The organism is Akkermansiaceae bacterium, from assembly GCA_024233115.1.
In the GTDB taxonomy this organism is placed as follows: Bacteria; Verrucomicrobiota; Verrucomicrobiia; order Verrucomicrobiales; family Akkermansiaceae; genus Oceaniferula.
Window position 1 is genome coordinate 1 of the sequence record JACKQB010000010.1, and the last position, 51,797, is coordinate 51,797.

Below are 51,797 nucleotides of genomic sequence, written 5' to 3' on the forward strand. Positions count from 1 at the left end.
GTCCTTCGTCGTCAGCGGCCACAACCGGGTGAGAAGCGTCTGCCTCGGCCTTTATGGCACCGGGGATGAGTCGGACGCCCTCCTGCCGGCGGGAAACGTCACGATCCCACCCAACCACCCGGTCCCACAAACCGGAGCCATCGTGGAAGTCCGTTACCTCTACGCCTTCCGGGAAAGCGGCTCCATCTACCAGCCCGTCTACCTCCACGAGCGCAACGACATCCCCGACACCGACTGCACCACCGAGCAGTTGAAATACAAACCCGGGACAGCGCCCGTCGGCTAGAAACCCCTGGATACCCGTCGCCCCCGACACGACGGCCCTGCGACTAAACCCACATCAAAAGCCCGCCCCGGCTCCGGCCGGGGTGGGTCTTTTTTTTAGCTGTCGGCGGGATTGCCCGGCCATCTCTACTGGTGTCGCCGCCACCCGAAGGCGCTTGTCGAGAAGACCCCACGGAAGGACCGCATTGAACACTTCGGCCGCCACCGTCTTCTGATGCTTCCCTTTCTTACCCCGGACGGCGATGACCGGAGTAATTGAGTCCATGAGGAGGTAAGGCTCCATGCCGCACAGTGTGATGTGCTCACGGATAGGAAGCCCAGAGCGGCGCTCGACCATCATCAGCACCATTCTTTCCCCCACTGAATGGGGTTCGGGTTCGACGCCGGCGTTGACGACCACACGCCCTCCTTTGGAGTCTGTGCTTTGCCCCTCGGTGGCCTGCAACCCCTGATCTTCCGTTGTCTTCGTGGATTCGTTCTCCACGAAGGAAGTTGCTTGGACCACTTTTGGAGCTATTTCTGTCTTTTCCGTTGTGTTCATCTTTTTTGTTTGTCTTTTGTTGTATATTGATAATGAGACACTTATGACCAAATCCTAACGAAAATTACCCCCCTTGGTCCAAGTGGTCCAAGTAACTTTTCCCGTTTTTGCAAAACAGCAAAGAAAAAGAGACGAGATAACGCGACGGTTATCTCTGTCCGTCTGGAATCCATCGTTAATACTGCGTTAAATCCATCGTTAATACTGCTTTAGAGACCTCCTTTGTCCTTACGAATCCCACTTATCCTCCCGCGTTGTTCCCTTGTTTTGTCCTGCGTAATGTTGTCTGTCACTCCTTCGATTGCGATCCTCATTCACTGGGGTGGGGTGGCTTGGAGGGGACTCCTATGTCGCCGGGGTGCCATCGCGAACCCTGGGGGGCGGATCTGGAAGTAGGTGCCGGACGCCCCCCCGGGATTTCTCCATTGCCGGGCAAGTGCTTTGGAAACACCGAAACGGGGTCGGTCGAAACGGGCCCGGCGAGGAGTGAATTCAGTCCCAAACGGGTGCTGATACCTAACAAATAGACCCCCGGTTTGTATGAAAAGTGTATGAAAACCAAATCCGGAGCGTGGCCGGTGCCCGCGAACCCTTGTAAACAAAGGGAAGGGGGGTGGCGGACCGACAGGGATTCGAACCCTGGATACCCTTTTGGGGTATACTCCCTTAGCAGGGGAGCGCTTTCGACCACTCAGCCATCGGTCCTTTGATGGGGTCGCTGTGGACGACGGGCGTAGTTGGAACATATCAAACAGGATTCGTCAAGAGGTGATGCTACAGATTTTGAAAATAATAACGATCGGTTCCCTTGCGATGTTGTGACATCGATTGACAGATTTGAAAATTGTCATCCCCGGTCATTTGGCTATTTGTGAGCCATGCACCTTAACAAAAACAGGAAGACCCGCATTATTGCCACTTTGGGGCCCGCGACGGAATCGGATCAAATGCTGGAGGCCTTGATAGAGCGTGGTGCCAATGTATTCCGCTTGAACATGAGTCATGCCAAACATGCCTGGGTGCGTGATATCTGTCCGCGGATCAGGGAAATCTCCGACCGCCTTGGCAAACACACCGGCATCCTGGTTGACCTCCAGGGTCCATCGATCAGAACAGGCGACGTGGATGGTGAGCTGGTCCTGAATATCGGTGATACCGTGGAGTTCCGGAAAACCGGCATGGAGCCCAGCGTCAAACTGTCGACCACCGTCAACTATGAAGGACTGATGGCGGATGTGTCCGTGGGGGACCGATTGATCGTGGACAATGGTAATCTGCTGATGCAGATCAAGGAAACCGGGGCTGGGAGGATTTTGTGCGAGATGAAGACACAAGGCACCATGGGGAGTCGACGCCACATCAACCTACCCGGTGTCAGGCTCAACCTTCCTGCCTTGACCCGCAAGGACCACCAGGATTTAGCCGTCGCGTGTGATTGCGGGGTGGATTTTATCGCAGGATCGTTTGTCCGTGATGCCAACCATGTCCGGGAGCTCAGGAATGCGATGGTCGAAAGAGGTGGCAATGCCCAGATAATTGCCAAGATCGAAGACCAGGAGGCGGTACGGAATATTGATGAGATCATCGCGGAAGCTGACATCATCATGGTGGCACGAGGTGATCTGGGGATCGAAGTGAATATTGAAGAGCTCCCGATCATCCAGCGCAAGATCGTCAAACGTTGTATGGTCCTGGGGACGCGTGTCATCGTAGCCACGCATATGCTGGAGTCGATGCTGACCAATCCGACACCCACCCGGGCCGAGGTGACGGATGTTTCCAACGCGGTCTTTGAAGAAGCCGACTCCGTCATGCTGAGTGGAGAAACCAGTGTTGGGAAATATGCATTGGAATGTGTGGAAATACTCGACCGTATTGCCCGCAGGATTGAACGCACCGGTGGGATGGGCTACGGCAAAGAGGCGCAGCTTAAAACCGAGCGACAAAAAACCGTCCGGTCGGCGATCCAGCTATCCGATTCCATCCCGGAGGCCAGGATTGTGGTATTCACGCGACGGGGTAACATGCCGGTGCAGACTTCATTGCTCAGGCCTCATTCCTGTGTGCATGCATTTGCCCCGGATGCCGAGACCTGTCGCAAGATCACCCTGGCAAGGGGGGTTGTGGCCAGGCAGCTCGATTTTGAAGGGGGCCAGGACGCCATGCTTCATCGTGCGATTGAAACGTTGAAGGCCGAGGGCGCCGTGGTGGAGGGAACCCCATTGGTCGTGATATCCGATATGGTCCAGGAGGGGCAGGTGGTCGATTCCATTCATCTGATCCATGCCTGACCTGTTTTCAAGACCAGGTTCCAAAAACCAGCAACACCAAGTCCAGTATGGTAGAAACCAGTAACAAGGCAGGGAAGTTGTTTCTCTGTATGATCGGGGTGATGCTGATATTCGCTGGCGGGGTTTTTGAATGGCTGATGATCCGCAGTTACATGCATGCCAAGGCGAGCCGTGACTGGCCGCAGGTGGATGCCGTTGTGTTGCGTTCCGTGGTGGACGAACGGCATGTCAATGGGTCCCCGACCGAGTTCCGCCTGAACATCCTCTTTGGTTATAGTTATCAAGGAACGGACTACAGCTCGGACAGGCTCACACCACGGGGTGCCAGGTGGACAAAAAGTGCGGCGGCGGTGCAGCAGCTCGCTAGTGAATATCCGGCGGGATCCGGCCATACCGCCTGGGTGAATCCCGGGCAACCTGAGTTGGCTATTTTAAAACACGATACCCAAGCAGCAGGATACACGGTCTGGTTTCCAGCCCTTATCATTGTAGGGGGATGCGGGATGATTTTGGGAGCCATCAGGAACCCCGGCAAGTCCCATACCTAACGAATTTTATCTGCACGGACACCCGGGAAGGCCTACTCCGCGATCACCCTTGCTTTGGGCGGCTTGCGGAAAATAGGATCCTGCTTGCCCCGGGCGGGAGTGGTGAACATCGTTGTTTTCCAATGGGGGTCCATCATCGGTCCCGTCCCCTTGAATTGAAACAGTCCCATGAAAGGCCTCAGCGGGAGCGCGATGACGCCAAACAGGCCACGGGCATTCATCCGCACTAACAGGTCGATGTCTTTTTTCTGCAAATCGATGTTTCCCTCGCCGGTGAACTTGAGCGAGCGGGTGGTGGCGAGGAAGTCATTCGAATACACCACGCCATTGCGGATTACATACGTGCAGGAGGCGTCCTTCGCCGTTTCCTCGGTGGGGTTTCTCTTTCCTAACACAACTCCGATGAGGGGGGACAGCGGGCCAAGTATGGGAACGGAAAACAGGTTGCCTTTTTCCAAGGCGAGCGAGCCCTTGCCGTTGAACATACGCATATTGTCGTCGGCACCACTGAAGTCGATTCTACCCGTGAGGAGCCCTCGCTCGGCGTTGTCGAATTTGTAAAGTGCCCCGATATCCTTGAGGTGCATCCTGCGGAACTGCATATCGCCGCTGTATTTCGTTTGGGTAGGATGGGAGGTGAAGACACGGACATTGCCGCTGCAGGCCCCCTGAAAGGTGTAGAACGACAGATTATTGACATCCACCCGGTCATCCCGAATACTGACCTTCGCCTTGAGTCGGCTTAATGTGAGTGGCTCGTCCAGGAATTGATAATTCATTGACCCCGGGCTGCTCAGGTCAATGGTGAAGTTTGTCTGGTTGCCGCCCAGCCGCAGGTCGAACGCGCCGCTGGCAGACAAGTTGGGCGGGCGGTGGAATTGGTACTGCTCGACGTGGTTGGCAACCCCCGGAACGAAGAGCCTGACAATGGGGGCGGGCCAGGCTGTGCCTGATATGTGTTGCAGGCTAACAAGGTTTTTGTCGACATCCACAGTGATCGATGCCGCGCTGACACGCGCCGACGACGGCCCGCCGTGTCGACGTCTCAAGATGTAGTCCTTGTAATCAAAATTGGCCTTAACGTTGGTGAAACTGGAATGCAGCTGGCTTAATGCATAGTCGCCCGACAGGCTGTGCAGGGATGTGTCCCTGAAAGAAAAATTCTCAATACTAGCATGCCCCTCGGCTTCCCACTGGGTGAGGTCGTAACGGTTCATCGACCCGGCAGCGGTGATCATCACCTTCGATGCGTCGGAAAACTCGGCGCGTTCAAGTGCGCGTTCGATCCCTGTATTGGCGAGAAAAGGCGTGTAGGCAGACGGGGGCAGGGTGGAATAGGCCTCGTACCGGACCGTGGCATCTTTCAGCAGGATACGCCCTTTCAGTTCACCTTGCGCGTGGGTGACGTGCAGGCCGGTGAGGAAGGCATCGGTGCCTTGGGTGGAAAAGTCGGTTTTGAGGTGTTTGAAACGTGACCCCAGGCATGAAAAATCACTGATCGTGGCATGACCTGTCACCAGGAGGTCCGGCTGGTAGTTCTCATCGAGGCTGATTTCGCCGGTACACGACACCACGGGAGGCGTCGAGAAGGTCAGCTGGGTCATGATATCGACGTCGAACAACTGCCTGGCAAGCCGCTGGAGATGCAGGCTGGATTCAGCCTCAAAGCGACCTTCGCGCAGGAGCGGTCGGTAGTCGGCACGGGCCTCGAGTTTCCCCGAGCTGTCCCTCATTGAAATCCTGTCCAGCGTGACAAGTTTGTTTTTGTAATCACCACGGATTTCAACATCCCTGAGGATCGAGCCATTGCGCTCAAGCTCCGAGGCTTTGAGGATAAAATCGAGCCGGGCAGAGTCCGGGTTATCGACGTTGCCTTCGAGATAGAGTTTGAGTTCGGGGGATTTGTCTTTCGGCCAATGCCACTCGTTGATCTCCTGGATGATGCGGGCGATGAGTTTGACCCTTGCGACGCGGGCGTCCTTGACGGGTTTGGGTTGTTTGGGGGCCGAGAGATGCTCGCTCCATATATGGGCGTCGAGCGAGAGACGGATACCAGCAACCATGCCGCGCACGCCCCGGGCTTCGATTGTGCGTTTATCGGGGAGAAACATGTCACCCTTGAGGTCGTGCATCACGACCCGCGGTCCTTCCGGGTCATCAGGATCGATGGGCAGCGAGATGTCAGCCTTTTTCAAGGAGACATTGTTCACCCTGACCTTACCCCGCATGAGTTTGGTTTTATCGACATCGATCACCAGGTGCTCGAGCCGGGCGACGACTTCCTCCCGGCTATCGTCAGCATAAACACGCACGCCTTTGGCGACCAGGCCACGGGTGGGTTCAAAGCGCAGGCTCTCAAAGTCGGCAACCACTCCGAGGTTCTCCAGCTCATGGGCAATCCGCTCACGCCAGTGGTCGTTGAGACCTGATTGGTTCAAGTAATACACGCCACCGGCCAGCCCGCCAAGCGCCAGGCCCATGCAGAGCACAACGATGAATCTGATATGGTGGAAAATGCGTCGGCGCAGCATGATGTGGTATTCTACCTTGGATTGACTGGCTACGCAAGGCGGCGAATGATGAATCCCAAGGAATGATCATTCCTCAGCATTCCCCGGGTTTTCCGGGCCATGGTCTGATTCTTCAGGCGCACCGTCATCGATGATTTCACCGGCCTCGATGGCTGCCATACGCTGGCGTTCCTCCTCGTGTGAGTGAATCTGGAGGCTGGCATGGACGCCGTGGCGCGCGGCGGCGGCCTTCATCACATTGCGGATGGCGCTGGCGGTAAAACCATTGCGGCCTATCAGCATGGCAACGTCAGACTGCGCAACAATGAGCCGGAAACTGACACGCCCCTCGCCGACCTCGGCAACACGGAGCTGGGCCTGATCTGGATGTTCGATAAACTGCAGGGCAATAAATTGTAGGAAATCCCTAATCTGATCCGTGGTTTCTTGCATAGGCAAAGACTGGAATCCGAGGGCGTGAATGTCGAGCAAACTCAATCACCCAATCGGGGAAATTTCCATATTGCGAAAAACCTCCAGGCCTGCCCGTCAGACTCCTCATGTGGTGATGGTGATGTTTTCGAGCGATCCCATCGACCTCGGACCAGCTGTGGTAGAACGGGTAGCCACACCTCAAACGGTGGTGTCCAGCATGTTGCGCGCTCTGAGGTTTTGGGCATTGCCTCTCCTGGCCTCCTGCTCCCGGACCGGTCGCTCACGGCAGTAACTCGATGGAGAAAAACCTCCTTGCTGAACCGACCGGGATATCCTGGGTGGTTTCAGAGAGCGTGCTGTGGGCATCGACATTCGGGATCAAGACTGCCCAGTCCTTGACCGGAGTCGACAGATCATCGCTGTACAGGATGTTGAATGACAAGCCCGGTGCCGATGGCCAGGCCAGTCTCATGGAGGACGCTGACAGAAGTGATGGCCGGACTGCAAAGGATGAATTCGGATCCAATGGATCAAGGTCCAGGCGCAGCTCGGAATAGTCATCGATGTTATCGTTGTCTGTATTCGGGTTGTCAGAATCCGTTTCTGTGAGGCCGACCAAACCATCGCCATCGATATCCTCCAGTAGGTCGGCAAGTCCGTCGCCGTCCGTATCAACGGTATTGCGACCATCTACGTGATAGGGGAGGGCAAAGGGATCGTCGGTAGCTGGTCTCGGTGTTGCACTTCCGGTAATCGGCCAAATAGTGCCCAGACTTCCCCATTTTCCGTCCAGTTCCCGTGCCATCGCCCGCGCCATCCGCACGACCCGTGCAGGTTCTGATGCAGCGACATCGTTCGATTCGGTAGGGTCGGTAGCGAGGTTGAAGAGAAGGAATGAATCATCGCTATAGCGATAGGCGAGCTTCCAGTCTCCCTCGCGATACCACCCCTTGCTCCCGTTCGGGTAGTGCAGCAGATACCGCTGCGGGCGATGGAACCCATCTTCTCCACGAAGGTAGCCGCTGAGATCATATCCGTCGGTAAAATGGGATGCGGTCACGTCAACGAGCGACAGAATGTCGGGGCGATGTCTTCGATGCCCACAATGTCGTGCTCGACGCCACCAGAGGTAATGGGATGGCTCTGCTGCATCGGATGGTTGGTGGTCGGTTTTGCCCACGAAATCATGAGCGGAACACGGCAGCCGCCCTGGTAGGTCCCATCATTCTTCATCCCGCGCATCGGAAAATCGTTGAAGGGCGCGGCGGGAAGCTGGCCCTGGGTGGTTCTGTGAACGGGGTTCTCACTGCCGTTATCCCCCAGATGGATAATCAGGGTTTCCTCGGCGATACCCAGTTCCTCCAGATGACGGATGACATCCCCAAGTGAAACATCAATGGCTTCCACCATGGTGCAGAATTTTTTGTGGTCGGCATTGAATGCGTCACTGTAATCGCCGGTCGCATCAGGGTTGGTCGTTTCAGGGTCATGTACGCCATAGTAGGACATGTAGGCGAAGAAGGGTTCGCCGGCACCGACAGCATTGCCCATTGCCTTGTTTAACTCAATGGTCAGCGCCCTGGTCAAATACATTCCAGTTCCCTTGTAATGATCCATGTTTGGCATCGCGCGATTGGTCCCCTCATAACCATCCGACGCATTGGCCACATAACGTGCTGGCTGGCCGCTATTTGAACCCGCGATATTGATGTCGAATCCGACAGCCGTTGGGAATTGCGCATAGTCGCCAATTCCTCCCAAATGCCATTTTCCACAATGGATGGCACGGTAACCCTCGGGCGCCAGCATGTGGGCCAGGGTGACATCGGACGCATCAAACCCCTTGTGACGCCAATTGTTCGGACCAGTTCCAATGTCGCCATCGAAGGCCAGATGATAGGTAATACCGTGCCGCGCTGGATGTAATCCGGTTAGGATCGATGCACGGGACGAACTGCATTTGGGCGTGGCATAGGCCTGGGTAAACTTCATGCCCTGGGATGCCAGCGTTTCAAGATTGGGCGTTTTATGGAGGATATTCAGGTTGGTAATCAGCGGCGTGCCAGTGTCGTCGTATACGCTGTAGGCGAATGGCACGGACAGGTCGGTCACCCCCCAGTCATCGACCAGCATCAGCAGGATGTTAGGTTTGTCAGGTAGCATCGTCACCTTCAGATCGGTCTGAACCGTGCCGACTTCATTGCTGGCAATGAGGGTATAGGTGGTTGTTACCGCAGGTTGCGCGTTCGCTGATCCGCTTGCAGCTACTGATCCGACTGTGCTCAACGTGACCGTATCCGCATCCGTGGTATCCCAGCTGAGCACTACCGGCGTGTTCGGCGGCACGGCACGGTCATCCACTGAGAATGAAACGATGGACGGGAAGCCGGCAATGACCTCAAGGGCCCCGGTCACTTGAATGTTATCGATGGTGTGGGCGCGGGATGTAAATGTATGTGTTGCCGTTGAGTTGCATTGCCAATGGAAGGTAACTGTCGTGTTGGTCAGTCCGGTGAAATTCGACAGATCAACATTGCCAGCGGCCGAGGCGGGTTCCTGGTAATCGGTTCCGCCATCATGGGTGAAACCACCCGTTCCGACTTCAGTGGTGACACCACCAACGGTGATACTCAGCACCCATGCATTGTCCGCGGCAGTGCTCAGCGAACTATAAAAACCGTAATCAAAGGAAATCGAGTTTAGGTCAAGTGTTCTCCCTGCCGGGACATTCACAGTGAAATGCATCGCGTTCCCGCCCGGTGCAGTGCCACGGCTGGTGACAGCGGCCTTGGAGCTGCCCAGCGCAGTGCCATTGATACTGCTGACAATCCGACCGTAGTGATCGGCACTCGCATTATCCGTCAACTCAAAATCACTGAAGGTCAAACCTGCGCCAAGCGTATTCGTATCCGGTGCCGTGTAAACGATAGCCGCCCCCGATCCGTTGATCTTGGTGGCATCATTAAAACCATAGCTGACCGCACCAGCTTGAACGGTAGCCGGGCCAAACAATAAACCGCTTAGAAAAGAAATAATCGTGATCTCACCAGGCATGTTAGAGTGGGTGTTGGACTTGGAGGCATTTTGATTCGCGCAAGAAAAAAGCCTCCCCAGATTTCCGGAGAGGCTAAAACACATTGATTTCAAATTTTTCTATTTCCGGCGGCGCAGGATGAGGGCAAGCCCACCGAGGCCGAGAAGGGCCGTGGTGGATGGCTCGGGAACGGCGGTATATGTAAGGGTAATATCGTCTAACCAGTTGGATTGGTTATCTAAGTTATTGCTTCGCTGGCCGTCAAAGCCCCAAGTGAAAGTCACCGTGGTGTCGGATAGCGCGGTCAAGGCTGAATCCAATGTGACCGTGTAGGGATTATTGGGATTCCATTGAAAATTAGCGCCGCCATTATGTGTCCAGGTTGTGGAGCTACTGTCATAATTGTAAGTGTTGGCACCTTCTTCCACTTGCAGATACCATATGATACCTGAAGTCGATGCGTTGCTATTGGCATCGTTAAAATAACCGTGTGAGAAACTGATTGTTGTGAGATCCGCATCCGCGCCTGCGGCGATATCGACTGAGAATGACATCGTCTGTGACTTATTGCCAGCAGTCCAATCATTTCCCTCTGCCGTAATTCCGGCTCGCCCGACACCTGTATTACCTGGGGTCTGGTTTCCAATTTGCCCCTGGTCTCGGCTGTCACGCAATACAAATGCACCAGGTGAGAGGCCTGGGCCTGTGATTGAATCCGCGCCTGAGTAAGTATCGCATGCCGTTCCATAGACATTGTCACCTATATTACCCGCTGTTTCGAAATTGTAGACAATCGTGGCCGCAGAAGTGGCGCCAACGAGTAGTGCGCTTGCAAGAGATGTGATAGAGGTCTTTTTCATGATATGTATTTTTGTTCGGGCTAGATCCGACGTCGTGACTCGCTTTCCATCGAAATGGGAAAGCCTGATCTTCGCCATTCGAGATGTATACTATCTAAAACCCCCAGCGCTGTCTACGGCGCGATCGCGCCCTTTTTTTTCTTGGAACCAACACCTGTCGGTGCATCAACTCAGAATAGGGGGGTGACAGAAACTGCAACAGAATCGATGTCGGGCAAACTGGCCAATATGAGTCCATCTGGCTAGGTGCGCGATCGCGCCGCTTGAATTTGGTATTGTTTGTTATGGTCGACCGATTCATCCTGACCGTATCAAATGATGTATTGGCCAGAGAGATTACTTTTTGGGGCGGCACTGGCACTGGTGCTTCTAGCCTCCGAGGGCATGCTTTCCGCTGCCACAGCTGCCGAGGATTCCTATTCCGAACTTTCCATCGAGGAAATTGAAGAGGCGATCAAAACCACGCAGGCCGAGCTTGATCAGCTTCCGTTGCGGCTCATCCGAGAATCCGGTGGCACCCTGGGACTACGGATCAATGGAAAGGACAACAAACCGGAGAAATCCTGGGTGGAGGTCGACCTCGGGGAGCGTAGGAAGTTTGACTGTATCATGCTGGTGCCCGTTGTTTTCATCGATGAGAACCAAGCATCCTCCACCTTTGCATTCCCCAGGAACTTCCAAATACGAAGCTATAGCAGCGCAGAGGATGAGATCGGCCAGTTATTGTTCGACTCCGCCACAGCGCCCCTGACACCTTTTCCCAGCAAGTCTCCAGTCATTATCGACTGTCCGGGGGCTGCAGCCCAGCGGGTCCGGTTTATCCCCATGGAGCTGCATCAGGTGTTTGACGAGGCCGGATACATCTATTGCTTGAGCGAGCTACTGGTCTTCGACGGCAATCACAATCTGGCGCTCCGCAAACCCGTGTCCACCCGTCACTGGACGCGACACAACCCCACCTGGCACAAGCAATACCTGACCGATGGCTACCTGCCCTATACCGTTCCCAGCACCAGGGGAGAGAGTAGTATCAACGGCAGCCGTATGTTTGTTCCGGCAAGGACGAACAGCCCGGCAACCATCACAATCGATCTCGGCAGTGAACAGCAGATAGATGAAGTCCGTCTCTACCCGTTACATCCGGACCGGAACTTCGCCGTATTCCATAAAGCGGCCATGGGCTTCCCCAGGAGGTTCGATATCGAGGTCTCCAAAGATGCCGGATTCAGCTCGCCCTCGACCATTTTCCAAGCCGGATCTGCCGGGTTTTTATCTCCGGGCCACCGGCTTGTTTGCTTTTCCGCAAACGGTACCCGCGGCCGCTATGTCCGGATCAGTGCCAGCAGTTTACCGCAACACCCACAGCGGAAAGGTTCCATTTTTGCATTTGCAGAAATCGAAGTCCTGGCAAAAGGCGAGGTCGTATCCCGTGGTATGGATGTGGATTTCTCACACGACATTGATATCAAACATTTCCCCCCTTCGATGCTGGTCGACGGCATGTCTTCTAACGGCACCATCCTTCCACTGCGCTCCTGGTTAACCGGACTGGCAAAGCGTAACGAACTGGAAGTCCAGCTCGCAGCGCTAAATACGGTGCTGCAGGACCGGTATCTCCGCCAAACACGCATCGCACAAGGCTTGAGGTGGGGCATCGGCATCGTATTATTTATCACGCTGGCAGTCTATTTATGGCAACGCATCGTCCGCCAACAACAAATCCTTCGCCTACGCGAGGACCTCGCCGCCGACCTGCACGATGAAATTGGCGGCAACTTCAGCGGCATTGCGCTGCTTTCCGACGAGCTCGCAAATGAGGAAGACATGCCGGAGGATCACATTCCGCAGCTCACTAACATTGCAAACGTCGCGCGGAGTAGCGCGGTCAACGCACGCTCCCTGGTACGCTTTCTCGAATCCCGCTACGTCACCGGAAAGCTGCTCGAAGAAATGCAGACAACAGCCAAAATCCTTCTGACCCAACACCGGTATCAATTTGACGTCGAGGGCTACAGACATGTCAGTAAACTCGAACCGAAAGACAAGTGGCATCTACTCCTGTTTTTCAAGGAGGCTCTGAACAACATCGTGAAACACGCCGATGCCACGGACGTGGATATCAACTTGCATTTCAACGCTCAGAAAATGACACTCTCCATCGTCGATAATGGCAAGGGGCTCGACGACAGCAAGACCCGCCCTCCTGCCCACCTCACTACGCGGGCGCAGAAACTCAACGCAAGACTTCAATTTTCCACACCGTCCGATGGCGGCACAGCAATCCTATTGGAGAAACAACTATGAGCGAACAAGCTATCCAGATTATGGTGGTGGAGGACAACACCGTGTTCCGCCATGCCATTAGCTCCTCACTGAACAGACAAGAGGGGTTCCATTGTGCGGCGGAAGCGTCGACCAGTGATGAAGCCTTCCAGCTTTTGAGCGACGGGGGAGTGCAGCCTGACATTATCCTGCTGGATTTGAAGATGCCGGGCACACACGGACTTGATGCCATCCCACGCCTCCTGGAGCTGTCGCCCCCAAGCCGCATCATCATTCTGAGTCAATCCGACCATGAAGTTCATGTACTGCAGGCGATCACCCGCGGAGCCTCCGGCTACCTGCTCAAAACCGCCACCCGTAGTGAAATACTAGGCAGTATTGAGGAGGTCTATCAAGGCGGGGCAAGCATCGACCCCAAGCTTGCACACATCACCATGCAGCTGATTCGCCGCATCCAGCCCGAAGCACCCGGGGAAGGAGGGCGGATACTCAACGCCCGCGAACTTGAAGTCCTCCAACTACTCAGCGATGGCCTGGTAAAAAAGGAGATCGCGGAAAAATTGAACCTGTCCCCGCACGGCATCGACAAGCGCATGCGTCGTATCTACGACAAACTCCAGGTCCACAACGTCGCAGCCGCCGTCGCCACCGCCGTGCGCAATGGTTGGATTTGATGTATACGGCGGCCCCCGGGCCAGCAAACTGTCCGGTTTTTCCTGACCGGTTCAATTCCGACATAATGATCAGTTAGCATTGACCGGAACCCGGTGCTCGCATAGTTAATCACGTATTATCAACCCACCCGACAAACCCATACATTAGAAACCATGAGCTTGGCACACCTCGCAATTGCAAAGACAGACGATTTGCCGATCAGGCACGAAGGAAACGTACACAGCGGCAAAGTGCGGTCGGTTTATTGGCTGACGGCTGAAGACAGTGCCAGGATCATCGGCGAGCGTGGATATGATGTGGCTCCCGGCACCACGCTGGCTGTCATGGTGATCAGCGACCGGATCTCGGCGTATGAAATCATCTGGCAGGGGGAGGACGGCTTGCAGGGGGTTCCCGGCAAGGGGGCGTCCCTCAATGCCACGGCACTGCATTGGTTCCAGGAATTTGAAAAAGCAGGCCTGGCGGGCAATCATATCCTGGAGTCACCCCATCCCCTGGTGTGGATTGTGCAAAAAGCCGCCCCCGTGATGGTGGAGGGGATTGCCCGGCAGTACATCACCGGCAGCATGTGGCGCGGTTATGCCCGGGGCGAACGCAGCATTTGCGGTATCCCGCTTCCGGAAGGACTGGAAAACGGGCAGAAGCTCGACCAGCTTCTGATCACACCCTCCACCAAAGGCATCCTTGCAGGCATTCCCGGCGTTCCGGAAAAGGACGATGTGGATGTTTCCCGGGAGCAGATCCTTGCAAACCACCAGGCCTTTGCCTTCCGTCAGCCTGGGGATGTCGCGCGCTATGAGACGTTGCTCGCAGAGGGCTTCAAGATGATTTCCGACCAGGCGGCCAACGCTGGCCAGTTGCTGGTGGATACCAAGTTTGAATTCGGCTATGTGCCCAACTCATCGGGCGATGGTTATTCGATGATTTACATCGACGAGGTCGGCACGCTGGATTCATCCCGTTACTGGGATAAGGAAGCCTATGCCGAAGGCAAGATCGTGGAAAACTCCAAGGAGATGTTCCGCAAGTTCCTCTGTGACTCCGTGCCGGAAGCGGATGTCCTGCTCAACAAGGAGCGGATGGCTGAGCGCGAGGAGTTAGGGAAGTCGTTCAAAGTCCCCGTCGAAGCCCTGATGGCAACCAGCGAGCTCTACAAAAACACCGCGGAACAACTGACCGGACAGCCGGTTCCGGAAATTGCCAACGCCCGCCAAGAAATCCTGGACGCCCTTGCTGCCTACGGGATTGTTGAGTAAAAGCAGGGCAGCTTGCAAGCTTGCCCAACGCTATCGCATGGCAACGGCCTCGCCGATAAAATGGAGGATCTCCTTACGTCCGTCACCCGTCTTGGCTGATGTCATGTAGACCCTTGGCAGGCCTTCACAAAATTCGGACATCGCCTCCTTGAACAAATCAATGTTGCGCGTCACGGCTCCAGGTTTCATCTTGTCGGTTTTCGTGAAGACCAGCACAAAGGGGACCTCGTATTCGATCAGCCAGGCGGTGAACTCGAGATCCAGTTTCTGCGGTGTCAGCCGGGAATCGATCAATACAAAGACACAACGCAGGTTTCCACGGTTGACCAGGTAGTCGGAGACAAACTCGTTGAATTTTCCACGGTGATGCCCCGCTGCCTTGGCGTAGCCGTATCCGGGCAGGTCAACCAGCGACCATTTCCTGTTGATCAGGAAAAAGTTAATCAACCGTGTGCGCCCCGGGGTGCTGGAAACCACGGCGAGGTCCTTCCTGTTGGTCAGCGCATTGATCAGCGATGATTTACCGACGTTCGACCTGCCGATGAAGGCAAACTCAGGCAGGCTGGACTCCGGGCACGTGGCCAGGTCAGGGGAGCTGGTTTCAAATGTGGCCGACTGGATTTGCATGCCCTGTCATTGTCTGCAATCCGGGCAAGTGGCAATCAAAAAGAAAAGCCGCGGTTTTAGTGAAAGTAGTTCTGTCTAATGATGACATTTATTAGGAAGTATGTGCCGCCACAACCTTCTGAGTGAAGGTGCGTATCTCCCCAGTGATACGTATAGCATTGCTTACATTATGGGAATCAATAATCAATCAAAAATAGTTGACTGTGCAAATTGAATCTGCTCTTTGAGTCTTGCCTAACAATCATTGGGTGGGGAATTAAGAAGCCTCGAAACAGGTGGTTCGATGAGTACCACAAACTCGTCGCCAAACCGACAAAGGTCGGGGAGGCGGCGGTGTATGTCCAAGCCGACCTTTTTGGGAAGCCAAAGATCGTCGCGGTCGACCTGTTTCGATCTTCTTAACTCCCCGTCCACCTGGGATGGCTCCCTTTGTTTGGTTCCAATACTATACCCCCCAAAAAATGAATATTCGTGTGTTGTTATTTGTTCTGACGTTTTTTGCCATCGTGGCACTTGCACTTGTTCCTATTTGTCTGGCTTCTGAAAACAACTCTACCCCGCTAGATACAGGTCTAACTGGTAATCTCTGGACAGGAGAAGCCTTGGTTGGAAAACCATCCCCCCCACGAAAAAAGCCTGACTACAAGGCAAAACAAACCTTCACCCGCTTGGAAAACGGACGCAGTGTGACCATCCAGGAAGTCGAGCCGCCTCAGGAGGCGCAGAAGCCGGACAAGCCGTCACCGCCCGCCCCGCCGGTGAAGGAGCGGACCACACCCCTGGCGGGTGGTGGGAAGCCCCTGTCCACCGAGTTCATCGTCGTATCCTCCACCGTCTACGGCGAGGGCGACAACACCCTGACCAGACTCACCGTCTGGAACAGAAACGAACAGCTCACCTGCTGGTCCAACATCAACGGACATTACCTGACCGGCTTCGACCAGTTCAAGGTGGAGGGCCAGCCCTACTGGATGATCCCGACCGCCGGGGACAAGGCCGGTCTGGCCCAGGCCGCGGATGACGGCTGCCCTGTCCACAGGTTTGGCAGGGGAGGCAGCACACCCCGTTTCATCTTGGAAAAAGACCGGCAGACAAGTCCCGGACTGCGGAAAATCGTCTCTGATCTGCACAAGCTCTACCGTGTCGAGAAGCCCCGGCTCGCCGCCGCCCACGCAGCCAGAACAAGGAACGCCCGTCTGCGGGCGGGCTTGCCGAAGCCTCCGCCCGGGCCGCCCGAACCCGTCACCATCCGCTTCTGGAGACGTGACATGGCCAAAGAGCAAGAGGAAAGGGGGGCGGGGCAATGAAGCTTCTGGTTCCCCTGTTTCTGGCCGGACTCACGAGCCTTGCGCCGGCCCAGCCGCAGCCAAGGGTCACCCCGCTGACAGCGGACACCTTCAACCTCGACTGGGAGGGCATCACAGGCCGCACCTACTTCGTCCAGTATTCCCTCGACCTCGTGGCCTGGCAGTTCATGCCCGTCATCGAACCAGGAAACGGCACCCCGCTCGGCTACGGATTCGACTGTGGCGGCGAGCGCATCTTCCTGCGCCTTAAATACACCGACGAACCCACAAGCAACCCGCACAGCGACGACTTCGACGCCGACGGCATCAGCAACTGGGACGAGGTGCGCGATGGCGGCACCGGCACCGACCCCTTGCTGGAGGACAGCGACGCCGACGGCATCCGTGACGACGGCCTTGTCTACGCCGCGGTCAACGACCCCGACGGGGCCCACCTCACCCCCGCGCTGGCAGCCGGACTCCGCGCCCGCTGGGACATCCAGCCCGCGCCTGACAACACCACAACCTACCAGGACACCTCCGGAAACAACCACCCCCTCACCCGCAACAGCCTGGTGGGCACCGACAACGCGGAAGCCGTCATCTCCCGGTCCTGCGGTCTCTCCGGCGGCCACCTCTCCACAGACTCGTCGGCAATGGACGGACTGCTGCACTTCAGCCTCTCCTTCTGGATGCGGCCGGAGAAAGACAGCCTCTCAGGAGCCAGCGCCAGCCTGAACCGCACCCTCTGAAGCTACTCAAGCACCAGCACATTCCCGCCCATGCTGACACTCATGCTCCGGAACGGCAACACCGTCGAACTCCGCCAATACACCTCGTCGACAACCTGGGTGAGCCTCGGCGTCTGGAGCGCACCGGACAAACTCGACGACGGCCAGTGGCGCCACCTCGCACTGGTACGCCGCAGCGGCTTGGGAGGCACCCGCTACCACCTCTTCATCAATGGCCAGGAAACAGGTAATGACTGGGGCGGCGGCGGAAACACCCTTGCCCACACCCCGTCGGGCTACATCCGCTTCGGAGCCGCCAACTACTTCCCCAACCTCCAGACCTACCCCGGCCACCTCGACCGGATCCTGCTGCACGGACGCGCCCTGACCGACGACGAAGTACAAAGCCTCTATCGTGCCGACATCGACCGGGACGGCCTCTGGGACATCACCGAGCACCGCAGCAACCTCTGGCGCGACCTCAACGCCGACGGCGTCCGCCAAGCCTCCGAATACCACCGCTGGCTCTCCCCCTACCATCAGGACGATCCCGGCGCCGACCACGACAACGACGGAGTCAGCTCGGCCGACGAACAGAACATCCACCACACCAACCCCGCCCACCCCGACAGCGACGGCGACCTGCTTCCCGACGGCTGGGAGCTCGACCACGGACTTGATCCCAACGACTCCTCAGATGCTACCACCCTGAACAGACTGCTCTACACCTACAACTGCGATCCCAATACCCCCGGTGGGGACACCGACGGCGACGGCACCAGTGACATCGACGAGATCAACGGCCCCGACGGCGCCCCCGAAACGCCCGACGGCTCCCACCCCAACGATGCAAGGGATGGAGGTCAGCCAATACCTTCAGACCAACGCTTGCTTGTTAACCTCGGAGTGGGAGATCAGAGTCCCAGCCATTCCGAGGACTACGTCCTGCACGTTTACCGCATCGACCCCGACACCGGACAGGAACACCGCTACTACACCCTGCGCAGCGGCGGCCATGGCCAGTATGCCGAGAAAATTGTGGGAGCATTCTGGAAAGAGGACACCTACACTTTCCAGATCGACTGGCAGAGCAGCAACGGCAACCACTCCACCGACCCCGGCAACCCGGACGGAGCCGACTTCGACTACACCTTCAAAGTAGATCCTCAAAATTCTGGTAGCACAATCAAGATTGAATCCTATGACCCAAAGCGTAAGATGTTTGATCAGAACAAGATTTTATTGGCAGACAAACGATCTAATGTTGAGGGCTTTCTGGAAACTGTAGAACCGATGCGGGTGGTTGTGACCACTGTCGATATTGACATTATTCACCCTGCCACTGGTAGGTTGGCAGAGGACAAGGAGGACATGGGGGATGGTGGCTATGTGGCCATCAAAAGAACAAGCGATTCCCCTGTGACGAAAATCAGTATCCCCAGACATCCATTCTTTGCCTCTTTTGTGGATATAGATGGGGGCAACTACATCTTATGGGAAATGAAATTTAATGCTAATAGTCGCTATAAGATTGTTGGCGGTTCCTATGAATACCAATCAGGAGTAAGATTTTCACCCTACCAAAATATTGAATTGGATATTGAGGGGATGAAGCGAAGCCTAAGCAGAGGTAATGAAAAAGTTGAGCTATCTCTGTTGATTGGAGGTGAACAATATTTGTTCGGCGATGTATTGGACGAAGCCAAATTTACCGTCGTAGAAGCTGAGTTTGATATCTATTTCAGAACATTCATACCCTATCAATGGGTTGCTTTACCGCATCCAGCACATGATATTCCTGGTGATGGAGACTTCTTTTTTGGCGAAGTGGCAAAAGGGGATCACAGAGCATTTGATCATACATCAGCCAAATATAGAACGTCCCAATTTGGGGTGGTGATACCTTACCCTGATCTTTCTACATCGAGATTTAAAAGCGTAGATGGATCGAAAGCATACGTTCCGAGTGTCGGGATAACAGAACATTTTGACAAAGCCACATCCCTAGCTAATCCTGTTGCTATTGCCAAACATCAAGGTCTAGATCCGCCAAATTTGCTGTCCGCTGCTGCATTAGCTGATAATGTGACGGGCGCGCCTCTCAAGACCAACTGGGGATATGCCGATACAAGTGACATGCACTTCGACTTGCATAGTAGTTCAACACCAACACATGCGGTATATAACATTCATGGTTCGGCATCAGAACCCATAGTTGTATTCGCTGCATCCATTGATTGGGACGTGTTACTTCATATCGATGTGAGCGATCCACTGATACCAACATATTCAATGAATGGTGAGCAAGATGGGTTTCCCGCATATGAGGTATTTATTTATTCTGGGAAAGGTGATCCTGAACCTATGAATACGAGTCATGTTTACCAGTGGATACCTCCTTTGGCTCGTGATGTGTTAGCTCTATTGCCGGTAGTTGCTACAGAACCTGTTACTGTTCCTGTTAGGTTAATTAAACAAAAATAGTATGCACTATAAAATTAAAATAATCTGGGCTGTGATTGCCTTATTGAGCTTGAATTATGGCGTATTTGGCAATGATCAAAGAGCGGTAATTGACGATCTTTGCCTCAAAATCGATGAGGCAGACTCTATAGATCGATTGCGAGAAATGTCTTCTGAGCTAAACGCATCGGACAAAAAATATCTATATTACAAGCTAGAGAAAAATTTGTCGCATTCTGGCGTTAGAGATATGTTCCTTTCTGCGGCAGAAAAAGACCCAAATGGGAGTGTCAGAGCCTATGCAATTCGTTCGTTATCGAGTGCTGGTGAATCTTCTAAAGAGTATCACCAAACTTTATTGAGAATTCTCGCGGAGAAGCCATCCGTCAGTCGATCAGTAGCAGCGAAAGCTGCAGCATCAAGTCGTATCGAAGGAGCACTCCCTCTGATTATTGGCTTATTAGGTGAAGGACGTTTAGATGAAAAAGTCCATATTTTAGATATTATTCTAAGCTATAGCGATGATATTCTCGAGTATCGCAACGAGATAGAAGCTCACTTTGAAGATATCGAGCAAAGCATCAAAACCCAGCGTAAGATGCTACATAGAAATAAAAATGATCTCAAAAATCCACATATTCCAGCTAATAGGGCGCAAAGAAATGTGGAGAAATTACGGGAGATTTTTTCAAAGACTCCACCAGTCGAAAAGAATGCTGCCGGTATTGTGTCGGGTAATATTGTGACCGAAGAACTAGTGCCCTCTAATACAGCAAAAAGTGAAAATGAATACTCGCTGGGTTCTCTAGAGAGCGACTCAGCCTTTGACAAAAAACCTGATAAGCATAGTTGGGTATGGTTTGTTTTTTTGGGTGGGGTTATATGTGTCATCTTTCTCGTAGCTGTTAAATTCAAACGATGATCCGCATATTGCAATACAGCTTTCTTTCCTGTCTATATGCGTGGATGTTTGTCGTATTGCATTGGAGCATTGTGATGTTATGCGCCACCAAAGCAGGTGATTATTTAGTGGTGCTGATTTGGGCAGGAGTTATCATATTTTCTATTTGGTTAGTGATTGTTTGGCCTTTCTACTTGTGGGTGCCAACAAGTTCGTTCTTGTGGCAGAAGAAAATTGCTATTCCTTCGGGCGTTGTATTAGGGCCTGTTGCTATGTTTTTGCTAGGAGTGGGTGACCTGCTCAACAACTGGCATGTTTTACTTGATACCGTTGTTGTTGGGGCATTGATACCGAGTCTGTCTATTTCATTATTTAAAGAGAAATTATCCAATTGGTAAACCCCGCTCTGCTGGGAGACGTGAACGGCGGAGAAGGGCAATTTTGAACAGGTTTCAGGTAATAGTTGCTATTTTGACGATTTGTGGCATTTTTGTCACAGATGGACAAAATAGAAGCTCTTAAGTTGCGCAACCCGGATGCACTGATTCATACGATAGGTCGTCGACTGCGCCGACAGCGCCTTGCCAAGGGCTGGACCCAGCAGGAACTGGCCGAGCGTGCAGGCGTCAGTGTTTCCACTCTGAAGCTGATGGAGCAGCAGGGCAAGGGCTCTTTGCAGCGGCTTGCCAAGGTGGCGGTCGTGCTTGATCTGGATGCGGATTTACGCACGCTCTTTAGTGGCCAACGGAGTTTTGAGTCGCTGGATGCCGTCGAGCGGACCAAACGCCAACGCGCGCCACACAGAAAACACCCCGGCAAGTAAGTCTATCGAACCCATTTTATGAAAATCGAAATTCTCTATCTCGGCGGAAATGAACACAGTGTGATCGGGCATCTCGCCGAGGCGGATGATGGTCGGGTGTTTTTTGAATATGACCCCGAGTGGACAGCGCGGGGAATCGAGCTGTCACCTGTTTACCTACCCAATGACACCCATGGTTCGGTGACGACGCCCACCCCGGAATTCGGGCCATTGTTCGGATTGTTTGCGGACAGTTTGCCGGACTGGTGGGGCGAGCAGATGATGAAACGCTATTTTGGCGACAAGGGGATACCATGGAACAAAGTGACAGCCCTGCAGAAACTTGCCTGCGCGGGTGGCCACGCCATGGGGGCGATCGGGTACGAGCCGCCACTGACAGGTGGCACCTTCCGCGAGGAGCTTACCGTGGAAATCGCGGAGTTGGTGAAAAATGCGCATTCGTTTTTACATGGCAAAACAGAAAACATGTTGCCTGGCCTGATGCGATCCAGTCTGTCACCGGGAGGAGCCCAACCCAAGGTCTTGTTAGGTTTCAACCGGGATTTTTCACGCGCCATGGCGGGGGGAGGGCACTTGCCTGAGGGGTTTGAGCGCTGGTTGTTGAAATTCGATCTCGACCCCGAGTATCAACACGGCAAGGAGGAATACGCCTTTTCCCAGATGGCGAGAGCCGCCGGGATCCGTATGGCGGAGACCCATCTACTGGAATGCACCGACGGCACCTCCCATTTTCTTTCCAAACGCTTCGACCGGCCTGGTCAGGCGAGACGACACGTGCACACATACTCCGGCCTTACCCACACCCTGGTGCGCGAGGGGCTGGAGTATGGAGACCTGATGGATTTAACACGGGTCCTGACCGAAAGTGAAGTGGAGGTGGAAGAGGTGTTCCGAAGAGCCTGTTTCAATGTTTTTGCCGGCAATGACGATGATCACAGCAAGAACCACGCCTTTCTGATGGAGCCTGATGGCCAGTGGTATGTATCACCGGCTTACGATCTAACCAGCACGACCAATCCTCTGGTCAGTGGAATGCGTGCGGCCTCAGTCAATGGCAAGAGTGTCAATGTAGGGCGCCCGGATTTAAAACGCCTCGGCGAGTCGCAGAGTGTGCGTCGGATCGACGATATCATCGAAGAGGTTCTGGCGGCGATCAACGACTGGCCAAAGTGGGCTGAAAATGCCGGGCTGGTCCAGTATCGGGTCGAACAGGTTGCCGAGGAAATGCCCGGCCTGGGAGTGTGATTCCGCTGCTTTTCGAATCTTCCACCATGCGCAGCAGCGGTGAGAATCATCTCGCCAAGCCCCGGGTGTCACGGCTAGGATGGCGGGCATGTTACCCGTGCTACAAAGATTAACCCGAGGTCTGGCCATGTATGCTGTTGTTCTAACGGCAGGAACCTTCACCCACGCGGGTGATTTTGAAACCGCCTTCCGGACGGAGGTAAGTGGGTTTCTCAATGGTCTGGACAAGACGAAGAGTGATGCTTGTTTACAACCGCTCGCCGGTAAGCAGCGCTGGCAGATGCAATACACTGGAGGGAAAAGACCGGGTATCAGGATAAGCCAATTGAATGCCGTGCAACGGGCAAGCCTCGAGAAGGCGCTGCGTTTGGTGCTTTCTCCCTACGGTTGGAAAATGGCCCATGAAGTCGCCAGACAAGATGCCAAAAAGGGCGAAGATCCACTGGGGAAATACTGGATCACATGTTTTGGTGACGCCCGAAAAGGTGACTTTGCATTCCGCCTGGCCGAACATCATCTAACCATTGTCCACCTTGAGGTCGTCAAGGGTGAGACCAGGGAGTTTGGCCCCATTTTACTGGGTGCGAATCCACCCAGGCTCTGGAAGGCGGATGAGCAAGCCCTGCTCTCTGCGTGGCAGGATGCCGACAACACGAAGCTGCTCATCAAGGATAAAATGGCAGTCGCTACCGAAGCCATGCCCGAGGGGGAGGGGGTGCTTTTTACCGAGCTCAATGTCCGTGCCCAGACAGCCGTCAAGGCAGCCTGGCAGCTGCGGCTGAATCTATTTACCGCACCGGTGAGAGCCAGAATCAACAAACTCCACACCCAACACGGTGGATGGGAAAAATCCAGGGTCTCGTTCTACCATGAAGTCCCTACCAAACGCAGCATCGATGGCGGTCGGTGGGACTTCAAGTGCGGCCTTCCCGGCATGGTCTGGGATTACCAATCAAGCACTGGCCACATCCACATGAGTCTGTGGGCCAAGTAGCAAGTCAGGCACAGATCCAGAAATCGACACCCTCCGTTCTGCCCGATGCCATCAGATCGGCGCGAATGTTGTCACGCGCCCCGCGAGTCCCGACGTAGCTGACGATCACAGCTTGATCGATCGGGGGCAAATCTCCAGCGGATACGGTCGGCCTGCCGTGAAGGCATCGCCCGATCTTGCGGGGGTCGATGTCGATGAATCCGGACGCCGTTTTCCAGGCTGTCTCCAGTGGTCGGGCACACCTCCTCGCCGGTCTTCCAGCCCCCCAGATCCACAGCTCCCGGTCAGCACATCCGGCGTTGCAAATCGCCTGGGCGAGGTAGGGTGCCTTACATTGATGGAAGGCTGCCATCGCGTAACGCTTGTCGTTTCTTGAAAGCCGCGTCGGCGGGTCATACCAGTCGTATAGCACTTCATCGACTTTAGCCACATGCACACCACATGACATCCAACGCAAAAACATCTCGTAGTCCTCGGGGAAAGTGCCATCGCGATAGCCTCCGTAGCGTTCAACCAATTCCCGACGATACATCAAGGTCGGGTGCGCCACCGGCAGGTCGATGAAACGGTTAAGCGCGATCTCCCCGGTGGTGACATGGCTGTTCGTCCAATCGACATGATGCGCGTAGCCGGCCGCCGTTTCTGTATCACCGGCGAATCGGGCCAAACAGGAAACGGCACCCAGTTCCGGGTGATTGGCGAGTGCCTGGAACTGCTTTTCGAGTCGGTTAGGCAAGGAAACATCATCGGCATCCATCCGCGCAATGATCGGGGCGTCCGCCTGGGAAAACCCGGTGTTTGAAGCGGCTACCACCCCCTGATGTGAGCGTCGTATGAGGTGGATCCGCGGGTCGTTGACAGCCAGACCAGCCACCAAGTCAGCAGAGTGATCACTCGAGCCGTCGTCCACCACGATTAACTCCCAGTCGGATAAAGTCTGTGCCTGAATGCTTTTGACAGCGCGCGCCACCGATGCCTCCGCATTGTAGCAGGGCATGACGATGGAGATGGCGACTTGTGCTTGAGGCGTGATACATTCTTTCTAGCTGAATGAGCGCGACGAGTGAATCCCTCTTTCCATTTTCGTGTATTTAGCGTATTGCGCGGTGGCATCCAGCTTTCCCAACCATGCATATCACCACTGACACCCTGGACACCTGCATTGATCTCGTTAGGTCTGTAGGCGCATTCCAACTGCAACATTTTCGCAAAATGCCCGACGGTGCCGACTCGATCAAAGCGGTGCGGGAAACCGTATCCTTCGTCGATGTTGAGTCAGAAAAAATGCTCCAGAGCGGTTTGTCGCCCTTGGTGGAGGGGGCCGGGTTCTACGGTGAGGAAAGCGGTAAATCAGGGTCGCAGGAGCTTGTCTGGATTGTCGACCCGTTGGATGGCACCACGAACTACCTGAGTGGACTCGACCAGTTTTCCATATCAGTTGCACTCGTCGAAAATGGCGAACCCGTTTTAGCGCTTGTCTACAAACCGACCACCAACGAAATCTACTCGTGTATCAAGGGGCAGGGGGCGTGTTACAACGGCGCGATCACCCGGCCATCCCATCCTGCGGCGACGGAGGTTGATGCTCTTTTTTCCACCGGCTTTCCCTATCGTTCACCGGATGTGGCGGGGCAGTTTTTCAAAGCGGCAGCTGACATTCTGACGCTTGGTCGTGGTATTCGCCGGTCGGGTTCAGCCGCCCTCGATGTGGCCAATCTCAGTATGGGCTGGGTGCAGGGGTTCTGGGAAACGGACCTGCAACCCTATGATGTCGCTGCCGGAATCCTGCTGATGAAGGAAAATGGAATCCTGGTCACCAATCAACGCGGCGAGGACTATGATATGTTTTCAGACCGACTGATGGTGGCGGCTTTACCCAATGTCCATGCCGCGCTGTTGGCTACGGTCGCGAAGGCCTATGACCTCTGATTCAACGCGTCGACTTGTCCATTGAGCGTGAGTAGGTCGTAGATATATCCAATACCCAGCAAGCCTCCCGTGAGCAGGAAGATGAGGCCGGTTCCTATTTTACCTAGATAGAAGCGGTGCAAACCAATGAATCCGAAGATCCAGGCCAGGTAGCCGATCAGAAGACTATGGGTCGGATGTTGGGTTTTGTTTCCAGCACTTGTCATGACCGGATGATGCATCACATCTTGCCGATTTGCCATTATAATGCAGCCATGGTTTTGTAGGAGACCCGACCATAAAAAACTCCACATTTTACAGCCATGCACTACAAGCCTCCCATGAGCAACGATCCTTTACATGGCATCACCCTTGAGCGGATGCTGACTGAGCTGGTCAAAGAATACGGCTGGGACGACCTGGCCTTCCGCATCAGGATCAATTGTTTTAAGAACGACCCCAGCATCCAATCCAGCCTCAAGTTTCTCAGGAAAACCGCTTGGGCAAGAAACAAGGTGGAGATTCTCTACAAGCAGTTTTTGGGACTCAAGGACCCGGAGCGGAGGATTTAGATGACAAACAATAACTTTACGAAAAGAAGTCGAGCCGGGCATCCGGGTTGGTGGTCTCAGGCGTGGTTTGCTGGATGAGTTTCTTTAATGGAAGGTGGGCCAATGGAGATGGCTCGGAAGGTCGGAGCTGCACCTTCCTCTGAATAAACTCAGGCAGTGAAACGCCTTGTTTGTAGGCTTGGTTGCGCAAGCTATGGTACAGGGTGTGGGGCAGGGTGATGGTGATTTTTTCAGTCGGTTCGGCTTTCATAATGCCTGCATGGTGACAGGGCAATATGAACGCATGATGAACATTGTGTGAAAAAACATGGAAGTGTGAATTTTGAATTTTGAATTTTGAAATTGGATGATAGACCAACAACGTGAGTCTTGTGATCAACTCGTCGCGATCCTAACAACAATTGTTAAGAAATCCCGTGCTGCCAAAATAATTTCAACATTCACAATTCGAAATTCAAAATTCACAATTCAAACATGGGTGTAGAAATAGAACGGAAGTTTTTAGTGTCGGGCGATGTGCCACTTGTGGGTGGGGTCGAAATGATGCAGGGCTATCTCTGTAAAGACGTCGGACGCACAGTCAGGGTGAGACTTGAGGATGAAAAAGCGGTGCTTACCATCAAGGGCGAAACCATGGGTTTGACCCGGCTCGAATATGAATACGAAATCCCCTTTGAGGATGCGCGGGAGCTCTTGGACATGACCATTGATGGCATCGTGGAAAAAACGCGTTATTACCATCAAAGCGGTTCCCACACGTGGGAGATCGATGTTTTCAAGCGACAAAACGAAGGACTGGTCATCGCGGAAATCGAACTCACCAGCGAGGACGAGGAATTTGAGAAACCCGCATGGGTCGGCGAGGAAGTCAGTTTTGATCCGCGCTATTCAAATTCCTCACTGAGCGAAAAACCCTTCAAAGAATGGGTATAAACACAACCCCGGTTTTCACCATGCAAAATGCACTCCTCACCATTCTACTTTGCGCTTACGCAAAGTAGCTCACGCCGGCTTTGAAGAGTGGCTGGTGTTTGTTGCCGGGGATGTTTCTGGCGATGGATTCGCCGCGGCGCTCAGTGTGTCCCATTTTTCCCAACACCCGGCCACAGGGTGAGGTGATGCCTTCAATCGCGTAGAGTGAACCATTCGGGTTGTAGGCAACATCCATGGATGGGTTGCCGTCGTGATCTGTGTATTGTGTGGCTATCTGGCCATTGGCGGCAAGCTGTTTGATCTCTGCTTCGGTGGCGTAGAATTTCCCTTCGCCGTGTGAGAACGGAATGTTGTGCAGGTCTCCGACTTTACAGTTCGCCAGCCATGGAGACATGGTAGAAGCGATACGGGTGGTCGCGTAACGAGCGATGTGGCGTCCAATGTCGTTGAATGTCAGTGTAGGTGCACCTTCGACAGGTGGGCGGATCTCGCCATAGGGGACCAAGCCGGTTTTAATAAGCGCCTGGAAGCCGTTACAAATTCCTAACACCAGACCGTCCCGGTTCTTGAGTAAATCCATGACCGCGTCTGCGATCATCGGGTTGCGCAGGACCGTGGCGATAAACTTACCAGAGCCATCGGGCTCGTCGCCCGCGGAGAATCCACCTGGGAGCATGAGGATTTGCGATTGCTTGATCTGGTCGGCCAGCTCACGCAGCGAGTCCTCGACGTGAGCCGAGGTCAGGTTCTTGAAGATGAGTGCCGTGGCATCGGCACCCGCCTGATTGAAGGCCTTGACGGTATCGTATTCGCAGTTGGTTCCAGGGAAGGTGGGAACAACCACGCGTGGTTGTGAGTTGCCAGTTATCGGTTGCCAGTTATCAGTCGATTTTTGCGGCTCCGCCGGACCTTCATGAGAGAAGGTTTCGAGTTCCTGGTGAGGGGCGGTGACTTGGGTCGGGTAAGTTGACTCAAGTGGCTCTGTCCAGGCGCGCAGCAGCTCATCGAGGGGCAGGGTTTCTCCGGCTACCTGGATGCTTTGCTCGCCGGTGGTGTGGCCGATGGATTGGGCATTCAGCGCGTCGACCAGTCGGTTCGGAGCTTCAACCAGGAAACTGATGTAGCGCTCACGGAACAGCTCGTTGGTATCAATGTGGAGGGCTGCGCCGATGCTGTTGCCAAAGGCCATCTTGGCGATGCCAGCTGCGATGCCGCCCTCTGCCAGTGAGTGCATGGACAGGATGTTACCTGCTGCGTTTTCCGCATAGAGCAAATCGGCCACCTCCATCAGACGTTGGAAGTCGGGCACGTTCTGGTTGTCTCTCGGGATCTGGATGAGGAAAATGTTAGAACCTGCCTGTTTGAATTCAGGTGAGACCGCGAGAGTGGTTTTTCCAGGTGCCACGGCAAAGGAAACCAGGGTAGGGGGCACATCGATGTCATTGAATGATCCCGACATGGAATCCTTGCCGCCGATGGCACCCAGGCGAAGCTCGTGCTGTGCGAGAAAGGCACCTAACAGGGCTGAAAAAGGTTTACCCCAGCGGGCTGGATCGGCTCCCAGTTTCTCAAAATACTCCTGCAGGGTCAGCCGGATATCCGGGAGATGGGCACCCGAGGCGACGACACGACAGACGGACTCCGTAACGGCGTAGAGCGCGCCGTGGAAGGGCGACCAGCTGGCGATGTTAGGATTGAATCCCCATGCCATGTGGGTGCAGGTTGTGGTATCACCTTTCAGGAGCGGGATCTTGGCGACCATGGCATCGGTGGGTGTGAGCTGGTTTTTACCGCCAAATGGATTCAGCACGGTGCCTGCGCCGATCGAGCCATCGAACATCTCGCCCAGCCCCTTTTGGGACGCGGTATTGAGATCCGCTAATGTTGCGCAGAACCGCTCTTTCAGCGACCCCCCTGATTTTTCCACGCATCCGAGGGATGGGTCAGGTTTGACCGCATTCACCTTGATGGTGGTGGAGAGGGTGACACCGTTGGTATCGAGGAAGGCGCGAGAGAAATTGACAATATCCTTGCCCCGCCACCTGATCACAAGCCGTCCAGTATCGGTGACATCGGCGACGTGGGTGCACTCGAGGTTCTCCTTGTCGCACTCGGCTTTGAAGTAGTCGATGGTCGAGGGATCAACACAGATGGCCATACGTTCCTGGGACTCGGAAATGGCGAGTTCCGTGCCGTCGAGCCCATCGTATTTCTTAGGCACGGCATCGAGGTTGATGTCGAGGCTGGGGGCGATTTCCCCGATAGCGACAGAGACACCACCGGCACCGAAGTCATTACACACTTTGATTTTCCGAGCCAATTCCGGGTTGCGGAACAGGCGTTGGACTTTACGCTCGGTTGGAGGGTTGCCTTTTTGCACCTCGGCCGAGTTTTCCAGGGCGGTATCGGTGTGTTCCTTGGATGAGCCGGTCGCGCCACCCACGCCATCCCGACCCGTGCGGCCGCCGATGAGGAGGATGACATCGCCTTTCGCAGGAGAGCCGCGGAAGACATTCTTTTTGGGCGCAGCCGCGACAACGGCACCAATCTCCATACGCTTGGCGACGTAATCCGGGTGGTAAACTTCAGAGACTTGCCCTGTCGCGAGACCGATCTGGTTGCCATAGGATGAATACCCGTGCGCTGCCTCCCTACAGATTTTCCGCTGGGGAAGTTTTCCTGGCAGCGTTTCAGAAAACGGCGTGCGCGGATCGGCAGCACCGGTGACCCTCATGGCCTGGTAGACGTAGGAACGACCGGAAAGGGGGTCGCGGATACAACCACCGAGACAGGTTGCCGCGCCACCGAAGGGCTCGATCTCGGTCGGGTGGTTGTGGGTCTCGTTTTTAAACATCACCAGCCACTCCTCTGTCGTGGTATGTGTGCTGGGTGCTGGGTGCTGGGTGATTTCCACGGGAACGACAATCGATGCAGCGTTGATCTCCTCGGAGACTTCGACGTTATCGAGCTCCCCGGTTTTACGGAGTTCCTTCATGGCGATCAGGGCGATGTCCATGAGGGTTTCGGGTCGCTCCGTGCCGGCACCATAGACTTCCTCGCGCGTCTCCTGATACTTGGCGTAGGTTTCGGCGATGACATCGTCGGCTTCAAATGCGACCGAATCGATTTTCGTTGCAAAGGTGGTGTGCCGACAGTGGTCCGACCAATAGGTATCGAGCATCTTGATCTCGGTGATGCTGGGGTCGCGACCTTCCTCGTCGCGGAAATAGGTCTGGGTGAAGACCAGGTCTTCGGGCGACATCGCAAGGCCGAGTTCATCGCGTTTGGCACGGAGATCATGCTCCGTGGCCGTGGTAAAGCCATCGAGGATTTCGACATCATCAGGCCGGTCTGCCGGGGTTTCCAGAGTGTCGGGGATGCCCATGCTCGCCTCGCGCGAGTCGACGGCATTGATCGTGTAGCCCTTTACCTGGGCCAGCTCGTCTGGAGTGATTTCACCTTTGAGCACGATGACACGGGCCGAGCCGATGAGCGGTTTTTCACCCTGGGTGAGGATTTGCACACACTGGGCAGCCGAGTCGGCGCGCTGGTCATACTGGCCGGGCAGGTATTCGACAGCAAAGGCCGTTTCGTCGGCTGCAACTGACAGGGAGCCAGTCGCTACCTCCACTTGTGGCTCCGACAGGATTAGCCTCGTTGCCTCGGCAAAATCCTCGTCGGACAGACCATCGACATCATAGCGCTGGATGACGCGGACGTTTTCAAGGTGGTGGATATTAAGGTTGTCCCGAAGGTCGTGGAGGAGTTCACGGGCCTGGGCATTGAATTCGGACTGTTTCTCGACAAAAACGCGGTTCATAGCTGGAAGGCGGGATACTAGGAGCTGAGCATATTTGGGCAAGAGCAATGCACTGGGAAAGGGAGAATAAATCGGCAAACGCTCCGATGATCCGGCTGTTTCTTCAAACCTCGTGGAGCATTTCCAATAGGCGCTCAAGAATACGTGGGCCATCGACCCCGATGCCATTGTGCTCCCATTCATTGGTGACCCAGAGGTTGAAATTCGGGATGTGGCGCGCCGTTTCATCCGACCACTCAATGGGGACATACATGTCGTCGTAGTAGGAAATGGCCGCGACCGGGACTTCGTTTCTGGCCAATTGATCGAGATCGTAAAGTGGACCCCAGTCGGATTTCCGGGCGAGTAGCTCCGCGCACTCCTTGAGGGGGGCGAGAGCCGCGTAGTCGTCCAGCATACACGGAGCGATCATTTCGCCGGTAAATACAAAGCGGTCATTACCCGTAACCGCCACCTCGGGGAACTCCTCCCGCAGGCGTTCCGCAGCCCACCGGGTGGCGTATCCCTCCGCATAGATGGACTCATGCATGATGCAAAACAGCGGATTCGTTTCGAAGCCGGTCCGTCGCTCCATTTCGGCCAGAAAATTGTAGCTGATCTCGACACCACGCGCACCGGAGATGAAGGCGTCCTCCAGCAGGTAGTGGATGGCTTCAAAGCCGCCGCTGGCCCCGAAGGCCATGCCGAGTTGCTGGAACCTCCTCGAGGTCAGGCGGACGCCACTGGGCAGCATGACCTCGTTGTCGTCCAGATAGGTGGCAATGAACCTGGCAAGCTTTTCATCACCTGGGTATCTGCGGTAATAAGCGTCGTTTTTCTCCAGCACGCGTCGGTAGGTCAGGCGATAGTTTTCCTCTATCCGCCGTTTGATACACGCCACCCCACCGGTAATGACAACCCCGGAAAGCCCCTGGGGATACATCGACAGGTAGGTCAGCAGACAGAAGCCTCCATACGATTGGCCCATGCCTATCCAAGGGTTTTCTTTTCCTAACAAGGTGTGACGTATGGCTTCAGCATCACGCACGATGTTGTCGGCCCGGAAGTGTGTCAGGTAGTCGGCCTGCTGTTGGGCATCGGGAAACCGGGCCAGCGACTGAGGCATGACGCGTGTACTCAGCCCCGTGCCACGCTGGTCGAGCAGGAGCAAACGATGCGACTTCAGCACCTCACCCATCCATCCGGAGTTGAGGGTAGGGCGGGGTGAGGCACAGCCAGGCCCCCCTTGAAAAAACACCATCCATGGAAGGCTTTTGTTGTCGTCTTGCTTTCCCAGGCAGACTTCGCGGGCAAAGACCTCGATCTTTTCCCCCCGGGGGGTGGCGTAATTGAGTGGCAACTCAAAGCGATGGTCGCGGACGACCATGCCATTCAGTTTGCGGGGGGGACTGGTGGTGATGGGTGAATGGCTTGGGATCATGGGAGCTGCGTTGATTATTACCGCTTCGCACGATAGGTCAAGCCGGGCGGGGGACGATTAGAAAAACAACTGATGAGTTGATGCCTGTTGGCAAGCTTGTTTATCATGCACCCGACGATGCTCAAATTACCCGATCTATCAGCCTTAATGCCTGCCCGTGACGGATTGAGTCGTCCTGACTGGGATGCCATCGAGGCATGTATTAACAAAGCGATCCCGGAAAAATACAGGAATGACGCCTGGGCGCAAGCAGCCCGCCAGTGGCTGGAGCTTGTAGCTGGCCAGCTTGATGGCGACTACATTTGCGAGGAATCGCAAAACTTCATCGTCCTGACGGAATCGAGTAAGCGGCTGGCGCGTGACGTTTGCAAATTCTATGAAAAAGCCCTGAAAACCATCATCAAGTACCTTCCGGGGGTGGCCTCCGACGACGGGTATGGAAAACATGTCGTGATGATGTTTACGAAGGAGGACGACTACTACCGTTATATCATGTATTTTTACCCCGACGGGGAACACCCGATGTCGGGCGGTGTCTGTTTGTCCGGTGACGGCTACACGCATTACGCCTTTCCCTTGAATGAAACCGATCCCTCCGGGTACCGGGGCACTCTGGTGCACGAACTGACACACGGTTGTCTGGAGCATCTTGAAATACCCACGTGGCTGAACGAAGCCATTGCGATGCGCATGGAGCACGCACTCTGTGGCAGCAGTCCCCTCGACCTGGATCGCGAGCAATATCGCCGTCACAAGGAATACTGGAACGCAGCCACCATCCAACAGTTCTGGGCAGGATCATCATGGAGTATCGTCGAGGACGGCTTTGAGCTGAGCTACAGCCTGGCGAAGATCATTTGGCGGAAATTTGAAAAGGATTTACGCGCCCCGCAATCAGCCATACTTGAGTTTATCGCAACGGCCAATCATGCCGATGCAGGAGAGGGGGCCTGCCGGAGACTGTTTGATTTAAGCCTCGGTGACTTTGTAGCGGATTTCCTCGGTGAAGGGCCATGGGCACCTGATCCGGAACGCTACCTCATGGAATATGAGGGAGGCAAGGATGTTGAGCGCGTGCCTGAATAAACACTTACGGCCGTGGAGGAAGTGGCTGGAGCGGCTGCCTGGGAGTGGCAGGGACCCTGACCGGAGGTGTGGTGGCCGTCGGTTTGTCTTTGGCTTTGACGAAGTCGGCACGGTTTTTCTGCAGGGGGGAGACGGTGCTTTGGCTGACCTGATAGATCCGACCATCAAAGGCTTTTGCGTCGGCCAGTTTTTCCTGCAGTGCCTTTTTCTTTTTCTCAAATTCAGAGTCGCGCGATTTGATGACCTCCGGCTTCTCCTTGGATTCATCCGCTTCAGGCGTCCTCTTTTCGGCAATTTCAGCGGTTACGTCGATGGTGAGCAGATAGCTCGGTTGCACGGCGGGGAGTCGGTCATCGGCATCCGGGTCCCGGGGTTTCTCTTTCTGGGGCCAGAATACCAGGGTGTAGGTAAACCCATCATAAGTGGTGATCACAGCCTGGCGTTTGAGTTTGACATCCGGATTGGCCGTCTCGCCAGCCTCCTTCTCGTTGAGGACATCCTGGAAGGCCGAGTAGCTGAAGAGGTTCCGCAGGGGATTGGTCGAGGTTAGCTGCATGACTTCCTGGTCGGTCATATCAGCAAGCTCGAACTGCCCGCTCGGGTTTTCACTGCCGTCCGTCTTGGGATGGCGGACGAGCTTCCACGGCTTGAATGCCGGATCGTCCGGAGCGTTTAGGGCGATGCTTTTAATCTGGTCGATCTTGAGAAAATCCTTATTGATCCAGTCCTTCGGGGAGGCGGTGACGCCAGGGAAGGTTTCGCCGACGGCATAGACACCGCTGTCGTCGCTACCGATGCGGACAAACCTGCCGCCACTCCGGCTTGTCCCTGAATATTTTCCAAAATAAACTTCAGCGACCGGCGACTTGTCCTTACCCGTGATAGTCACCTGGAGAGCCACCTCCGACTCGTCTTCAGCCTTGGTGGCGAGACCAAAGCGGCCGTAGTGCTCGCTACCGGAAGGGTACCCCTGAGTGACCTCGATCTCCTCAAGTGCTCCTAACAGGTTGCGCAGCAGTTCATAATTGATCGGGTAGTTGTCCCTCTCGGCCACAGCCCACGAGTCATCGCTTGTACGGACAAGAGTGGTGGTAAGCTCGCCTTGGGTGAGAGTGACCTTGGTGACCTCGCGGATCGGAAGGGCTTCGATCAGTTTGTCACCAGGTGCGAGTTTGGTACGTGTCGCCTGGTCGTCACTATTACCGAATTTTACGATGGATGCTACGATACCTAGGGCAATGGCGAGGAACCAGAGAATGAGAACGGTGCGGGACTTCATGAGAATAGTGAATGATGAATTTAGAAGATGGAATGGAGGCTACGCGACGCGGGTCGTGCGGCGGCGGACGAGCCAGACAAAGAGTCCGCTGAGGGCGACGAAGGCGGGGGTGATGCCAACGGTCATCCAACGGATTTTGGAATAGAGTTGGTCTTTTTTGGCCTGGAGGCCCTTTTGTTTATCGCGTAATTCACGGCGCAGCTTGACTTGTTGTGCTTGGAGTTCGCGGATTTTTTCCTCCTGCTCAGGAGTGAGTACAAGTGCCTTGCCCTGGCTTTTCTGCGATTGCAGTTGTTGCAACTGGGTGACGATGTCCTCCATCGACTTGCGTGCCTTTTCGATATCCTCGCGCATCTCCTGTTCGAAGTCGGTTTCCATTTCCTTCACGGCGGTGAACGGCCGCATGGTAGCGGCACGGCTTCGCGAGCCGATGAGGTGTTTCGAACCAGTGCACTGATCGAGTATGTTCTGCAGCAGGGCGGCATTGTTATTGACGGCGACATACCCCTGGGCCGACTGGCGGAAGCAGGCGCGGTCGTATAGGAAATCGGCATCGGAAATCAGGTAGACAATGCCCTCGGCCTCGGCCTTGGTGAGGGACTTGGCGGTTTCCTCCCCGGATTGCTGGTCTTTGGTTTTGGGATCTTTCTCCGCAGGGTCTTCCTTTGCCTTGGAGGGATCTCCCTCGGGAAATGCTGAATTGAATTTGCCTTTGAGGCGCATGACGAGGCCGTAGTGTTTGCCTGTGGGGGCACTGCGGGCGAAGAGCCCGGGGTCGGGTCGGGTCGCTGAACGACCGGGGATCAGCACAACCTCCTTCGAGGACTTGACCAGTGTTTCAATGGATACACCGCCACCGCTATTGATGGTGAATCCACCGGCAAGAGGAAAGTAGAGGTTTTCAAAGCCACGGGTAATGATTTCATCCTCCGAGGCAAGCGCATCCGTACTCAATGAGAGGTGGGCATACATGCGCTGGTTGTTACCGAAATCAGTGGCGTATTTACCGTCGGCCACCACGGAAGTGCTGTCCATTCCGATACCCCATGTGCCCAATAAGGACGTCAGGTTGGACGACGGCTGGACGCCACCCATCCCCTGCATCCGTGGATCGCCTTGAGGCGCGGTCAGGGCAAACGAATCAAGACAGGCAATGACGATACCGCCCTTGAGCAGATACTGATCGATCAAAAACTCGGTCCTGGTGTCAATCCCGGCCGGGTGGATAAGCAGAAGCACGGGAATGTCCTTGGGGTCGAGTGCGGCAGGTGACATTCCGAGGTCCTGGAGGTCGTAGCGCTGTTGTAGCAACTGGTAGATAATCCACGGTTGTTGTGGTTGCTGGCCCGGCATTTGCGCGGGAGCACCTTGCAGCGGCAGGGTGGTCATGAGTCCGACCTTGGTTTTTTCAAAGGCACTCACGTTGGCGATGGAGCTGGACAGGTGATACTCTAACATCGTCTCGTCCGACGGGTCGAGGAAGGGGATGGTTGCTTGTTGGTCGAGACAGGAGATGCAGAGTCCGAAATAGAGGTTTTCATCATTCACACGCTGACCACTGATACCGTCGAGATTGGCCGAATCCTCAGCGTCCGTATCGGGTTGGGGGTCAAGGTGTTCGATTCTAACTTTACCGCCTGACAGATTGGCGTATCGCTTCAACAGGTCATCCACCTTGCGCATGTAGGTTTTGATGCGGCGCGGCATGGCCTCGCTTTTCCTGGTTGCGTAGTAGCGGATGATCACCGGGCTATCGAGCTCGCTGAGTATGGCTTTGGTGCCCTCGGTGAGCGTGTGACGTTTGTCCTCGGTGAGGTCGATATTCCGGTTTCCCACGGATGTGGAACTCACTAGCCAGTTGGAGAAAATGACGATGAGGATGACGGCAACGATACCGAGAATGGCCCGGAATGTCGGGTAGGTGATTTTTGCTTTAGCCATGCTGTTGAAATGGATGGATGGACAAGTGGATGAATGGAGAAATGCTTGTTAAGCGCGCTTGGCGTTGAGGATGGCGCTGGTGCTCAGGAGGCAGGCGATGATGATGGAGAAAAAGTAAACCAGGTCCTGGATGCGCACTGCGCCCCGGAGCAACGGCTGGTAGTGGTCGAGGACGGCGGTCGAGACAATCGCGTCTGTGGTGGACTCCGAAAACGACTGGGCAAAGGCCCTGACGACGTGGTCGAAACCAATCACCACCAGCAGCACACAGATCGTGCATGAAATAATCAGGCAACTCACCTGGTCGCTGGTGAAGGCTGAAATCAGGCAGGTGATGGCGAGGAAGGTGCAGCAGAGCAGGAAGCTGCCGATGTATCCTGAGAAAATGGTCAGGTTGTCAGGGTCTCCAAGTGTGTTGACGGCAATCACCATCGGATAGGTCAGTAGCAGGGCAATGGCCCAAACCACTGATGCCGCGAGGTATTTGGCAAGGATGGCCGACCAGATGGTAGTCGGGAAAGTTCCTAACAGCTCGATGGTGCCGCTGCGTTGCTCATCCGACCAGAGGCGCATTCCAAGGGCCGGGGCGAGCAGCATGAAGATCCATGGATGCCAGAAGAAAAACGACCACTCGAGGTTTGCGTCGCCGGTTTGAATGAAGTTCCCCATGGTGAAAGTGAGGAACAGGGACATGAAGAGGAAAATACAGATTACCGCGTAGGCCGTGGGCTGGGTAAAGTAGCTTTTCAGTTCGCGTTTAAAGATGGTGAACATGGGATTCGGTAGTGGGTTGGCGGTGGCAGGTAGGCGGTGGAATGCGCAAGAGCGCAACAGCCTACCGCATACAGATTACTGTCTACTGGCTTTCGGTTTCCTTGGTGGTTAGATTGCGGAACAGGTCCTGGAGGGAATCGGTGCCGGATTGTGCGCGGAGTTCGGCTGGGGTGCCGTCGGCCACGATGTTGCCTTGGTCGATGATCACGGCACGGGTGCATGCGGCATCGACTTCTTCGAGGATGTGGGTGGAAAATAGGATGGCCTTGTTTTCGCCCAGGCGTTTGATGAGTTGGCGGACCTCGTGCTTCTGGTTGGGATCAAGGCCGTCGGTGGGCTCGTCGAGTATCAGTACCGGGGGATCGTGGAGCAGTGACTGCGCCAGACAAGTGCGGTGGCGGTAGCCCTTGGACAGGGTGCCTATCGATTGCGGTGCAACATTTTCCAGGAAACAGGTTTCGATCACGTCATCAATGGCTTGTTTTCCAGCCTTCCCTTTGAGACCGCGCATGGAGGCACAGAATTTCAGAAAATCGCGCACGGTCATGTCGTTGTAGAGCGGGGCGGATTCCGGGAGGTATCCAATGTGGCTTTTCGCCTGTTTGGGATCGTCCACCACCGAGGTGCCGCAGATATGGGCATCGCCACTGCTGGGAGAGATGAAACCTGTGACCATACGCATGGTCGTGGATTTTCCTGCGCCGTTAGGCCCGAGAAATCCAAGGACTTCTCCTTTTTCGACAGTGAATGAGAGGTTGTTGACGACGGTTTTAGAGCCGAAGTGTTTACTGAGATTGCTGACTTCAATCATGACGTTGTAGGTGGGTGCACACGCGGTAAAGCGTAGCGACAGCGAGGAATTTTCAATAACCTGGTTATTTTTCAAGGGGAAAATTTACGGATCAACGAATCGTGGTGAACTCTGGCAGCTGTATAGCGTGCGGGAAGCCACCCATCCATTCCAACCATGGCAAGATGTGCTTGGTTTAGGCTTGTTTGCGCAGAGCCAAATATCGGGCGGCGGACTAGTTTGCCCGCGAATGTTAGCCACCATATCCCAACCAATGACGCTTTTTGCCCTTTTGCTGACCCTGATGTTGAGTTTGATCCCGGCCTGTGCCGGTTCCGGACAAGCTGTCCAGGACGTGGGGGAGCGTCGCAACAACGGCTCGTTTTCAGGTCGGGTCCTCTATCTGGGCATGTATCGCGACTATGACAATGGCAATCACGGTGACGCAACCACCCTTGGCTTCCAGCTCAATTACAGCACACCGGGCTGGGCCGGGCTGGATGCGCATTGGGGTTACAACTATGCCGGCACCTTGTTTTGTGACGGCAATACCGGCTTGCTCTGTAATGACGATATCAACGTCCTGAACGAGGCCTGGCTGCGGTATAGCTTCAGCAGTCATGCGCAGGGGGAAACACAGATTTTCCTCGGGAGGCGGATCAACCATGGCGAGGTGTTCCGGGCAGACGACTACCGCCAGAAAGCGAGGTCGCTTGAGGGAATCCAATGCACCAGCCTGGTCGTTGCCAACACGCAATTGACGTTAGGGCACGCCTCCAGGTTGAGCAATTGGATCGACGAAGGAGATCGGTGGGACTTCAACGATTTCGGGGATGTTTTTGGCATGGGATATGAAACGGATGGCGTCACCTGGATGGAAGCTGTGCATACCGGCGTCAAGAATTGGGAGTTTGCATGGTTTAGCGCTTATGCCTGGGATGTGGCGCGGTTGCTGGGTGCCCGGACCCGTTATCAGATTGGCGAGGATGGCTCCTTGACGGGTTATTACCGTCACGAGAGCGATCTCGGTAAAGCAGACTCCCAACGCTCTGATGCCTATGGTCTCACCTACCAACAAAAAGTGGGCGCGGCCACCCTGGAAGCTGGCTATTGGGCGGTTGATGGTCAAAATCTACGTTTTCAAGAACTCACCACCGGGATCAATCACGCGCTGGGCAGCTCGATGATGATTTACGCCGGCCAATTCAATGGCGGCTCCCAGTCGGTGTATCTTAAAACCACGGCCAGTATCGGCAGGACCAGCTTATACGCGCTCTATAATTACACCTGGCAGGAACAGGGGGGATTTGACGGCCAGGAGCTCAATGTCGTTGTCAAGCGGGCCATCACCGAGAACCTGAGCTTTACCTTCAAAGGAGGTATCGGGACCCGGGACCGCCGGGATGGAGCCGATGATACCGTGGCGACCGATGGGCGTGTGTTTATTTCCTACACCTTCTAAAACCCGGGCTTGCGAACAAGTCGCATTTGACGTTTGCCGATGTCCTGCCTATCAATACGGCATGAACGAAGTCGAAGCAGCGGGTAAAATCCTCGAAAGCATGTTAGTCAAACTGGGTTTCCATGTACAGCTGGAGACGCTGGAACTGGAAGACGGCCCATGCCTGAACATCCTCACCGATGAGGGCGCGCACTTGATTGGCAAGTATGGCGACCGGCTTGAGGACTTGCAATACCTGACCAACCGGATTCTCTGCAAACATTATCCGGATGCACCACGGGTCAAGGTCGATTGTGATCAATACCGCGCCAACCAGGAAAAACGTATGCTCGAGGCGGCACGTGCGATGGCCCGGCAGGTGTTGGAAGACGGCAAATCCCGTAGATTAAAGCCGTTGAATGCCTACTATCGCAGGCTGGCCCACAATGCCTTGGCGGAAATTGACGGAATCAGCACCAGCTCACCACGGGGGGATTCACGTTACAAGCGCATTGAGATCTCAAAGGCCTGATCCGGTGAGCCCCCGCAATTTATGAAAACACACCGACTAGTGATGCCCGGCGACCTGAACCAGTTCGGGTTCCTGTTTGGCGGCAAGATGCTCAGCTGGGTGGACGAGGCGTGCTGGATTGCCGCAAGCCTGGATTACCCCGGGTGCAAGTTTGTCACGGTCGGTATGGACGGGGTCGAGTTTCACCACGGGGTAGGCGAGGGCGTGATCCTGGTAATCGATTGCCAGCAAGCAAAACGGGGCAGGACATCCGTTTCCTACTCGGTCAAGGTATCGCGGGGCCGGGTCGACACGGGAAACGTTATCTTTTCAACCTGCGTTTCGTTTGTGAATGTCGATCAAAACGGAGACAAATGCCCGATTTCCTGACCTGATCCCCCCCACGCTATCACCATGAACCGGATCGACACGGCCGATATTATCCTCCCGCTTGAACTGTCGGAGGATCAGGATATGTGGAGGAAAAAAGTGGCCCGCAAACTGCGTGTGCACCCGAAGCAGATCATCGGGATGCGACTACGCAAACACTCGATCGACGCGCGGCAAAAAGACCTGAAGGTGCAGCTCCGCATCGAGGCGGGCATTGGCATGGCACTGCCCCCGGAGCCTGAATACAAGGCGGAGTATCCGACCGTTCCCGCATCGGCCAGGACGATCGTCATCATCGGCTCGGGTCCCGCAGGTATGTTCGCCGCACTGCGGGCCATTGAGCTTGGCTGCAAGCCCATCATGTTAGAGCGTGGCAAGGACGCGTCGGCCAGACGTTTTGACCTCGCCCCCATCCTGCGCGAGGGCCGGGTGATCGAGGACTCAAACTACTGCTTTGGCGAAGGGGGCGCCGGCACATTTTCCGATGGCAAACTCTACACCAGAGCCACCAAACGCGGGCCGGTGCAGGATGTTTACCAGACATTTGTCGCCCACGGCGCGCCCAGCAGGATCCTTACCGACGCCCATCCGCACATTGGCTCCAACCTGCTGCCCAATGTGGTGATGGCGATCCGCAAAAGCATCATCAATGCAGGTGGCGAAGTGCATTTTGGGGCCAAGGTGACCCGGCTATTGCGTTCCCTCGACGGGAAAAAACTTTCCGGCGTGGCCACCGCCGACGGCCGTGAGTTTTCAGCTGACGCCGTCATCCTTGCCACCGGCCACAGCGCCCGTGACATCTATCGGCTGCTCGCGGACGAAAACATCCTGATGGAGAAAAAAACCTTTGCCGTCGGCGTCAGGATCGAGCACCCGCAAGCACTCATCGACAGCATTCAGTACCATCTCACCCGGGGAACCGTGCGCCCGAGGGTTCTTCCGGCTGCAAGCTATCGACTCGCCTGTAAAATTGGCGGTCGTGGCGTCCACTCGTTCTGCATGTGCCCGGGAGGGTTTATCGTTCCCGCCGCCACGGAAAACGACGAGGTCGTGGTGAACGGCATGTCCTTGTCACGCCGTGACTCACCGTATGCAAACAGCGGTATGGTGGTCAGTGTCGACCCTGAAGACACCACCGGCTTTGACCGTGAACACGGCATCCTCGCGGGTATTGCTTTCCAGAAAGAGCTGGAAAGACTCGCGTCCGAGGCGGGTGGGGGGATGCAAAAAGCACCCGGCCAACGGGTCACCGATTTCCTGGCCCGGAAAATCTCATCCAGCCTGCCAGGCACCAGCTATCATCCCGGGACGACAGCCGCGCCGCTGCACGAACTCATGCCCGGATTTATTGTCGACCGCATGCAGATGGGGCTTAAGAAGTTCGGCAAGGGGATGCGTGGCTATATCACTGAAGAGGCAGGCTTGCTGGGTTTCGAAACGCGCACCAGCAGTCCGCTCAGGGTGCCCCGGAATGAAACCGACCTCCAGCACCCCGATGTCCGTGGCCTCTACCCATGCGGGGAGGGAGCAGGCTACGCGGGGGGCATTATTTCAGCCGCCCTCGATGGCATGAAATGCGCCGAAGCTGCGGCGGGCGTGGCGGTCTAGGCCCATCCCGGACATCAACCCTGGCGTCCTCCCCGGCATAAAAAAACCACTCGACCGTAAATTGAGTGGGGAGAGGGAGTGGAGAAGGGAGGGAAGTAGCCCTACCAGGACTCGAACCTGGAAATGCGGAATCAAAATCCGGTGTGTTACCAATTACACTATAGGGCTGTGATTGTTTGAAACAGGGCTTCGGCGAAGCCTTTCTTTCGGACGGCGGGAGTCTCTACGTTGACTTGTGATACTTTGCAATAGCGAAATGTAGAAAATTGCATGATGATGACCGGGCGGAGGGAAAAGTGTGGAAAATCTACAAAATATCTGGCTTCACACGTCATTTGATTTAGTGTTTAATGAATAGACGATCCGAGCAGAGTCGGTTTATTAAAGAAATGCGTGACAAATCCGTGCGCAGTTTCTATCTGAACCGGCGTATGCCAGCGTGCGCACAATAACCCTCGCGCTGAGCAAGCCTCGATTGTATTGCCCCATCCCATATACCCCACACCATCTCCCCAACCCCCACCACACCCTTACCCACACCGCTATGACGCTCCCCAGACACCCGTTTCTCATCATTACTGTCTCTGCATTGACCATGCTTGTTGCATGCTCGGCCAAAGACAAGGCGAAGAAGACAACCGCCAACCCAGGATACCGCACGCCTACCCTGCAAGGCCCCGCCCTGCGTAACCCCGATATCAATCTACCTAACGGCCTGCACGGCGACGTCGGCGTCAGCCACTCGCGTGGACGCACTACCATGCCCTACATCGCAATCACCTATGATGATGGTCCGCATCCGCAGAATACACCTCGCTTGTTGGACATGCTGCGCGAGCGCAACATCAAGGCCACCTTTTATGTGATCGGCCGTAACGTCAACATGTATCCACACATCGTGCGCCGCATTGTGGCCGAAGGCCATGAGGTCGGCAACCACACATGGACCCACCGTAAACTCACCGCTCTCAGCGATGATTCCGTGCGGATGGAGATGAGCAAGACGCGCGACGCCATCGTCGCGGCAAGTGGAGTGAAACCTAGGACCATGCGCCCTCCCTACGGTGCGCTCAGGCAAGACCAGCGTGCCTGGATTTACAAGGAATACGGCTACCCGACCATTCTGTGGAATGTCGATCCAGAGGACTGGAAGCGTCCGGGCACCTCGGTAGTCACATCCCGTATTGTCAATGGCACCCGTAATGGCTCCATCGTCCTGGCCCACGACTTGCACAAACCCACCGTCGATGCCATGCCCGCCACTCTCGATGGCCTGCTTCGCCGCGGCTTCAAATTCGTCACGGTCTCCCAGTTGCTGGCACTGAATCCGCCCACGGCATCGACATCGGCGGCATCCAACACTCCGGCAGGGCCAGTGGCACCTGCAACCACCGTCTCACCGGTGACCACCATTCCAGTAACCACATCGGTGGCAAGATAAGCCCCCTGTTCCAATCACATCAGGGATCGCGCTAAGTAGGGTTGCATTTTTTCGTTAGCCACGCTTAATAGCCACGCGCCATGTTCGGAGAAGAATATTTCAAGACCCGCAAACGTCTGACCGACGTGGTTTTGCGTGTCCTGACATTGGCGGAGAGGACCGGCGCGGAGAAAAAACCACTGCTGGACAACGATATCACCAAGGGGCTCAGCAACCCGTTTCTCTTTGTTGTCTGTGGCGAGGTCAATGCCGGTAAATCCACCATGCTCAACGGGCTGTTTGGCGAGGATGTCTGCAAAACCAATGTCCTCCCCGAAACGGACCGGGTGCAATGGTATCGTTACGGCAAGTCCAGCAGCGACAAAGAGATCACCCCCATCCTCGAAGAGAGGTTCCGTCCTGTGGATTTCCTGATGGACTTCAACCTGGTCGACACCCCGGGGACGAACTCGGTGGTGCAAGGGCACCAGGCCATCACCGATCGCTTTTTACCCGTATCCGATCTCATTTTCTGGGTATTCCCCGCCAACAATCCATGGGGGGCGTCAACCTGGGATTTCATCTCCAAGCAGGAGCCGGAAATGCTTGAAAAGTCGGTCTTCATCGTCCAGCAGGCCGACCTGCGTGACGAAAAGGACCTGGATGTCATCCTCGGCCACATGCGCGACCTCTCGATGCAGCGCATCAGCCGGACATTACCCATTTTTGCCGTCTCGGGGAAACTGGCCCTGCAGGCGAAAAAAGAGACCCCCTTCAGTGAAAACCTCTGGCGAGAGAGTGGCTACCCGGCACTCGAGAAATATATCTCGGATGTGGTTGCCTCATCTCCGGCGCGCCGTGATGTCTTGGGTCGCGTCAGGGATTCCGCTGGCGATGTACTGCGCAGTATCGAGGACATGATCGAACTCCGCACACGCCTCCTTGACGGCAACGAAGGTTTCCTCAGGGAAATCGAAGGGGAGATGGACAGGGAACGTGAAAAACAATCGTCGGATTTTTCGGTCAAATTCGCCGGCATGCAGGATGTGTTTACCAGCCAGGGTGAGCAGATCAAAAATCTGATGCATCGCAAGATGAATGTCTGGGCGTCGCTGAAGAGCCTTTTTACCGCCGAGAGCTTGCCTCAAACAATCGTCACCACCTTGGTGGAATCCGTTCAGGTCGCTGTCGAACAGCAAGCGAGCGACGATGGCAAGCACCTCGTCGAGGAGTGTCGCAAGCACTGGGAAACCGTTAGACCGCGCGTGAAAGACCGGCTGGCGATCACTCTGGGTGACTTCGAGAAGGAAACCGGTGGTTTCGGGGCTACCCGCGAGCGCTTCATCAAACGCATGGGACGTGCCGCCAAGCAGGCGGTGGTCAATTTGAAAATCCGGGGAGGCCTCGATATGCAGCTTTCCGAGCGCCGGGCTGGCCTGAAGGTCTGGCTCTATGTCTGCCTGCTGCTGCTGCTCTCCGCCGGACTAACAGGGGCATTAAAAATCGGCCCCTACCCATACCTTCCCTTGGGCCTTCTTGCTGGCGCCATTACCACCATGGTGGTCTTTACCTTCCAATCCCGCCACACGCGCAAAGAGATCATCGACGCATTCTCGGAAAAACTCGACGACTCACGAGGTCCCTTTGCAGACGCCCTTGGCAGCGACTACCGGGATGGCGTGCGTGATTTTTACATCGAATACGGCAACCTGCTTGAGAGCGTCCGGCGCCATATCGCCGATGCCAAACTCGAACTCCAGCCAAACCTCGAACAGTGGAACAGCCTGTTTCTCGAATTAAAGGAAATCGAGCAAGAGCTCTAACTGCCATGCCAAATTCATGAGAAAACGAGGAAGAGAAGGTGAGGCGCGTGATAATAAACACGTGCGGGGCAACAGGCCCGACAAATCAAACAAGTCGCGCACTGAAGAGGATCTCTACGCGCTGATCAGCGCACAAGAGGCACCTCTCTTGCTGGTTCTCGACTGTGTCCAGGACCCTCACAACCTGGGTGCCATACTGAGAACCGCCGATGGCGCAGGTGTCACGGCCGTGGTAGCCCCCAAAGACAAATCCGCCGGCATCACCGACACCGTCCGCCGCATATCCGTGGGCGCGGCCGACACGGTCCCGTTTTTCCAGGTCACCAATCTTTCCCGCACCATGAAACAACTGCAAAAAGCAGGTGTCTGGCTCGTCGGCACCAGCGATGCAGGTGAGGGGACTCTTTACGAAACCGATCTCAAAGGCCCCATCGGCATCGTCATGGGCGCCGAGGGCACCGGCATGCGCCGCCTCACCGAGGACAACTGCGATTTCCTCATCAAAATCCCCATGGCCGGCAAAGTCGAATGCCTCAACGTCAGCGTAGCCACCGCCGTCTGCCTCTACGAGGCGGTCAGGCAGAGGCTGGTTCCTAGCACATAGGCTAAACGTTCAGATCTGCTAGTAGGATAGGGAGGCGGTGATCGGTGAATCCGTGTGCCGTGCTCGATATTTCAAATTTCAAATGCGTCAGTCGTAAGTCCTAGACCATGGGTACAAACTTCACTGCCATGTGTTCGGTTATTTCTATATTTTCGTCGGCTGCTTTTTGGTAGCTTGTGAGTGTTTGCTGTAGCCCGCCGTGTGAGACGGGCAGGACCATGCGTCCGCCGGGTTTGAGCTGTTTGAGTAATTTTTCCGGGACGTGTTTGGGGCACAGGAAACGAGAATGGCGTCGAATTGTCGCTTCTTCGGCCACCCCAGACAGCCATCGTTCAGGCGGGCGTCGATGTTGGTGATGCCGAGGGTCTCAAAATTTCTGGCGGCCATTGCCGCCAGTTCGGGGATACATTCCAGTGTGCAAACCTGTCTGGCGATCGAGGCGATGACCGCAGCCATGTAGCCACAGCCGGTACCAATATCCAGCACCACAGATTCCGGCGTGATGCGCGCCAACTCGACCATGGTTGCCACGATGTAGGGCTGTGAAATGGTTTGGCCGTAGCCGATCGGTAGCGGGCGGTCATCATAGGCATGCTCCTTCAGATCCGATGGCACGAATTGCTCGCGTGGCACCTGGGCCATGGCCTCAAGCACGTGAGGCTCACGGACTCCTCGCGCTATCAAATGCCAGCGCAGCATGGTTTCGACCTCTGTCTTCACAGTTGTAAGAATAACACGGGATCACCGTCTTGTCGTTGAGATTTACCCCCGTCATGGATTGATTCCTATTTCGATTATCGCGGTAGGGGCGTTGCTCCGCTAACGACCGCAGCGATGAATGAAGTTTGGGTGCCTAGGTGCCAGATGGCGTAGTGAGGGCCTAGTTACAGTAGGCGTAGCCAGCGTTGAGGTAGGTGGCGTAGGTGACCCAGATGAGAATATAGAGCACCGACCAGACAGGGCCGAACACCCAGTTTGGCGGCGTTCCGGGCGGGCGGTTGAGGGTGACATACCACGACGAGATCGAGCCGGAAGTGACGAAGCTGCCAAGTCCGCCAAGGACGAGCATGATGATGGCTGAAAGGATGATTTTTACGGGTAGAGAACGCATGGGGGGAGTTGTGAATGGGTGATTAGTGATTGGTTCATGAATCTTTTGTTATCAATAGTTGCTCCTCCACCTTTTCATAGTTTCCCAAATGGACGCGCATCAGGCTTTTCCAGAGCTTGCCGTGGTTCGGAACAGAGAAGTGCAACAGTTCATGGACAATGACGTAGTCGCCGAGTTCCTTGTCCATTCCCAGCAGTTCATCATTGAAGCTCAAGGTTCCAGATGTCGAGCAGGATGCCCACTTTCGCGACATCGGCCGGACGTAAATCGAGTGTGCATCAACATCCAGTTTCCGGACCCATTCCTTCACTCGAGCCTTGAATTCCTTACGGCTCTTCCAGCTCTCCTTACGCCTGCCACTCATCTCCCACCCCTTTCTAGAATCCGGAACAAATCCTCCACCAATCCCGTCGCCTTCTCCATCTCATCATCTTCCACTTCCGCGATGATCGCGAAGGTCACCTTGTTCCTCAGTTCCCGCAGTGCGCTCTCGCTCTTCTTCCAATTCGGATACCCACGAAGGCCTCTTTGATCTTCCGGCTGACCTTCTCGGCTTCGTCAATCCCTGCTTCCTCCAAAGTGCTGAAAACAAAAAACGTCAGTTCGTCAAAGCCGCGTCTCGCCTGCTCGCGCTTCCGATCTTCGTTGCGCTTCACTTCAGCTAACAATTCCTCTAGCGCCTCCGCCGTTCCGGTCTGGCGGCTCTCAAAGGCTTCCTGAACCAGCCGCGCCCGCTCGGCCATCGCCACGAGGAAGGGATCGTCGCTGTTTTCATCGGCGATCTTCTCGATGCTCTTGATCAGGTTGATGACTTTCGTCGCCTCGCCCTGCTTCTTCTTCACGATGTATACCACCGTGTCCTCGTTGATCTTCATCACCTCACCGGGCTCTTCAATGCCGTAGGTGCCGATGTGCTTCTGAACGAGCGCATTGGTCTTCGCCTGGAAATCCCGATCCACATACACCCTCTTGGTGTAGGCTTTACGCACCACGGCATAGATGTTGGATAAGGTCGTGTAAGGTTCGATGAACGGACGAAGGAAGGCATCGGGCGAGATGATCTCATAGAGCATCTCGATCTCCTTGTATTCCTTGAAGAACTCCTTCCGCCGCTCAGGGTCGCGGAAGTGCTCGATGAGGTTGTCGACGTCTTTGTCGTTGAATTCGAACGGAGCGCGGGTTTTCCAACCCGCGTCTTGCCCGGACAGGCGGACTGGAAAGTCCGCCCTCCCGTAAAATGCCTCCATCTTGTTTTTGAAAAGAACCTTCAGCAGCTTCAGGTCCTTGACGATGGCGTTGATCTCTTTGCTATCGAAGGCGAGGGCTTTTTCGAGCTTGTCGAAGATGCCGACACTGCCAAGCGCGGAGCGCGATCCCAAATCCGAAGGCACTCCGCAGGTCGCGAGCGCAGCGAGGGACAAAATCGAGGACGAAGCCGTGGGGCTTCACCATCTCCCGCGCCTCGTTCTCGTAGGGCCGGTTCACCCGGGCGATCGCCTGCCGCAGAGTGTGGTCGCGCATCGGCGTAGCGCGGGTTGAATTCCCGCACCTTGGCGTCGAGCAGGTCATCGAAGAAGAGCGAACCTCCTTTCCCCATTCGCTCTTCACTAATCACTATTCCCACCCCGCGCCGCTGCTCGGCTTCCTCTCTTGAGACAAAAGACCACCCAATCTCTTGCGCGTAGGCAAGGATACGAGCTTGAACGGTTTTGTGTTCTCCGGGTTTCATGACTTCTGCTTGGATTTCCACTGGGCAAACTCATCCGGACGAAGCCGATAACGAGCAATGTTACCCTCGTGCAGGCTTAGCAGCTCGACTTCAAGCGTTTCAATGAATTTTGCACGGTCTTCCTCCGGAATCCCTGTGGCAGCATGCTGGCTGATCCATTTTTCAGCCTTGTTTACAGGGTGCGCTGACTGCACCACCTCACGCACGAAGCGCCCGAGTTGGCTGCGATACTTGAGACGAAAAGGGTCCGGATCGCCGAGGGATTGGCGGACCGCGTTGTAGCGCTGGGCTGAACGGGTGTAGGCCCATACAAAGACATCACGCAAATATTCGACGCGCTGGAGTTCATAGACGCCGATCAGGGCATTCACGTAGTCATCCGCCTCCACATCGACAAAGGATAGCGGGCAGAAGTTCTGGCGGATCATCGGGATGTTCGCCGCCAGCCGGGATACACGTTTGTTGACGTCTTCAAAGGCCTGCAAGTAAGGCAACTGCACCATCACAAAAAACGCCGATTCGAAGGGGTCCTCAATGACGCTGGCCTTGGTCAGAATGAGAAGAAAATGTTCTTCGATCTGCTGCGGGACTTCCAGCGGATGAAACACCGTCCCCGAGATTCCCACAGGACGGGATCGCAGACGCCCGCAGGCCGCCGGGTCAAGCAACAGGTTGTCGGAGAGCAGGGCATGCAGGTTGCAAACGGTGTAGCGGTTGAAGCCGATCTCCTCGGTCGGGTCTGCCAGCATCTCGATGGCGGCTTTGTGATTGAGAATCATCTGGGCTTCCTGGGTGGCTTTGCCGTCCGCCGATTCACCGAGTTCGAGCAGGCGCTGGGTTTCCAGTAAGGAATAGGTGTTGCCCTCCAGCCGACTTGAGTTCCAGGCAAGATCGATGAGCAGACGATCCAGGATTTGGCGTAGGTAGGTTCCCGCCGGTAAATCCGTAATCCCCACCTGCCCCAATTCGGCAAGCCGCCTTCGGGTCGCCAGGGGTAGGTAAAAAGTGGTGTTTGGCTGGTAGGAGGTCAGGAAGGATGGATCGTAGCCAACCGGTCGACGCTGTCTCAGCGGTCGCGTGACCTGGGCTCGAATCCCGACCGCTGCCGCGCTGAGCCAGTCCCGATCCGTGGTGGAGCCGATCGCCGCCGCCGCGACATTCCGTTTGCCTGGACTGGCTGCTGCCCCTCCTTCAGTCGGATAGTAGCGCGTTCCTTTTCCCGTGCCGGTGATGCGGATCCGTCCGTCTTCTTCCAAGCGGGTCATACGGCGTTGCAAGGTCCGCGGAGGGAGGCCGAACGACAGCCCTTCCCGAATCCCTTCCACACCAACCCCATCAGGATGCCCCGCCACGACCTGTGCGATGGCATCCAATTCTTCACTTGGAATCTGTTTGGGCATGGGTTCAGGATATGACGCAAACGTGTTTTATGCGACACAAAAAATTTTTATTTGTCGTGAAACTGCCTGTTTCCGACGCAAAAACTGCCATTGTGTCGCGAAAAACGCGAAAAATGAACGCCCACCCTCTAGCTATACCATGGTCGAAGAACGTGCCCCGGCCTGTCCTGCCGTAGCCTTGGCGCAGGAAGATTGCCGTAGATGTCAGTGTGAAGATGACGAAACTGCTCCCGCGTTGCGGGACGCCCTCGGCCTCGGCGTAGCGGGGTTGAGTTCCCGCACCTTGGCGTCAAGCAGGTCGTCGAAGAAGAGGTATCCACATTTTACAATTCTCTCCTCACGACTCACTATTCCTCCGCCGAGCCACTACTCGGCTTCGGCGAGGGAGAGGAACTCGGCGTCCAGCGTCTCGTGCGGGACGAGCATTTCGTTGGGGGCGAGCTGGTAGTAGAGCGGCAGCGTGGTGTTGTCCTTCGCTTCGCGAACGTCCTGCGGGATGCCTTCGGATTGTAGAACGCGCTCCGCGCTGGGCAGTGTCGGCGATGGAATACTTGTGCAGGTAGCCCTGGTCGTCCTCGCAGCCGAAGGTCTTGAAGGTGCCCTTGCCGTAGGCAGTCTTGTCCACCGGGGTGCCGGTGACTGGAGGGAGGCGGGGCCGCCCGACAGAGACAACGCAACGCGTTGGGCGCAGCACGACCGAGCGGCGGCAGCGAGGGAGTCAAACTTGTGGATCATCGTCACGATGATGCCCCGGTAGTCGTCCTTCAGCAGTTGGTTGAGCCGGGCGATGCTGCTGGCGTGCTCCAGGTTGCCGAGGCCGAGCGCGGCGAGGTTCTTGAGCATCTGGTCTTCCAGCTCGTTGCGGTCGATCATCAGCAGGACGGTCGGCTTGTCCGCTTCGGGCGCGCGGAAGAGCCGCTCCGCCGTCTTGATCATGGTGAAAGTCTTGCCGCTGCCCTGGGTGTGCCAGACGAGGCCGCGGGTGCGCTTGGGATCGAGGGCGCGGCTGACGGTCGCCTCCACCGCGCCGGTCTGGTGCTGACGCAGGATGTATTTGTTCAGCTCCTCGTCCTTCTCGGCAAAGACGATGTAGTCCTTCAGGAAGGCGAGCACCTGCGGGATGGCGCAGAAGCTCTTCACCTTGGCCTCCAAGCGACCGGGGATATCGGAGGGGGGACATTCCTGTCCCCCATTTCCCATCCCATGCGGGGGACAGGAATGTCCCCCCTCCAGTTTCCAATTGAAGATATTCCGCCGCACCGTATTCCAGCTCACCCCGTAGGAAAAGCCGATGGCGTCGGTGGCGGTGAAAAGCTGCTGCGACACGAACAGCTCGGGCGTCTCGCGGTGGTAACGGCGGATCTGGTCCACCCCCAGGGCAATCGCCTCGTCCTTGTTGGCGTTCTTGCACTCGATCACCAGCACCGGGATGCCGTTGATGAGAAAGAC

Annotated in this window: 44 protein-coding genes, 2 tRNA genes and 3 pseudogenes; 25 read left to right on the forward strand and 24 right to left on the reverse strand. The window is 55.5% G+C overall.

Translation table 11 applies throughout. The features are described from left to right. Positions 1-286: hypothetical protein (locus H7A51_19620; GenBank protein MCP5538429.1), on the forward strand; the 286-nt coding region annotated here is incomplete at its 5' end. Between the two features lie 54 nt (positions 287-340). On the opposite strand, the gene H7A51_19625 is transcribed toward H7A51_19620, so the two are convergent. Together H7A51_19625 and H7A51_19630 are read right to left on the reverse strand one after the other, a co-directional pair. Beyond that, positions 341-769, reverse strand: coding sequence for a hypothetical protein (locus tag H7A51_19625; GenBank protein ID MCP5538430.1), 429 nt, complete (start codon positions 767-769; stop codon positions 341-343). A 671-nt stretch (positions 770-1,440) separates the two neighbouring features. Then, positions 1,441-1,531 (reverse strand) — tRNA-Ser (locus H7A51_19630). A 173-nt stretch (positions 1,532-1,704) separates the two neighbouring features. On the opposite strand from H7A51_19630, the gene pyk reads away from it, so the two are divergent. Continuing rightward, entirely contained in the window at positions 1,705-3,117 is a 1,413-nt protein-coding gene (gene pyk, locus H7A51_19635; protein MCP5538431.1) for a pyruvate kinase, read from the forward strand. A gap of 47 nt (positions 3,118-3,164) precedes the next feature. After that, a complete protein-coding gene (locus H7A51_19640) occupies positions 3,165-3,665 on the forward strand; it encodes a DUF3592 domain-containing protein (GenBank protein ID MCP5538432.1) in 501 nt (166 codons plus the stop codon). A 32-nt stretch (positions 3,666-3,697) separates the two neighbouring features. Here H7A51_19640 and H7A51_19645 read toward each other — a convergent pair whose 3' ends face one another. From H7A51_19645 to H7A51_19665, 5 genes are all read right to left on the reverse strand, one after another. Further along, positions 3,698-6,196: a hypothetical protein gene (locus H7A51_19645; protein MCP5538433.1), complete on the reverse strand. Its 2,499-nt coding sequence runs from the start codon at positions 6,194-6,196 to the stop codon at positions 3,698-3,700. A gap of 66 nt (positions 6,197-6,262) precedes the next feature. Next, positions 6,263-6,628 (reverse strand): KH domain-containing protein, encoded by a 366-nt coding sequence (locus tag H7A51_19650; protein ID MCP5538434.1) that lies wholly within the window; start codon positions 6,626-6,628, stop codon positions 6,263-6,265. Between the two features lie 262 nt (positions 6,629-6,890). Then, positions 6,891-7,670, reverse strand: coding sequence for a hypothetical protein (locus H7A51_19655; protein MCP5538435.1), 780 nt, complete (start codon positions 7,668-7,670; stop codon positions 6,891-6,893). Continuing rightward, positions 7,667-9,664 (reverse strand): sulfatase-like hydrolase/transferase, encoded by a 1,998-nt coding sequence (locus H7A51_19660; protein MCP5538436.1) that lies wholly within the window; start codon positions 9,662-9,664, stop codon positions 7,667-7,669. The genes H7A51_19655 and H7A51_19660 overlap by 4 nt, the downstream gene beginning before the upstream one ends. A 99-nt stretch (positions 9,665-9,763) precedes the next feature. Continuing rightward, a complete protein-coding gene (locus tag H7A51_19665) occupies positions 9,764-10,504 on the reverse strand; it encodes a PEP-CTERM sorting domain-containing protein (protein ID MCP5538437.1) in 741 nt (246 codons plus the stop codon). A gap of 315 nt (positions 10,505-10,819) precedes the next feature. On the opposite strand from H7A51_19665, the gene H7A51_19670 reads away from it, so the two are divergent. From H7A51_19670 to purC, 3 genes are all read left to right on the forward strand, one after another. Continuing rightward, positions 10,820-12,808, forward strand: a complete 1,989-nt coding sequence (locus tag H7A51_19670; protein MCP5538438.1) for an ATP-binding protein — start codon at positions 10,820-10,822, stop codon at positions 12,806-12,808. After that, on the forward strand, positions 12,805-13,461 hold the full coding sequence (locus H7A51_19675) for a response regulator transcription factor (protein MCP5538439.1): 657 nt from the start codon (positions 12,805-12,807) through the stop codon (positions 13,459-13,461). The genes H7A51_19670 and H7A51_19675 overlap by 4 nt, the downstream gene beginning before the upstream one ends. A gap of 153 nt (positions 13,462-13,614) precedes the next feature. Beyond that, on the forward strand, positions 13,615-14,718 hold the full coding sequence (gene purC / locus H7A51_19680) for a phosphoribosylaminoimidazolesuccinocarboxamide synthase (protein MCP5538440.1): 1,104 nt from the start codon (positions 13,615-13,617) through the stop codon (positions 14,716-14,718). Between the two features lie 30 nt (positions 14,719-14,748). Here purC and H7A51_19685 read toward each other — a convergent pair whose 3' ends face one another. Continuing rightward, a complete protein-coding gene (locus tag H7A51_19685) occupies positions 14,749-15,345 on the reverse strand; it encodes a YihA family ribosome biogenesis GTP-binding protein (GenBank protein ID MCP5538441.1) in 597 nt (198 codons plus the stop codon). Positions 15,346-15,806: 461 nt separating this feature from the next. Here H7A51_19685 and H7A51_19690 point away from each other — a divergent pair, with 461 nt between their 5' ends. The 8 genes from H7A51_19690 to H7A51_19725 all read left to right on the forward strand — a co-directional run bounded on the left by H7A51_19690 (position 15,807) and on the right by H7A51_19725 (position 23,788). Continuing rightward, positions 15,807-16,652, forward strand: a complete 846-nt coding sequence (locus H7A51_19690; protein MCP5538442.1) for a hypothetical protein — start codon at positions 15,807-15,809, stop codon at positions 16,650-16,652. After that, positions 16,649-17,383, forward strand: a complete 735-nt coding sequence (locus tag H7A51_19695; GenBank protein ID MCP5538443.1) for a hypothetical protein — start codon at positions 16,649-16,651, stop codon at positions 17,381-17,383. Before H7A51_19690 ends, H7A51_19695 begins: the two co-directional genes overlap by 4 nt. A 30-nt stretch (positions 17,384-17,413) precedes the next feature. Next, positions 17,414-19,846: a hypothetical protein gene (locus H7A51_19700; GenBank protein MCP5538444.1), complete on the forward strand. Its 2,433-nt coding sequence runs from the start codon at positions 17,414-17,416 to the stop codon at positions 19,844-19,846. A gap of 1 nt (position 19,847) precedes the next feature. Beyond that, complete coding sequence (locus tag H7A51_19705) at positions 19,848-20,747, forward strand: hypothetical protein (protein ID MCP5538445.1); 900 nt, start codon at positions 19,848-19,850, stop codon at positions 20,745-20,747. Then, positions 20,744-21,124, forward strand: a complete 381-nt coding sequence (locus tag H7A51_19710; GenBank protein MCP5538446.1) for a hypothetical protein — start codon at positions 20,744-20,746, stop codon at positions 21,122-21,124. The genes H7A51_19705 and H7A51_19710 overlap by 4 nt, the downstream gene beginning before the upstream one ends. A 101-nt stretch (positions 21,125-21,225) precedes the next feature. Then, positions 21,226-21,549: a helix-turn-helix transcriptional regulator gene (locus H7A51_19715; protein ID MCP5538447.1), complete on the forward strand. Its 324-nt coding sequence runs from the start codon at positions 21,226-21,228 to the stop codon at positions 21,547-21,549. 18 nt (positions 21,550-21,567) lie between these two features. Next, positions 21,568-22,794 carry a type II toxin-antitoxin system HipA family toxin gene (locus H7A51_19720; protein MCP5538448.1) on the forward strand — a complete coding sequence of 409 codons (1,227 nt, stop codon included), beginning with the start codon at positions 21,568-21,570 and terminating at the stop codon, positions 22,792-22,794. A gap of 127 nt (positions 22,795-22,921) precedes the next feature. Further along, the gene (locus tag H7A51_19725; GenBank protein ID MCP5538449.1) at positions 22,922-23,788 is read left to right on the forward strand and encodes a DUF3500 domain-containing protein; all 867 of its coding nucleotides are present in this window, start codon (positions 22,922-22,924) and stop codon (positions 23,786-23,788) included. A gap of 4 nt (positions 23,789-23,792) precedes the next feature. Here the strand turns inward: H7A51_19725 and H7A51_19730 are convergent, their stop codons facing one another. Continuing rightward, positions 23,793-24,785 (reverse strand): glycosyltransferase family 2 protein, encoded by a 993-nt coding sequence (locus H7A51_19730; GenBank protein ID MCP5538450.1) that lies wholly within the window; start codon positions 24,783-24,785, stop codon positions 23,793-23,795. 131 nt (positions 24,786-24,916) lie between these two features. Between H7A51_19730 and H7A51_19735 the strand changes: the two genes are divergently transcribed. Next, positions 24,917-25,717: an inositol monophosphatase gene (locus H7A51_19735; protein ID MCP5538451.1), complete on the forward strand. Its 801-nt coding sequence runs from the start codon at positions 24,917-24,919 to the stop codon at positions 25,715-25,717. On the opposite strand, the gene H7A51_19740 is transcribed toward H7A51_19735, so the two are convergent. After that, a complete protein-coding gene (locus H7A51_19740) occupies positions 25,705-25,923 on the reverse strand; it encodes an NINE protein (GenBank protein MCP5538452.1) in 219 nt (72 codons plus the stop codon). The genes H7A51_19735 and H7A51_19740 overlap by 13 nt on opposite strands. 96 nt (positions 25,924-26,019) lie before the next feature. On the opposite strand from H7A51_19740, the gene H7A51_19745 reads away from it, so the two are divergent. Continuing rightward, on the forward strand, positions 26,020-26,268 hold the full coding sequence (locus H7A51_19745) for a DUF2132 domain-containing protein (GenBank protein ID MCP5538453.1): 249 nt from the start codon (positions 26,020-26,022) through the stop codon (positions 26,266-26,268). Between the two features lie 16 nt (positions 26,269-26,284). On the opposite strand, the gene H7A51_19750 is transcribed toward H7A51_19745, so the two are convergent. Beyond that, entirely contained in the window at positions 26,285-26,518 is a 234-nt protein-coding gene (locus H7A51_19750) for a hypothetical protein (protein ID MCP5538454.1), read from the reverse strand. 224 nt (positions 26,519-26,742) lie between these two features. Between H7A51_19750 and H7A51_19755 the strand changes: the two genes are divergently transcribed. After that, complete coding sequence (locus H7A51_19755) at positions 26,743-27,201, forward strand: CYTH domain-containing protein (GenBank protein ID MCP5538455.1); 459 nt, start codon at positions 26,743-26,745, stop codon at positions 27,199-27,201. Between the two features lie 55 nt (positions 27,202-27,256). On the opposite strand, the gene H7A51_19760 is transcribed toward H7A51_19755, so the two are convergent. Both H7A51_19760 and H7A51_19765 read right to left on the reverse strand, forming a co-directional pair. Then, a complete protein-coding gene (locus H7A51_19760) occupies positions 27,257-31,021 on the reverse strand; it encodes a phosphoribosylformylglycinamidine synthase (protein MCP5538456.1) in 3,765 nt (1,254 codons plus the stop codon). Between the two features lie 103 nt (positions 31,022-31,124). Then, entirely contained in the window at positions 31,125-32,441 is a 1,317-nt protein-coding gene (locus H7A51_19765; protein ID MCP5538457.1) for an alpha/beta fold hydrolase, read from the reverse strand. 117 nt (positions 32,442-32,558) lie between these two features. Between H7A51_19765 and H7A51_19770 the strand changes: the two genes are divergently transcribed. Then, complete coding sequence (locus tag H7A51_19770; protein MCP5538458.1) at positions 32,559-33,527, forward strand: hypothetical protein; 969 nt, start codon at positions 32,559-32,561, stop codon at positions 33,525-33,527. A gap of 4 nt (positions 33,528-33,531) precedes the next feature. On the opposite strand, the gene H7A51_19775 is transcribed toward H7A51_19770, so the two are convergent. From H7A51_19775 to H7A51_19790, 4 genes are all read right to left on the reverse strand, one after another. Next, a complete protein-coding gene (locus H7A51_19775; protein ID MCP5538459.1) occupies positions 33,532-34,806 on the reverse strand; it encodes a DUF4340 domain-containing protein in 1,275 nt (424 codons plus the stop codon). Positions 34,807-34,845: 39 nt separating this feature from the next. After that, the gene (locus H7A51_19780) at positions 34,846-36,747 is read right to left on the reverse strand and encodes a Gldg family protein (protein ID MCP5538460.1); all 1,902 of its coding nucleotides are present in this window, start codon (positions 36,745-36,747) and stop codon (positions 34,846-34,848) included. 48 nt (positions 36,748-36,795) lie between these two features. Then, positions 36,796-37,521, reverse strand: coding sequence for an ABC transporter permease subunit (locus H7A51_19785; protein ID MCP5538461.1), 726 nt, complete (start codon positions 37,519-37,521; stop codon positions 36,796-36,798). Positions 37,522-37,603: 82 nt separating this feature from the next. Then, on the reverse strand, positions 37,604-38,332 hold the full coding sequence (locus tag H7A51_19790; protein MCP5538462.1) for an ATP-binding cassette domain-containing protein: 729 nt from the start codon (positions 38,330-38,332) through the stop codon (positions 37,604-37,606). 253 nt (positions 38,333-38,585) lie between these two features. Here H7A51_19790 and H7A51_19795 point away from each other — a divergent pair, with 253 nt between their 5' ends. The 4 genes from H7A51_19795 to H7A51_19810 all read left to right on the forward strand — a co-directional run bounded on the left by H7A51_19795 (position 38,586) and on the right by H7A51_19810 (position 42,261). After that, complete coding sequence (locus H7A51_19795) at positions 38,586-39,773, forward strand: hypothetical protein (protein MCP5538463.1); 1,188 nt, start codon at positions 38,586-38,588, stop codon at positions 39,771-39,773. A gap of 61 nt (positions 39,774-39,834) precedes the next feature. Then, entirely contained in the window at positions 39,835-40,284 is a 450-nt protein-coding gene (locus H7A51_19800; GenBank protein ID MCP5538464.1) for a single-stranded DNA-binding protein, read from the forward strand. 21 nt (positions 40,285-40,305) lie between these two features. After that, positions 40,306-40,653 carry an acyl-CoA thioesterase gene (locus tag H7A51_19805; protein MCP5538465.1) on the forward strand — a complete coding sequence of 116 codons (348 nt, stop codon included), beginning with the start codon at positions 40,306-40,308 and terminating at the stop codon, positions 40,651-40,653. Between the two features lie 24 nt (positions 40,654-40,677). Continuing rightward, a complete protein-coding gene (locus H7A51_19810) occupies positions 40,678-42,261 on the forward strand; it encodes an FAD-dependent oxidoreductase (protein MCP5538466.1) in 1,584 nt (527 codons plus the stop codon). A gap of 96 nt (positions 42,262-42,357) precedes the next feature. Here H7A51_19810 and H7A51_19815 read toward each other — a convergent pair. Beyond that, positions 42,358-42,429, reverse strand: a tRNA-Gln gene (locus H7A51_19815). Positions 42,430-42,805: 376 nt separating this feature from the next. Here H7A51_19815 and H7A51_19820 point away from each other — a divergent pair. From H7A51_19820 to rlmB, 3 genes are all read left to right on the forward strand, one after another. Further along, positions 42,806-43,702, forward strand: a complete 897-nt coding sequence (locus H7A51_19820; GenBank protein ID MCP5538467.1) for a polysaccharide deacetylase family protein — start codon at positions 42,806-42,808, stop codon at positions 43,700-43,702. Between the two features lie 80 nt (positions 43,703-43,782). Continuing rightward, on the forward strand, positions 43,783-45,504 hold the full coding sequence (locus H7A51_19825; protein MCP5538468.1) for a dynamin family protein: 1,722 nt from the start codon (positions 43,783-43,785) through the stop codon (positions 45,502-45,504). 16 nt (positions 45,505-45,520) lie between these two features. Next, on the forward strand, positions 45,521-46,108 hold the full coding sequence (gene rlmB / locus H7A51_19830; protein MCP5538469.1) for a 23S rRNA (guanosine(2251)-2'-O)-methyltransferase RlmB: 588 nt from the start codon (positions 45,521-45,523) through the stop codon (positions 46,106-46,108). A 100-nt stretch (positions 46,109-46,208) separates the two neighbouring features. Here the strand turns inward: rlmB and H7A51_19835 are convergent. The 6 genes and pseudogenes from H7A51_19835 to H7A51_19860 form a co-directional block, all read right to left on the reverse strand. Further along, a pseudogene (locus H7A51_19835) lies at positions 46,209-46,807 on the reverse strand (protein-L-isoaspartate(D-aspartate) O-methyltransferase). A gap of 181 nt (positions 46,808-46,988) precedes the next feature. Then, positions 46,989-47,219 (reverse strand): tryptophan-rich sensory protein, encoded by a 231-nt coding sequence (locus H7A51_19840; protein MCP5538470.1) that lies wholly within the window; start codon positions 47,217-47,219, stop codon positions 46,989-46,991. 34 nt (positions 47,220-47,253) lie between these two features. Continuing rightward, a complete protein-coding gene (locus H7A51_19845) occupies positions 47,254-47,583 on the reverse strand; it encodes a M48 family metallopeptidase (GenBank protein ID MCP5538471.1) in 330 nt (109 codons plus the stop codon). Beyond that, positions 47,580-48,743, reverse strand: a pseudogene (locus tag H7A51_19850) (type I restriction endonuclease subunit R). Before H7A51_19850 ends, H7A51_19845 begins: the two are co-directional and overlap by 4 nt. Positions 48,744-48,944: 201 nt before the next feature. Next, a complete protein-coding gene (locus tag H7A51_19855; protein ID MCP5538472.1) occupies positions 48,945-50,348 on the reverse strand; it encodes a Fic family protein in 1,404 nt (467 codons plus the stop codon). Between the two features lie 369 nt (positions 50,349-50,717). Continuing rightward, a pseudogene (locus H7A51_19860) lies at positions 50,718-51,797 on the reverse strand (DEAD/DEAH box helicase family protein).

Excerpts from the sequence above, each read along its gene's own strand:
- pyk (MCP5538431.1), top strand. The coding sequence starts at position 1,705 with ATGCACCTTAACAAAAACAGGAAGACCCGCATTATTGCCACTTTGGGG.
- H7A51_19640 (MCP5538432.1), top strand. The coding sequence starts at position 3,165 with ATGGTAGAAACCAGTAACAAGGCAGGGAAGTTGTTTCTCTGTATGATC.
- H7A51_19645 (MCP5538433.1), bottom strand. The coding sequence starts at position 6,196 with ATGCTGCGCCGACGCATTTTCCACCATATCAGATTCATCGTTGTGCTC.
- H7A51_19650 (MCP5538434.1), bottom strand. The coding sequence starts at position 6,628 with ATGCAAGAAACCACGGATCAGATTAGGGATTTCCTACAATTTATTGCC.
- H7A51_19660 (MCP5538436.1), bottom strand. The coding sequence starts at position 9,664 with ATGCCTGGTGAGATCACGATTATTTCTTTTCTAAGCGGTTTATTGTTT.
- H7A51_19665 (MCP5538437.1), bottom strand. The coding sequence starts at position 10,504 with ATGAAAAAGACCTCTATCACATCTCTTGCAAGCGCACTACTCGTTGGC.
- H7A51_19670 (MCP5538438.1), top strand. The coding sequence starts at position 10,820 with ATGATGTATTGGCCAGAGAGATTACTTTTTGGGGCGGCACTGGCACTG.
- H7A51_19675 (MCP5538439.1), top strand. The coding sequence starts at position 12,805 with ATGAGCGAACAAGCTATCCAGATTATGGTGGTGGAGGACAACACCGTG.
- purC (MCP5538440.1), top strand. The coding sequence starts at position 13,615 with ATGAGCTTGGCACACCTCGCAATTGCAAAGACAGACGATTTGCCGATC.
- H7A51_19685 (MCP5538441.1), bottom strand. The coding sequence starts at position 15,345 with ATGCAAATCCAGTCGGCCACATTTGAAACCAGCTCCCCTGACCTGGCC.
- H7A51_19690 (MCP5538442.1), top strand. The coding sequence starts at position 15,807 with ATGAATATTCGTGTGTTGTTATTTGTTCTGACGTTTTTTGCCATCGTG.
- H7A51_19695 (MCP5538443.1), top strand. The coding sequence starts at position 16,649 with ATGAAGCTTCTGGTTCCCCTGTTTCTGGCCGGACTCACGAGCCTTGCG.
- H7A51_19700 (MCP5538444.1), top strand. The coding sequence starts at position 17,414 with ATGCTGACACTCATGCTCCGGAACGGCAACACCGTCGAACTCCGCCAA.
- H7A51_19705 (MCP5538445.1), top strand. The coding sequence starts at position 19,848 with ATGCACTATAAAATTAAAATAATCTGGGCTGTGATTGCCTTATTGAGC.
- H7A51_19710 (MCP5538446.1), top strand. The coding sequence starts at position 20,744 with ATGATCCGCATATTGCAATACAGCTTTCTTTCCTGTCTATATGCGTGG.
- H7A51_19715 (MCP5538447.1), top strand. The coding sequence starts at position 21,226 with ATGGACAAAATAGAAGCTCTTAAGTTGCGCAACCCGGATGCACTGATT.
- H7A51_19720 (MCP5538448.1), top strand. The coding sequence starts at position 21,568 with ATGAAAATCGAAATTCTCTATCTCGGCGGAAATGAACACAGTGTGATC.
- H7A51_19725 (MCP5538449.1), top strand. The coding sequence starts at position 22,922 with ATGTATGCTGTTGTTCTAACGGCAGGAACCTTCACCCACGCGGGTGAT.
- H7A51_19730 (MCP5538450.1), bottom strand. The coding sequence starts at position 24,785 with ATGCCCTGCTACAATGCGGAGGCATCGGTGGCGCGCGCTGTCAAAAGC.
- H7A51_19735 (MCP5538451.1), top strand. The coding sequence starts at position 24,917 with ATGCATATCACCACTGACACCCTGGACACCTGCATTGATCTCGTTAGG.
- H7A51_19740 (MCP5538452.1), bottom strand. The coding sequence starts at position 25,923 with ATGACAAGTGCTGGAAACAAAACCCAACATCCGACCCATAGTCTTCTG.
- H7A51_19745 (MCP5538453.1), top strand. The coding sequence starts at position 26,020 with ATGCACTACAAGCCTCCCATGAGCAACGATCCTTTACATGGCATCACC.
- H7A51_19750 (MCP5538454.1), bottom strand. The coding sequence starts at position 26,518 with ATGAAAGCCGAACCGACTGAAAAAATCACCATCACCCTGCCCCACACC.
- H7A51_19755 (MCP5538455.1), top strand. The coding sequence starts at position 26,743 with ATGGGTGTAGAAATAGAACGGAAGTTTTTAGTGTCGGGCGATGTGCCA.
- H7A51_19760 (MCP5538456.1), bottom strand. The coding sequence starts at position 31,021 with ATGAACCGCGTTTTTGTCGAGAAACAGTCCGAATTCAATGCCCAGGCC.
- H7A51_19765 (MCP5538457.1), bottom strand. The coding sequence starts at position 32,441 with ATGATCCCAAGCCATTCACCCATCACCACCAGTCCCCCCCGCAAACTG.
- H7A51_19770 (MCP5538458.1), top strand. The coding sequence starts at position 32,559 with ATGCTCAAATTACCCGATCTATCAGCCTTAATGCCTGCCCGTGACGGA.
- H7A51_19775 (MCP5538459.1), bottom strand. The coding sequence starts at position 34,806 with ATGAAGTCCCGCACCGTTCTCATTCTCTGGTTCCTCGCCATTGCCCTA.
- H7A51_19780 (MCP5538460.1), bottom strand. The coding sequence starts at position 36,747 with ATGGCTAAAGCAAAAATCACCTACCCGACATTCCGGGCCATTCTCGGT.
- H7A51_19785 (MCP5538461.1), bottom strand. The coding sequence starts at position 37,521 with ATGTTCACCATCTTTAAACGCGAACTGAAAAGCTACTTTACCCAGCCC.
- H7A51_19790 (MCP5538462.1), bottom strand. The coding sequence starts at position 38,332 with ATGATTGAAGTCAGCAATCTCAGTAAACACTTCGGCTCTAAAACCGTC.
- H7A51_19795 (MCP5538463.1), top strand. The coding sequence starts at position 38,586 with ATGACGCTTTTTGCCCTTTTGCTGACCCTGATGTTGAGTTTGATCCCG.
- H7A51_19800 (MCP5538464.1), top strand. The coding sequence starts at position 39,835 with ATGAACGAAGTCGAAGCAGCGGGTAAAATCCTCGAAAGCATGTTAGTC.
- H7A51_19805 (MCP5538465.1), top strand. The coding sequence starts at position 40,306 with ATGAAAACACACCGACTAGTGATGCCCGGCGACCTGAACCAGTTCGGG.
- H7A51_19810 (MCP5538466.1), top strand. The coding sequence starts at position 40,678 with ATGAACCGGATCGACACGGCCGATATTATCCTCCCGCTTGAACTGTCG.
- H7A51_19820 (MCP5538467.1), top strand. The coding sequence starts at position 42,806 with ATGACGCTCCCCAGACACCCGTTTCTCATCATTACTGTCTCTGCATTG.
- H7A51_19825 (MCP5538468.1), top strand. The coding sequence starts at position 43,783 with ATGTTCGGAGAAGAATATTTCAAGACCCGCAAACGTCTGACCGACGTG.
- rlmB (MCP5538469.1), top strand. The coding sequence starts at position 45,521 with ATGAGAAAACGAGGAAGAGAAGGTGAGGCGCGTGATAATAAACACGTG.
- H7A51_19840 (MCP5538470.1), bottom strand. The coding sequence starts at position 47,219 with ATGCGTTCTCTACCCGTAAAAATCATCCTTTCAGCCATCATCATGCTC.
- H7A51_19845 (MCP5538471.1), bottom strand. The coding sequence starts at position 47,583 with ATGAGTGGCAGGCGTAAGGAGAGCTGGAAGAGCCGTAAGGAATTCAAG.
- H7A51_19855 (MCP5538472.1), bottom strand. The coding sequence starts at position 50,348 with ATGCCCAAACAGATTCCAAGTGAAGAATTGGATGCCATCGCACAGGTC.